Annotated in this window: 52 protein-coding genes (2 of these 52 only partly in view); 19 read left to right on the top strand and 33 right to left on the bottom strand. The window is 65.9% G+C overall.

The features are described from left to right. Positions 1-986, bottom strand: the 5' portion of a protein-coding gene (locus NV382_RS06315) for an acetyl-CoA C-acetyltransferase (protein WP_260599664.1). 187 nt of this gene lie to the left of the window's left edge; the window shows 986 of its 1,173 coding nt (coding positions 1-986); it begins with the start codon at positions 984-986; its stop codon lies off the left edge, out of view. 26 nt (positions 987-1,012) lie between these two features. Then, entirely contained in the window at positions 1,013-2,017 is a 1,005-nt protein-coding gene (locus tag NV382_RS06310) for an alpha/beta fold hydrolase (RefSeq protein WP_260600329.1), read from the bottom strand. Between the two features lie 94 nt (positions 2,018-2,111). Here NV382_RS06310 and phaR point away from each other — a divergent pair, with 94 nt between their 5' ends. Both phaR and NV382_RS06300 read left to right on the top strand, forming a co-directional pair. Continuing rightward, entirely contained in the window at positions 2,112-2,690 is a 579-nt protein-coding gene (gene phaR / locus NV382_RS06305; protein WP_260599663.1) for a polyhydroxyalkanoate synthesis repressor PhaR, read from the top strand. Positions 2,691-2,703: 13 nt separating this feature from the next. After that, complete coding sequence (locus tag NV382_RS06300) at positions 2,704-2,901, top strand: hypothetical protein (protein WP_260599662.1); 198 nt, start codon at positions 2,704-2,706, stop codon at positions 2,899-2,901. A 135-nt stretch (positions 2,902-3,036) separates the two neighbouring features. Here NV382_RS06300 and NV382_RS06295 read toward each other — a convergent pair whose 3' ends face one another. The 6 genes from NV382_RS06295 to NV382_RS06270 all read right to left on the bottom strand — a co-directional run bounded on the left by NV382_RS06295 (position 3,037) and on the right by NV382_RS06270 (position 8,604). Continuing rightward, positions 3,037-3,831, bottom strand: a complete 795-nt coding sequence (locus tag NV382_RS06295; RefSeq protein ID WP_260599661.1) for a class I SAM-dependent methyltransferase — start codon at positions 3,829-3,831, stop codon at positions 3,037-3,039. A gap of 79 nt (positions 3,832-3,910) precedes the next feature. Beyond that, positions 3,911-5,128 carry an aspartyl protease family protein gene (locus tag NV382_RS06290; protein WP_260599660.1) on the bottom strand — a complete coding sequence of 406 codons (1,218 nt, stop codon included), beginning with the start codon at positions 5,126-5,128 and terminating at the stop codon, positions 3,911-3,913. Then, complete coding sequence (locus NV382_RS06285) at positions 5,125-6,051, bottom strand: alpha/beta hydrolase (RefSeq protein WP_260600328.1); 927 nt, start codon at positions 6,049-6,051, stop codon at positions 5,125-5,127. The genes NV382_RS06290 and NV382_RS06285 overlap by 4 nt, the downstream gene beginning before the upstream one ends. 190 nt (positions 6,052-6,241) lie before the next feature. Beyond that, on the bottom strand, positions 6,242-6,889 hold the full coding sequence (locus tag NV382_RS06280) for a hypothetical protein (protein WP_260599659.1): 648 nt from the start codon (positions 6,887-6,889) through the stop codon (positions 6,242-6,244). Further along, entirely contained in the window at positions 6,870-7,733 is an 864-nt protein-coding gene (locus NV382_RS06275; RefSeq protein ID WP_260599658.1) for a LysM peptidoglycan-binding domain-containing protein, read from the bottom strand. Before NV382_RS06275 ends, NV382_RS06280 begins: the two co-directional genes overlap by 20 nt. Positions 7,734-7,941: 208 nt before the next feature. Next, positions 7,942-8,604: a Fe2+-dependent dioxygenase gene (locus NV382_RS06270; protein ID WP_260599657.1), complete on the bottom strand. Its 663-nt coding sequence runs from the start codon at positions 8,602-8,604 to the stop codon at positions 7,942-7,944. Positions 8,605-8,697: 93 nt separating this feature from the next. Here NV382_RS06270 and NV382_RS06265 point away from each other — a divergent pair, with 93 nt between their 5' ends. Then, on the top strand, positions 8,698-9,021 hold the full coding sequence (locus tag NV382_RS06265) for a hypothetical protein (protein ID WP_260599656.1): 324 nt from the start codon (positions 8,698-8,700) through the stop codon (positions 9,019-9,021). Between the two features lie 74 nt (positions 9,022-9,095). On the opposite strand, the gene NV382_RS06260 is transcribed toward NV382_RS06265, so the two are convergent. The 6 genes from NV382_RS06260 to NV382_RS06235 all read right to left on the bottom strand — a co-directional run bounded on the left by NV382_RS06260 (position 9,096) and on the right by NV382_RS06235 (position 15,688). After that, complete coding sequence (locus tag NV382_RS06260) at positions 9,096-10,628, bottom strand: CpaF family protein (RefSeq protein WP_260599655.1); 1,533 nt, start codon at positions 10,626-10,628, stop codon at positions 9,096-9,098. A gap of 122 nt (positions 10,629-10,750) precedes the next feature. After that, positions 10,751-11,002, bottom strand: a complete 252-nt coding sequence (locus tag NV382_RS06255) for an ATP synthase F1 subunit epsilon (protein WP_260599654.1) — start codon at positions 11,000-11,002, stop codon at positions 10,751-10,753. Positions 11,003-11,117: 115 nt separating this feature from the next. After that, positions 11,118-12,593, bottom strand: a complete 1,476-nt coding sequence (atpD, locus tag NV382_RS06250) for a F0F1 ATP synthase subunit beta (RefSeq protein WP_260599653.1) — start codon at positions 12,591-12,593, stop codon at positions 11,118-11,120. A 20-nt stretch (positions 12,594-12,613) separates the two neighbouring features. Next, positions 12,614-13,495, bottom strand: coding sequence for a F0F1 ATP synthase subunit gamma (locus NV382_RS06245; protein ID WP_260599652.1), 882 nt, complete (start codon positions 13,493-13,495; stop codon positions 12,614-12,616). Positions 13,496-13,600: 105 nt separating this feature from the next. Beyond that, a complete protein-coding gene (gene atpA / locus NV382_RS06240; RefSeq protein WP_260599651.1) occupies positions 13,601-15,130 on the bottom strand; it encodes a F0F1 ATP synthase subunit alpha in 1,530 nt (509 codons plus the stop codon). Between the two features lie 3 nt (positions 15,131-15,133). Then, a complete protein-coding gene (locus tag NV382_RS06235) occupies positions 15,134-15,688 on the bottom strand; it encodes a F0F1 ATP synthase subunit delta (RefSeq protein ID WP_260600327.1) in 555 nt (184 codons plus the stop codon). Between the two features lie 334 nt (positions 15,689-16,022). On the opposite strand from NV382_RS06235, the gene NV382_RS06230 reads away from it, so the two are divergent. Continuing rightward, a complete protein-coding gene (locus NV382_RS06230; protein WP_260599650.1) occupies positions 16,023-16,457 on the top strand; it encodes a MarR family winged helix-turn-helix transcriptional regulator in 435 nt (144 codons plus the stop codon). A 70-nt stretch (positions 16,458-16,527) separates the two neighbouring features. Here NV382_RS06230 and NV382_RS06225 read toward each other — a convergent pair whose 3' ends face one another. After that, positions 16,528-17,475, bottom strand: coding sequence for a manganese catalase family protein (locus NV382_RS06225; protein ID WP_260599649.1), 948 nt, complete (start codon positions 17,473-17,475; stop codon positions 16,528-16,530). A 151-nt stretch (positions 17,476-17,626) separates the two neighbouring features. On the opposite strand from NV382_RS06225, the gene ada reads away from it, so the two are divergent. Continuing rightward, positions 17,627-18,682, top strand: coding sequence for a bifunctional DNA-binding transcriptional regulator/O6-methylguanine-DNA methyltransferase Ada (gene ada, locus NV382_RS06220; protein WP_260599648.1), 1,056 nt, complete (start codon positions 17,627-17,629; stop codon positions 18,680-18,682). A 56-nt stretch (positions 18,683-18,738) separates the two neighbouring features. Then, positions 18,739-19,641: a CPBP family intramembrane glutamic endopeptidase gene (locus tag NV382_RS06215; RefSeq protein WP_260599647.1), complete on the top strand. Its 903-nt coding sequence runs from the start codon at positions 18,739-18,741 to the stop codon at positions 19,639-19,641. Here NV382_RS06215 and NV382_RS06210 read toward each other — a convergent pair. Continuing rightward, positions 19,617-21,122: a S1C family serine protease gene (locus NV382_RS06210; RefSeq protein WP_260600326.1), complete on the bottom strand. Its 1,506-nt coding sequence runs from the start codon at positions 21,120-21,122 to the stop codon at positions 19,617-19,619. The two genes, NV382_RS06215 and NV382_RS06210, sit on opposite strands and share 25 nt — an antisense overlap. 44 nt (positions 21,123-21,166) lie before the next feature. Continuing rightward, positions 21,167-23,338 (bottom strand): primosomal protein N', encoded by a 2,172-nt coding sequence (locus NV382_RS06205; RefSeq protein WP_260599646.1) that lies wholly within the window; start codon positions 23,336-23,338, stop codon positions 21,167-21,169. 60 nt (positions 23,339-23,398) lie between these two features. On the opposite strand from NV382_RS06205, the gene NV382_RS06200 reads away from it, so the two are divergent. Then, positions 23,399-23,863 (top strand): hypothetical protein, encoded by a 465-nt coding sequence (locus NV382_RS06200; protein WP_260599645.1) that lies wholly within the window; start codon positions 23,399-23,401, stop codon positions 23,861-23,863. 38 nt (positions 23,864-23,901) lie between these two features. On the opposite strand, the gene NV382_RS06195 is transcribed toward NV382_RS06200, so the two are convergent. Then, the gene (locus NV382_RS06195) at positions 23,902-25,365 is read right to left on the bottom strand and encodes a sensor domain-containing diguanylate cyclase (RefSeq protein ID WP_260599644.1); all 1,464 of its coding nucleotides are present in this window, start codon (positions 25,363-25,365) and stop codon (positions 23,902-23,904) included. A 138-nt stretch (positions 25,366-25,503) separates the two neighbouring features. On the opposite strand from NV382_RS06195, the gene NV382_RS06190 reads away from it, so the two are divergent. After that, positions 25,504-26,388 carry a tyrosine recombinase XerC gene (locus tag NV382_RS06190; RefSeq protein ID WP_260599643.1) on the top strand — a complete coding sequence of 295 codons (885 nt, stop codon included), beginning with the start codon at positions 25,504-25,506 and terminating at the stop codon, positions 26,386-26,388. Between the two features lie 201 nt (positions 26,389-26,589). On the opposite strand, the gene NV382_RS06185 is transcribed toward NV382_RS06190, so the two are convergent. The 3 genes from NV382_RS06185 to NV382_RS06175 all read right to left on the bottom strand — a co-directional run bounded on the left by NV382_RS06185 (position 26,590) and on the right by NV382_RS06175 (position 28,749). Next, complete coding sequence (locus tag NV382_RS06185; RefSeq protein ID WP_260599642.1) at positions 26,590-27,189, bottom strand: DedA family protein; 600 nt, start codon at positions 27,187-27,189, stop codon at positions 26,590-26,592. 127 nt (positions 27,190-27,316) lie between these two features. Further along, positions 27,317-28,273, bottom strand: coding sequence for a glutathione synthase (gene gshB / locus NV382_RS06180; RefSeq protein WP_260599641.1), 957 nt, complete (start codon positions 28,271-28,273; stop codon positions 27,317-27,319). A gap of 83 nt (positions 28,274-28,356) precedes the next feature. Continuing rightward, positions 28,357-28,749, bottom strand: a complete 393-nt coding sequence (locus NV382_RS06175) for a YraN family protein (protein ID WP_260599640.1) — start codon at positions 28,747-28,749, stop codon at positions 28,357-28,359. A 159-nt stretch (positions 28,750-28,908) separates the two neighbouring features. On the opposite strand from NV382_RS06175, the gene NV382_RS06170 reads away from it, so the two are divergent. Then, entirely contained in the window at positions 28,909-29,358 is a 450-nt protein-coding gene (locus NV382_RS06170) for a hypothetical protein (protein ID WP_260599639.1), read from the top strand. A gap of 142 nt (positions 29,359-29,500) precedes the next feature. Here NV382_RS06170 and rsmI read toward each other — a convergent pair whose 3' ends face one another. Then, positions 29,501-30,334 carry a 16S rRNA (cytidine(1402)-2'-O)-methyltransferase gene (gene rsmI / locus NV382_RS06165; RefSeq protein ID WP_260599638.1) on the bottom strand — a complete coding sequence of 278 codons (834 nt, stop codon included), beginning with the start codon at positions 30,332-30,334 and terminating at the stop codon, positions 29,501-29,503. Between the two features lie 11 nt (positions 30,335-30,345). Here rsmI and NV382_RS06160 point away from each other — a divergent pair, with 11 nt between their 5' ends. Beyond that, positions 30,346-31,566, top strand: a complete 1,221-nt coding sequence (locus tag NV382_RS06160; protein ID WP_260599637.1) for a penicillin-binding protein activator — start codon at positions 30,346-30,348, stop codon at positions 31,564-31,566. A gap of 112 nt (positions 31,567-31,678) precedes the next feature. Here the strand turns inward: NV382_RS06160 and hemW are convergent, their stop codons facing one another. Next, a complete protein-coding gene (hemW, locus tag NV382_RS06155) occupies positions 31,679-32,851 on the bottom strand; it encodes a radical SAM family heme chaperone HemW (protein WP_260599636.1) in 1,173 nt (390 codons plus the stop codon). A 72-nt stretch (positions 32,852-32,923) separates the two neighbouring features. Beyond that, positions 32,924-33,742, bottom strand: coding sequence for a ferredoxin--NADP reductase (locus NV382_RS06150; protein ID WP_418066763.1), 819 nt, complete (start codon positions 33,740-33,742; stop codon positions 32,924-32,926). Between the two features lie 152 nt (positions 33,743-33,894). Here NV382_RS06150 and uvrB point away from each other — a divergent pair, with 152 nt between their 5' ends. Next, complete coding sequence (uvrB, locus tag NV382_RS06145; protein WP_260599635.1) at positions 33,895-36,093, top strand: excinuclease ABC subunit UvrB; 2,199 nt, start codon at positions 33,895-33,897, stop codon at positions 36,091-36,093. Positions 36,094-36,246: 153 nt separating this feature from the next. On the opposite strand, the gene NV382_RS06140 is transcribed toward uvrB, so the two are convergent. From NV382_RS06140 to NV382_RS06130, 3 genes are read right to left on the bottom strand one after another with little or no spacing between them, the layout of a single operon-like run. After that, the gene (locus NV382_RS06140; RefSeq protein WP_260599634.1) at positions 36,247-36,771 is read right to left on the bottom strand and encodes an NAD-dependent epimerase/dehydratase family protein; all 525 of its coding nucleotides are present in this window, start codon (positions 36,769-36,771) and stop codon (positions 36,247-36,249) included. A gap of 56 nt (positions 36,772-36,827) precedes the next feature. After that, entirely contained in the window at positions 36,828-37,112 is a 285-nt protein-coding gene (locus tag NV382_RS06135) for a UvrB/UvrC motif-containing protein (protein WP_260599633.1), read from the bottom strand. A 50-nt stretch (positions 37,113-37,162) separates the two neighbouring features. Then, the gene (locus tag NV382_RS06130; RefSeq protein WP_260599632.1) at positions 37,163-37,693 is read right to left on the bottom strand and encodes a peroxiredoxin; all 531 of its coding nucleotides are present in this window, start codon (positions 37,691-37,693) and stop codon (positions 37,163-37,165) included. A 118-nt stretch (positions 37,694-37,811) separates the two neighbouring features. Here NV382_RS06130 and lepA point away from each other — a divergent pair, with 118 nt between their 5' ends. After that, positions 37,812-39,632 (top strand): translation elongation factor 4, encoded by a 1,821-nt coding sequence (gene lepA, locus NV382_RS06125; RefSeq protein ID WP_260599631.1) that lies wholly within the window; start codon positions 37,812-37,814, stop codon positions 39,630-39,632. Positions 39,633-40,025: 393 nt separating this feature from the next. On the opposite strand, the gene NV382_RS06120 is transcribed toward lepA, so the two are convergent. After that, positions 40,026-40,505 (bottom strand): hypothetical protein, encoded by a 480-nt coding sequence (locus tag NV382_RS06120; RefSeq protein ID WP_260599630.1) that lies wholly within the window; start codon positions 40,503-40,505, stop codon positions 40,026-40,028. Positions 40,506-40,672: 167 nt separating this feature from the next. Here NV382_RS06120 and NV382_RS06115 point away from each other — a divergent pair, with 167 nt between their 5' ends. The 3 genes from NV382_RS06115 (at position 40,673) to NV382_RS06105 (ending at position 42,087) form a co-directional block, all read left to right on the top strand. After that, positions 40,673-40,924: a hypothetical protein gene (locus NV382_RS06115; RefSeq protein WP_260599629.1), complete on the top strand. Its 252-nt coding sequence runs from the start codon at positions 40,673-40,675 to the stop codon at positions 40,922-40,924. A 50-nt stretch (positions 40,925-40,974) separates the two neighbouring features. Beyond that, positions 40,975-41,325, top strand: coding sequence for a DUF3147 family protein (locus NV382_RS06110; RefSeq protein WP_260599628.1), 351 nt, complete (start codon positions 40,975-40,977; stop codon positions 41,323-41,325). A gap of 390 nt (positions 41,326-41,715) precedes the next feature. Continuing rightward, positions 41,716-42,087, top strand: a complete 372-nt coding sequence (locus NV382_RS06105) for a YbhB/YbcL family Raf kinase inhibitor-like protein (RefSeq protein ID WP_260599627.1) — start codon at positions 41,716-41,718, stop codon at positions 42,085-42,087. Between the two features lie 23 nt (positions 42,088-42,110). On the opposite strand, the gene NV382_RS06100 is transcribed toward NV382_RS06105, so the two are convergent. Next, on the bottom strand, positions 42,111-43,100 hold the full coding sequence (locus NV382_RS06100) for a hypothetical protein (protein WP_260599626.1): 990 nt from the start codon (positions 43,098-43,100) through the stop codon (positions 42,111-42,113). A 148-nt stretch (positions 43,101-43,248) separates the two neighbouring features. On the opposite strand from NV382_RS06100, the gene modA reads away from it, so the two are divergent. From modA to NV382_RS06080, 4 genes are read left to right on the top strand one after another with little or no spacing between them, the layout of a single operon-like run. After that, positions 43,249-44,013: a molybdate ABC transporter substrate-binding protein gene (modA, locus tag NV382_RS06095; protein ID WP_260599625.1), complete on the top strand. Its 765-nt coding sequence runs from the start codon at positions 43,249-43,251 to the stop codon at positions 44,011-44,013. After that, entirely contained in the window at positions 44,013-44,702 is a 690-nt protein-coding gene (gene modB / locus NV382_RS06090) for a molybdate ABC transporter permease subunit (protein ID WP_260599624.1), read from the top strand. The genes modA and modB overlap by 1 nt, the downstream gene beginning before the upstream one ends. After that, entirely contained in the window at positions 44,692-45,315 is a 624-nt protein-coding gene (locus NV382_RS06085; RefSeq protein ID WP_260599623.1) for an ATP-binding cassette domain-containing protein, read from the top strand. The genes modB and NV382_RS06085 overlap by 11 nt, the downstream gene beginning before the upstream one ends. Positions 45,316-45,369: 54 nt before the next feature. Further along, the gene (locus tag NV382_RS06080; protein ID WP_260599622.1) at positions 45,370-46,362 is read left to right on the top strand and encodes an SDR family oxidoreductase; all 993 of its coding nucleotides are present in this window, start codon (positions 45,370-45,372) and stop codon (positions 46,360-46,362) included. Between the two features lie 450 nt (positions 46,363-46,812). Here the strand turns inward: NV382_RS06080 and NV382_RS06075 are convergent, their stop codons facing one another. From NV382_RS06075 to rpoB, 4 genes are all read right to left on the bottom strand, one after another. Further along, positions 46,813-48,756: a S9 family peptidase gene (locus tag NV382_RS06075; protein ID WP_260599621.1), complete on the bottom strand. Its 1,944-nt coding sequence runs from the start codon at positions 48,754-48,756 to the stop codon at positions 46,813-46,815. Positions 48,757-48,865: 109 nt separating this feature from the next. Continuing rightward, complete coding sequence (locus NV382_RS06070) at positions 48,866-51,121, bottom strand: TonB-dependent receptor (protein ID WP_260599620.1); 2,256 nt, start codon at positions 51,119-51,121, stop codon at positions 48,866-48,868. 272 nt (positions 51,122-51,393) lie between these two features. Continuing rightward, on the bottom strand, positions 51,394-55,680 hold the full coding sequence (gene rpoC, locus NV382_RS06065; RefSeq protein ID WP_260599619.1) for a DNA-directed RNA polymerase subunit beta': 4,287 nt from the start codon (positions 55,678-55,680) through the stop codon (positions 51,394-51,396). 141 nt (positions 55,681-55,821) lie between these two features. Beyond that, positions 55,822-56,785: the 3' end of a DNA-directed RNA polymerase subunit beta gene (rpoB, locus tag NV382_RS06060; protein WP_260599618.1), read on the bottom strand. Its footprint extends 3,188 nt past the window's final position; only the last 964 of its 4,152 coding nucleotides appear in the window; the start codon falls outside the window, past its right edge — the gene reads right to left on this strand; its stop codon occupies positions 55,822-55,824.

Raw genomic sequence — 56,785 nt, 5'->3', positions numbered from 1 at the left:
CCGAGTTCCTTGCCGACCGACAGCGCCTGCGCGGCGAAGGCTTCGTTGGCTTCGATCAGGTCTAGATCGCCGATCGACCAGCCGGCCTTTTCCAATGCCCGGCGGGTGGCGGGGACGGGGCCGATGCCCATGATCGAGGGATCGACGCCGGCCGATGCCCAGCTCTTGATCGTGGCGAGGATCGGTGATCCTCGGCGTGTCGCTTCCTCACGGCTCATGATGACCAAAGCGGCGGCGCCGTCGTTCAGGCCGCTGGCATTGGCGGCGGTGACGCTGCCGTCCTTCTTGAACGCCGGCCGCAAGCCCGACACGCTGTCGAGCGTCACGCCGGCGCGGATATATTCGTCGTCCGAGACGATCGTGTCGCCCTTGCGCCCCTTCAGCGTGACCGGCGCGATCTCGTCGACGAACCGCCCCGACGACCGCGCCGCATCGGCCAGGTTCTGCGAGCGCACGGCGAATTCGTCCTGCGCCGCCCGGGGGATCTGATATTGCTCGGCCAGGTTCTCGGCCGTGATGCCCATATGGTAATTGTTGAACACGTCGGTCAGCCCGTCGCTGACCATCGTGTCGACCATCGTGACGTTGCCCATCTTGGTGCCGCCGCGCAGATGCTGTGCGTGCGCCGACATCGACATGGATTCCTGGCCCCCGGCGACCACGATCGTGGCGTCGCCGGACTGGATCGCCTGGGCTGCCAATGCGACCGCGCGCAAGCCGGAGCCGCACACTTGGTTGACGCCCCAGGCGGGGATCTCCTTGGGCACGCCGGCGGCCATCGATGCCTGACGCGCCGGGTTCTGGCCCTGCGCGGCGGTGAGCACCTGGCCCAGGATCACTTCCGACACGTCGGCGCCATCGACGCCCGCTTGCTCCAGCGCCGCCTCGATCGCGATCCGCCCGAGTTCATGCGCCGGCGTCGCGGCAAAGGCGCCCATGAAGCTGCCGACGGGGGTGCGCTTGGCGGCGGTGATGACGATGTCCATGAAGGCTCTCCTGCAATATTGTTGGCTCATGTAGAGCGGGGCAGGGCGCCGATCCAGTGCGCCAGCGGCTCCCATAGTTGCGCGCGTCCGCCGCGCCCGACGATCATGCCGACATGGCCCGCCCCGAGATCGCGCCGGTCGGGCAGGTCGGCTGCGCTCTCCGCCGGCACGATCCGGTCGCTGAGCGACACGAAGTCGATCGCGGGGCAGGATAAAGCGGCGGGATCGGCCAAGACGCCGCCCACGCGCCAGGCGCCACTGCCGGTCACATCACCGGCGATGAATTCCTCGAACAATTGCCGCCCCGCGGCATAGGTCAGCGGCGCGCCGGCATTCGCCCAATCCTCCATGGCGACAAACAGCTGCGCGCCGCGGCTGCCCGGTTCCATGGCGGCGAACGCCTCGTACTTGGCGATCGTCCGCTGGGGGTCGAGCCGCCAGAAGCCCGATTGCAGCACTTCCATCGGCACGGCGCCCATCGTTTCGCACACCGGGCCGGCCGCCGCCCATAGCCTGGCGATATCGGCACGCGCGGCATCGCCGAAGCCATCGAAGCGCCACGGCCCGGCGATCAGCGCCAGCCCCGCCACCGGCGCGGCACAGGCCGCGGCGAGCGCCATCGTGCCGCCTAGGCAGTAACCGACCAGCACGGGCGGTTCGCCAAGCCTGGCGATCAGCGGCAACAGCAGCTGCTCGACATGCCCGGTGACGTCCATCGCGCGGTCGGCGGGTGTCGGGCTGCCCCAATCGAGCAGATAGGGGTGGAAGCCCTGGGCGGCGAGCCAGCGGAGCAGCGATACGTCCGGGGTGAGATCCAGGATGCCGGGCGGATTGATCAGCGAGGGCACGAGGATCAGCGGCCGGCGGCCGCCACCCTTGTGGCCATAATCACGCAGCCGCGCCCGGCCCTTGCGGAAGCGCGCCGGCGCGCGCCGCTGGGGCCGGCCGCGGGATGCTTGTTGATAGGCGCGCAATCCCGCCAGCGCCGCTGCCTGACGATCGGGGGATGCGGCAGTCTCCGCGCGCAGCATGTCGAGAAACAGTGGCAGCGGCCGGGGGCTGTGTTGCGGTGCGGTAAGAAAGGGTGATACAGGCGGTTCAGACACGGTTGGGGAGCCTTTCGCCATGAAGAAGCAAAGCGTGGGCGACGGCCCGGTGATCATCAAGAAATACGCCAATCGGCGGCTCTATAATACCGAAACCTCCTCTTACATCACGCTCGAACATCTTGCCGCGATGACGCGCGAAGGCCGCGACTTCAAGGTCGTGGATGCCAAGACCGATGCGGACATAACACATAACGTATTAACGCAGATCATTATGGAAGAAGAGTCGCGCGGCGAGACGATGCTGCCGATCAACTTCCTGCGGCAGTTGATCTCGATGTATGGCGATTCGATGCAGACGATGGTGCCGGGCTATCTGGAGGCGTCGATGGACAGCTTCCGCCGCAACCATGACCAGTTCAAGAGCGCGGTGGAGGGTGCGTTCGCCAATTCTCCCTTCGCCGATATCGCCAAGCGCAACATGGCGATGTTCGAAGCCGCCGCCACCGCATTCAAACCCGGCGGCCAGATGCCTGGCATGCCGATGACGGGGAGTGCGCCGGCCGCGCCGTCCGCCGCCAGTAAGGACGATGAGATCGCGTCGCTCAAGGCTGAGCTGAGCAAGCTTACCGAAAAGATCGAGAAGCTGGACAAATAAGCTGGTCGGGGCGGTGATCGACGACGCTGCCTGGCCATGGCTGGCGATTACGCTCGCGGCCATCATGCTCGCGGGGGTCTTCGGGCTGCGCGAGCGACGGCGCAAGCGCCGCGTAGATCCGGACCGGGTTGGCTGGATCGACTCGCCGAGCGTGCAGATGCTCGCGCTGATCGCGGCCGCGGTGTCGGCGATCATCGCCTTTCACCTGTAGAGCTAAATGGCTTTGAGCGGATTCACTCCCACGGTTAAGGTGACGTCATCGTGCTCTAGGTCATGATGACCTCGGATTGATCTGTCATCCCGAACGGGTGTGAATCAAACCGACGTCATCTTGCTATAAAGCAGCTCACTTCGGGCGGACGAACTTCAGCGTCATGCGGTCGCTCTCGCCGATCGCGGCATAGCGCGCACGGTCCTTGTCCTTTTCGGCATAGCTCGGCGGCAGCGTCCACACGCCGCCCGGATAATCGTGCGTATCCTTGGGATTGGCGTTGACGTTGCTCTCGCCGACCAGCCGGAACCCCGCCTTGGTGGCGTAGGCCACGACCGACGAGCGCTTCATATACCCGCTCTTGCCTTCGTCGACGCCCACCTGCGTCTCGGGCAGGCGGTGCTCGACCAGGCCCAAGGTGCCGCCGGGCTTCAACATCGCAAACATCTGGTCGAAGGCGGCTTGCGTGCGGTCGCTCTCGCCAAAGCGCCAATTGTGGACGTTGCGGAACGTCAGCACGACGTCGGCCGTGCCGGCGGGCACGGTGGCCTGGCCGGCTGCTGCCGGGAAGATCGCCGTCTTCATGCTGCGGAACAGCGCCGGGTTCGCCGCCTGCAGACGCTGCACGGCGCCGAGGCCCTTCTCGCTGGGGGCCGCGGCATAATAGACGCCGCGCTGCGCGAGATAGGGCGCGAGGATCTCTGCGTACCAGCCGCCGCTCGGCCAGATCTCGACCACCGTGTCGGTCGGCTTTACGCCGAAGAAGCTGAGCGTCTCGGCCGGGTGGCGATAGCGGTCGCGCGCGACATTGGCCGGGGTGCGCGTGGGTGCCTTTACCGCGGCGACCAGCGCCGGGGAGGGGCTGGTCGCGGCGGCGATCGCGAGACCGGGAAGCGCCAGGCTGAAGGCGGCAAGGGCGATGCGGTGCATGAGACGGACCCCTAGATCGATTGGCGGACATAGTGGCCGTCGCCGCCGGGCGGCGCAAGTCGTGCCGCTCTGCTGCAATTCAGTAGAAGTTGCGCAGTGCCAGGCGGCGTTTCGACCCGTCGCACATGTCGAATGCCACCACGCGGCCGGTGTCGCCGATCGACCAGCTTGCCATCGCGCTGCCGGCATAATCCTGCGGGATCGGCATGTCGTCCACCATGCAGATCAGATCGCCAGCGCGCCATTCACCTTGCGCGGCCGGGCTGCCGCGCATGACGTGCAGCACGCGCAGCCGATCGGGTTCGGCCGCGACCAGCAGCCCGCTGGTCGAGCGCAACGGCGGCAGATCGGCACGCGCGCCGGGCTTCAGCACCATGTGCCCGGCCGTGGGATCGAGCAGCACGCGGTAATTCTGCAGGAAGCCGGATCCGATGCGCCCCGCCATGCCCATTGCCTGCGAAAAGCCGCGCGCGGGTTCCAACTGCACCTCGACATTGCGGGCGATCAGCGTGCCGGTGGCGAGCTCATCAAGGATCGCCAGATCGGTGACGATCGCGCCGCCCAGGCCGAACGAGATCGTCGAGGTACGCGCCCGCGCGACCAGCCGGGCGGTCGACCATGCTTCGGCGGAGAAGGTGATCGCGTTGCCATCGCCCGTATCGACGATCATCGGGCGCATCCGACGCCCGTTCAGCGTCACCTCGCCAACATAGACCAATCGATCGCGCGATACGGCAAGCGGCGCGGTCGCCCCGAGAAAGGGCATGCGGCCTGAGGGGAGCAGGCGGAAGCGCCGCGCATCATAATCGATGTCCAGCGCATAGCCCTCGAGCAGGTCGCGCCCGACCAACAGCTCGATCGGACGGGTGCTGCCCGTCGCGTTCGCCGGCAGCGTCGCCACGCTGATGCTGCCGCCAGCCCGCGTCAGGCCGCCGATCTGCATCGCGCGCGTGTCGATCCAGCCGATCGGCACGACGCCACCGATCGCGCTGGCGCTGCCGCCACGCCGCACGGCAAGCCGGTGCGCATCGACATAGGAACGCGACAGCGCTGTGTAGCTGACCCCGGTATCCAGGATGGCGGTGACCGGCCGTCCATCGACCGTCATGGCGAAGCGGATCTGGTTACCCGGCGTCAGATCGAAGAATACCCAGCGGGCCTCGGTGTCGGGCGCAAGCGTGTCCGTCGCGGCGGGCGCGGCGGCGGAGAGCAGGACGAAGGTTGCGGCGAGCAGGCACGCGCGCCTGCGGGGGTTGGTCGTGCTCCTGATCCCAACGGCCGCGCCGATCCGGCTCAACGCGCGTATGTCAGCATCCCATGCATGCCGAGCCAGCGCGAAAAGGCATCGAACCAGCCGGTGCTGGTCGTGGTCTTGGGATACATGCCGAAGCCGTGCCCGCCTTGTTCGTACAGGTGGAACTCGACCGGGCGCTTGGCCGCGCGCCAGCTGTCGATCAGCCCGTACCCGCCATTGCCGAACAGCGGATCGTCGGCGGCGAGCGCGACGAACATCGGCGGCGCGCCGGCCGGGACGGTCACCGCGGACAGAGGACCGTAGATGTTGCCGATAAACGCGGGCTTGGCATCCTGCCCGGCCAGCGTCGTCGCCATCGTCAGCATGGCGCCGGCCGAAAAGCCGACCATGCCGATCTTGTTGGGATCGACATGCCATTCGCCGGCGCGGCGGCGGACCAGCGCGAAGGCGGCGCGTGCATCGGCGATCTGCGGCGCCAGCGCCGCCATCGCCTCGTCGGGCTTCGGCCGCGGCGCGCGCGCGACGCCCGAGAACATCTCGCTCATCGACCGTTCGAACGCCGGCATGTCCTTGGGCGTCTGGATCAGGCGATACTTCAGCACGAATGCCGCCACGCCCTGCGCGGCCAGCGCGCGCGCGACGTCATAGCCCTCATTCTGCATCGACAGGGTGCGGAAGCCGCCGCCGGGCGCCACCACCACGGCTGCGCCGGTCGCCTTGGCCGGATCGGGCAGGAAGGGTGTGAGCGTGGCGATGGTGACGTTGCGCGCGAACACGCTGCCATATTGACTGTGCCACGATTCCGCGACGGACGCGCCGGGCAGGGGGCCGGTGCCGAGGTCGATCGCCGTTGGCTGCGCCGGCGTGGCGATCGGCGTCATCCGATCATTCTGGGCCTGGGCGGGCACCGCCAGCACGCAAGCGGCCAGACCGATCGCGAGATGCTGCGCCACCCTGCGCCGCATCAGCCCGACCGCGCGCTCACCGAACATCCGCCGCATCATCACTCCCCCGATCGTCGTTGATCTCTGCGCCATCTGTCGCGCGGCTTCGCAGGGTGAGCAAGCAGAACATGGTTTGCTACGGAGGAGGCGGCGACGTCTGGTTCGCTACCGTACGCAACCCGCTACGTCGATCCAGCCTGGACGCGTCGCTCTAGCGGCGCAGCAACAAGACGGTACCGTCGTTCCAGTTCATGACCAGCCGGTCCGTTCCCACGGGGTAGAAAGCCGAGCCGCCGGCCGGGTCTTCGGGGCCGAAGATCGAATCGGCATCGCCGCACTCCCATACGTGCATGGCGCCGACCTGAGCCGGTGGCAGCTTGAACTTCGCCCAGCCGACCTTGAACGCCGGGGAGAATTTCCGCACCTCGGTTGCATCCGAGACGATATGATAGAAGGGGTCGGGGCATTCGGCCGATACCTTGCCGTCGGCACCGACCCAGCCGAGCGCGGTCTCGCTGAACGACAGCGTGCGACCGACCATCGCATTGCCGCTCGCCCCCCCAGCCGCGTCGATCACCTTCCATTTGCCGTGCACCCGCGCGGCCGGGGCTTCCGTACCGGACACTTCGCCGGGCGCGACGTCGTCGCCCGATTGGTTGGTATCCGCCGATAGCGGCGTGGCCTCCGGGCTTGGCGGGGTGGCAGGCGCGGCAGCATCTGCTGCGGGTTCCGCCGTTGTCGTGGTTTCGCTGGTCACGGCATTGGCGCCGGGCGTGGCGCCGCATGCGGTACTCGCGAGCAGCAATGCCGCAGCGGCAACGGCGCGCAGGGTAGGATGATCAACGGCGTGCAAGGACATAGCTGAATTCCGGTTGCGAAGTGATGGAGATGGCAGCGAGGAAGGATTGATACTGGCTGGGCTTGATCGTCTGGCAGGCCGCGGACCCAGTGAAACGCTCCGACCCGCCGCGATGGATCAGGATCGATTGCTGTGCGCCGCTGCGGTCGATCCGATTACTGTCGTTCGCGTCGAAATTGCCGTCCTGGTTCGTGTCGCGCTCAGCGACCTGCGTCCGTGTCGCGCGAAAGGCGACCGCGTTCATGAAATTGCCCACGCGCTTGCGATAGCGGTAATTGCCGAGCACGAGCCGGCCGAGGTCCATCTTGCCGTCCTTGTTCATGTCCGTGTGCGAGCCCCTGGCCGCGCGCCTTTGTCCATGGGCATAGGCACCGGCGGGTTCGGTGGACCCATCGAACGTGCGCATCTGGACCGTGCCGTCGCTCAGTTTGCGCAGCACGGCGATCTTGTCGTCATACTGGCCGTTCGGATTGTCGCGGTAGTTGGTCGGGGTCCGCAACGCGACCACGACGCGCTTGCCTGCCTCGAAATCGGCCTTTGCCTGTGCGTTGCCGAATTCCATCAGCTTGCCCAGGAACAGATTGGTGCTGTCCTCGCGGCCCGGGGCAGGACGGGGCGGCGGTGGAGGCGGCGCGGCGCGGCGAGTGGCGCCTGCGCCATTGGCAGCGGGCCCGCTTGCCGGACTTGCGCGGCCGCTGCGATCCGGGACCCGCAGCCGCTGGCCGATCCGAATCAGGTTGGCATTGCGCATGTCGTTGGCAGCGGCAAGTTCCTGCCATGTCGTCCCGTAGCGGGCGGCGATACCGCCCAAGGTCTCGCCTTTGGCAACGACATGATCCGGCATGAACCCTGGCTCCCTGCTACCTAAATGACATCCGCTCTTGTTTGCCGCCGATCAGCGGCGCCTTTCCGGCAACGCAATCCCACGAAGTCTACACGCGACTCATCGCGTGGCAATACCCGCCCAACTTGACACAATCATTGCACGTGTAACGGCCGAATGCAGGCACGCCGCGTGCTCGATCAGGTGCCATTATCACCAGCGCGATCGTTCAGTCTTCCGCCCAACGGCGCAGCAGGTTGGATTGAGTCTTGGCCAGCAGGTCGAGCTCAGGCGTCTTGCCGAGGCGCTCGAACAAGGCATGGCGCGCGGTTTCCAGATCGAACAGAAGCTCGCGTGCGGCGGCATCGCGGACGAGGCTGCGTACCCAGGTGACGGCGGCGCGTCGTTCGCCCGACACGACCGGCGCCACCCGGTGCAGGAACGTCGTCGGATAGACCACGGCCGAGCCGGCGGGCAGCTTCACGTCCTGTTCGCCGGCGGCGGATTCGATCACCAGTTCGCCGCCGTCATATTCGTCCGGCTCCGACAGGAACACGGTGACCGACAGATCGGTGCGCATGCCGCCCATCATGGCATCGTCGACATGGCTGCCATAGGCCATGCCGGGTTCGTAGCGGCTGAACAGCGGCGGGCGCACCAGGTGCGGCCGTGTCGCCATCTGGAACAGGCGATTGTCCAGCAACCGATCGACCACCAGATCCTGCAACTCGGACAATGCAGGATCGGTACGATCTACCTGCTCGTTGCGCTTGACCATGCGCGCCTCCCGCCCGGCGGTCTGCCGGCCGTCGACATGTGCCATGTCGCGCAGCTTATCTCGCACCGACCGGAGACTATCGGCGTCCAGTACGTTGGCAATCATGATCAGCATGGGGATATCCTCGGGTGCGGCCACGATCGGGCCGGCCTTGCCCAGTAGCGGTTGACGACACCCATGGCCAATGCGCCGAACGAAAGAGACATTATGCGGACGAAATTATGGATGGGCGTAGGCGCCTTCGTGATCGCGCAGTCCGGGCAGGCGATCATCGCCCAAGCGGGCGCGATGCCACTGTCCAGCACGGCGGACCAGCAGGGCGAGGGTGGCGAGAACGAGCGCGGCGAGGGTGAAGCGGAAGGCGAAGGCGAGGGCCGGCGGCAGACCGCCCGTAGCGCGCGGGCGCGACATGTCGCCAAGTCCAACCGCCGCACGCGTGCCGCCCAGCAGCGGGTCAGCCAGCGCGGCGAAGGCGAACATGAAGGCGGGGAGAACGAACGGGGCGAGGGCGAAGGCGAGGGCGAGCGCTAAGGCTAACCGCGTCGTAACACGATGATGGGCCGGTTATCCTGCTTTGGCGGGCTGACCGGCTCGTCTCACCATGCTTACAGGCACGCTTCCAGGAATGCCTGGTCGAAGCCGAATTGCCGCGCTTTCTCCAGCGTGTAGGGGCGCAGGCCCATCGAGCGGTATTCGCCGATAATCTTGCCGTCGGCGCTTTCGTCGAGATATTCGAACTTGAACAATTCCTGCGTGACGATCACCGGGCCTTCCATGCCGATCACTTCGGTCACGTTGGTCACCCGGCGCGAGCCGTCGCGCAGGCGCTTCACCTGGATGATCAGCTCGACCGAGTCGGCGATCTGGCGGGAGATGGCTTCCTTCGGCACCTTGATGTCCGACATCATCACCATGTTCTCCATACGCGCCAGTGCCTCGCGCGGCGAGTTGGCGTGCAGCGTACACATGGATCCATCGTGGCCGGTGTTCATGGCCGAGAGCATGTCGAAACACTCCGACCCGCGAATTTCGCCCAGGATGATGCGATCCGGGCGCATACGCAGCGCGTTCTTCACGAGATCGCGGATGCTGATCTCGCCCTGACCTTCGAGATTGGCTGGGCGGGTTTCCAGCGGCAACCAGTGCGGCTGCTGCAGGCGGAGTTCCGCGGCGTCCTCGATCGTCAGCACCCGTTCGCCCGGGTCGATCATCTTGGACAAAGCGTTGAGCATCGTCGTCTTGCCCGAACCGGTACCGCCCGAAATGACCACGTTGAAGCGGCTGGCGCCGGCGATCTTCAGCGCGGTGGCCATCTTCGGGCTCATCGAGCCGAACCCGGCCATCATGTCGAGCGTGATCGGCTTGTCGGAGAATTTACGAATCGAGATCGCCGTGCCGCGAAGCGAGAGCGGTGGCACGATGACGTTGACGCGGCTGCCGTCCTTAAGGCGGGCGTCGGCCAGCGGCGTGGTCTGATCTACGCGACGGCCGACCGAGTTGCAGATGCGCTGCGCGATCTGGAACAGATGCTCCTCGTCGCGGAACTGAATCGGCGCGAGGACCAGCTGGCCCTTGCGCTCGACATAGGTCTGGTCCGGACCGTTGACCATGATGTCGGTGATCGTCGGATCGCTGAGCAGTTCTTCGAGTGGTCCGAGACCGAGCAATTCGTCGACCAACACCTTTTCCAGCGCGAATTGTTCGCGGCGGTTGAGCGTCAGCTTCAGTTCGGCCAGCACCTCGCCGATGATCGGGCGGAATTCCTCCGCCAGCTCATCCTTGTCGAGCGTGGCGGCGGCTTCGGGATCGACGCGTTCGAGCAGGCGCGGCAGCACCTGTTCCTTGATCTTGTGAATCGAGCTTTCGAAACCTTCGACCCGGCTGTTGCCGGCATCGCCCGACGTCGCATGGCGCTCGGCGAGCCGCTGCATCGCCTCGTGATTGGCGCCCGGCATGGCGCCCGAGGACAGCGTGTCGACCGTTTCACCTGGCATCGGCAGTGGCGGGAACTGCTCGCCACCGACCGGCTCGACCTCGGCAGGGCGCGCTGCGCTGCCTTGCATCGGGCGGGCGACGCCGAATGCGGGCCGGCTGCCTGGGCCAGACTTGGTTCCGGGGCGACGCCCAAATGCACTCATGCCGTAAAAGTCCTCGTGGTTACCTCGTCTGGTAAGCACCAAGCTTTGACATTTTACTAAGCACGACGCGGGTTTGCGCGGATATCCGTTTCAGCGGACATGATGCCCGTGGGATGCTTGGTTCAGGCAACTGCCTCGGCTAGCACGGTGAGGCCGGTTTCGCTGACCTCGGCAAAACCGCCGACGATCGCGATCGTCTCGGGTTCGCCCTTTTCGGTGCGATAGATTGCCAGTGCGCCGTCGCGGATCGTCGACATGAGCGGGGCGTGGCCCTCGAGCACACCGAAATCGCCCTCGCTGCCGGGGACGACGACCATGTACACGTCCTCGCTGCGGACGAGCTTTTCTGGCGTGACGAGTTCGAAGTGGAGCATGTCTTTTCAACCTTCTCCCTCTCCCGCAAGCGGGGAGAGGGCCGGGGAGAGGGGCAGTACGGAGAGCCTGGCGTTTTGGTCTGCCCCTCTCCCCGCAGGGGAGAGGGAGCTTTGCTTACGCGTCGTGCGCCATCTTTTCGGCCTTAGCGATCACTTCGTCGATGCCGCCGACCATGTAGAAAGCGCTCTCCGGCAGGTGATCATATTCGCCGTCGACGACCGCCTTGAACGAGCGGACCGTGTCCTCGACCTGCACGAACTTGCCGCTGATGCCGGTGAAGACCTCGGCGACGTGGAACGGCTGGCTGAGGAAGCGCTGGATCTTCCGCGCACGGCTGACGGTCGACTTATCTTCCTCCGACAGCTCGTCCATGCCGAGAATGGCGATGATGTCCTGCAGCGACTTGTACTTCTGCAGCGTCTCCTGGACGCGGCGAGCGGTGTCGTAATGCTCCTGGCCGACGATCGCCGGGGTCAGCACGCGCGACGTCGAGTCGAGGGGATCGACTGCCGGGTAGATGCCGAGCTCGGAAATCGCACGGTTGAGGTTGGTCGTCGCGTCCAAGTGAGCGAACGACGTGGCAGGCGCCGGATCGGTAAGATCGTCGGCCGGCACATAGATCGCCTGAACGCTCGTGATCGAGCCCTTGTTGGTCGAGGTGATGCGCTCTTGCAGCGCGCCCATGTCGGTCGACAGCGTCGGCTGATAGCCCACTGCCGACGGAATACGGCCGAGCAGTGCCGACACTTCCGAACCGGCCTGGGTGAAGCGGAAGATGTTGTCGACGAAGAACAGAACGTCCTGGCCTTCGACATCGCGGAAATATTCGGCGATCGTCAGGCCCGACAGCGCGACGCGGGCGCGGGCGCCGGGGGGCTCGTTCATCTGGCCGAACACGAGCGCGACCTTCGAGCCCTCGGGAGTCGGGTTGCCGTCGGCATCCTTGGCGATAACGCCGGCGTCGAGGAATTCGTGGTACAGATCGTTACCCTCACGGGTGCGCTCGCCGACGCCGGCAAACACCGAGGTGCCGCCATGGCCCTTGGCGATGTTGTTGATCAACTCCTGGATCAGCACGGTCTTGCCGACGCCGGCGCCGCCGAACAGGCCGATCTTGCCGCCCTTGGCATAGGGCGCGAGCAGATCGATGACCTTGATGCCGGTGACGAGGATCGCGCTCTCGGTCGACTGATCGACGAAGAGGGGCGCCGAGGCGTGGATCGGCATGGTCTGCGTGTGGCCGACGGGGCCGCGCTCGTCGATCGGCTCGCCGATGACGTTGAGGATGCGCCCCAGCGTCTGCGGGCCGACGGGGACGCGGATCTGCGAGCCGGTGTCGGTGACGGTCTGGCCGCGGGTCAGGCCCTCGGTCGTGTCCATCGCGATCGTGCGAACGGTGTTCTCGCCGAGATGCTGCGCGACTTCGAGCACCAGACGGTTGCCGTTATTGTCGGTTTCCAGCGCGGCGAGAATCGCCGGCAGTTCGCCCTGGTTGAACGTCACGTCGACGACGGCGCCGATGACCTGGCTGATGCGGCCCACATTGTTGGTGGTCGCGGCGGGAGCGTATGTGTCTGCGGCGGTTGCCATATTTGCTTCCTTGCTTCGAACTACTTGAGCGCTTCGGCGCCGGAGATGATTTCCACCAGCTCGGTCGTGATCGCGGCCTGGCGGGTGCGGTTATACTGGATCGTCAGCTTGTTGATCATGTCGCCGGCGTTGCGCGTGGCGTTATCCATCGCGGTCATGCGGCTGCCCTGTTCCGAGGCGGCGTTTTCGAGCAAAGCGCGGAAGATCTGGATCGCGATGTTGCGCGGCAGCAGGTCGGCGAGGATCGACTCCTCGTCGGGCTCGTAGATCACCGCGGCGTCGGAGGTGGTTGCCGTGCCGGTCGCCTCGGGCAGCGCGACGGGGATGATCTGGCGGCCGGTGGCTTCCTGCACCAGCGCCGACTGGAAGCGGGCGTAGAACAGGTGGGCGATGTCGAACTCGCCTGCCTCGAAGCGCGCGGCCACGTCGTCGGCGATTTCGCGGGCGTCGCTGAAGGCGAGCTTCTTGATCTGGCTCATTTCATGATCGTGCGCGATCTGCGTCGGGAAGAAGCGGCGCAGCACGCGGCCCTTCTTGCCGGCGAGATAGAATTTCACCGTCTTGCCCTGCTGTTCCAGCTCGAGCGCCTTGCGGCGGGCGGCGCGGACGATGTTCGAGTTGAAGGCGCCGGCCAAGCCGCGCTCTGACGTCGCGACGATGATCAGGTGGACCTGATCGCTGCCGGTGCCGGCGAGCAGCTTGGGCGAACCTTCGCTGACGCCGACCTTCGACGCCAGGCTAGCCATTACGGCATCGAGACGCTCGGCATAGGGACGACCGGCGACCGCCGCTTCCTGCGCGCGGCGCAGTTTCGCGGCGGCGACCATCTTCATCGCCTTGGTGATCTTCTGCGTCGACTTCACCGAGCCGATGCGGACCTTTAGGGCCTTCAAACTAGCCATTCGTTGTCCCTAGTTCGTCATTCCCGCGAAGGCAGGAACCCATAGACTTTGACGTCCGAGATTATGGATCCCCGCCTGCGCGGGGATGACGGTTACTCCAGTGGTTTACGCAAACGTCTTCGCGAAGGCGTCGAGCGCCGACTTGAGCCCCGACTTCGCTTCGTCGCCGAGATCGCGCGTGTCGCGGATCTTGGCCAGCACCTCAGGATGGTTGGCGCGCAGATCGGCGAGCATCGCCTGTTCATAGCGCACCACCGAGTCGACCGGCACGGTATCGAGATAGCCGTTGGTGCCGGCGAAGATGGAGGCGGTCTGCTCCTCGAACGGCATCGGCGCGAACTGCGCCTGCTTGAGCAGTTCGGTGAGGCGCGCGCCGCGGTTGAGCAGCTTCTGCGTGCTGGCGTCGAGATCCGAGCCGAACTGCGCGAACGCGGCCATTTCACGATACTGCGCGAGCTCAAGCTTGATCGAGCCCGACACCTTCTTCATCGCCTTGGTCTGCGCGGCCGAGCCGACGCGGCTGACCGACAGGCCGACGTTGATCGCCGGGCGGATGCCGGCGAAGAACAGATCGGTTTCGAGGAAGATCTGGCCGTCGGTGATCGAGATCACGTTCGTCGGGATATAGGCCGAGACGTCGCCGGCCTGCGTCTCGATGATCGGCAGTGCCGTCAGCGAACCGCCGCCATTCTCGTCGTTCATCTTCGCCGCACGCTCAAGCAGGCGGCTGTGCAGATAGAAGACGTCGCCGGGATAGGCTTCGCGGCCCGGCGGGCGGCGCAGCAACAGCGACATCTGGCGATAGGCGACCGCCTGCTTGGAGAGATCGTCATACACGATCAGCGCGTGCATGCCGTTGTCGCGGAAATATTCGCCCATCGCCGCACCGGTATAGGGGGCGAGGAACTGCATCGGCGCCGGCTCGGACGCGGTCGCGGCGATGACGATGGAATATTCCATCGCGCCATTCTCTTCGAGCGTCTTGACGATCTGTGCGACGGTCGAGCGCTTCTGGCCGATCGCGACATAGATGCAGTACAGTTTCTGCTTCTCGTCGGTGCCGGCATGCGCTGCCTTCTGATTGATGAACGCGTCGATTGCGACGGCCGACTTGCCGGTCTGGCGATCGCCGATGATCAGCTCGCGCTGGCCGCGGCCGACGGGGACGAGCGCGTCGATCGCCTTGAGGCCGGTCTGCACCGGCTCGCTGACCGAGGTGCGCGGAATGATGCCCGGTGCCTTGCGCTCGACACGGCTGCGCTCGTCGGAGACGATCGGGCCCTTGCCGTCGATCGGGTTGCCAAGGCCGTCGACGACGCGCCCGAGCAGGCCCTTGCCGACGGGGACGTCGACGATCGTGCCGGTGCGCTTGACGACGTCGCCTTCCTTGATCTCGGAATCCGACCCGAAGATCACGACGCCGACATTGTCGGCCTCGAGGTTGAGCGCCATGCCCTGCACGCCATTGGCGAATTCGACCATCTCGCCGGCCTGGACATTGTCCAGCCCGTGGATGCGCGCGATGCCGTCGCCGACCGACAGCACCTGGCCGGTTTCGGAGACCTGTGCTTCGGTGCCAAAGCTGGCGATCTGGTCCTTGATGACCTTCGAGATTTCAGCGGCGCGGATGTCCATGGGTTAGCCTTTCATCGCATGCGCGAGGGTATTGAGACGGGTTTTGATCGAGCTGTCGATCATCTGCGAACCGATCTTCACGACCAGTCCGCCAAGCAGGGAAGGATCGACCGACAGGTCGACGGCAACGTCACGACCGACCCGGGCGCGCAGCTGATCCTTCAGCGCATCGACCTGGGTTTCGGAGAGGGGATGCGCCGAGACGACTTCCGCCGTCGTCTCACCGCGATGATCGGCGGCGAGGCTGCGGAAGGCGCGGATCACGGCGGGGAGCTGCGCCAGGCGGCGATTCTGCGCGAGGACGCCCAGAAATTTCTCGGTCGTCTCGTCGATATCGATCAGCTCGGCCGAAGCGGCGATCGCCTTGGCCGCGGCGCTGCGCGAGACGATCGGGTTGACGATCAGCTCGGCGAATTCGGGCGACTGGTCGATCGCGGCGCGGACACGCGTGAGGCTCGCCTCGACCATGTCGATCGCCTTCGCATCGCGCGCGAGCTCGAACAATGCGGTGGCATAGCGGCCGCTTAAGCTTGCTTGAATACCGCCGGAATGCTCCACGCGATCGATTTCCTCGGATAGGTAGGACATGGCCCCATGGGGAAGGGGGCGCCGCTGGCGGCACCTCCGATGGGTTGCCGGGCGGTTAGCATCGGGGCGGGGGGGATGCAAGGGGATCGGTGTGTTCTGTTGACTAGGAAACAGTTGTAGGTGCAGGGAACGCATATGGCTGGAGCTTTACCTGGTGCATGTTCTTGCAGTTCGCCGTCTCCGCCGTACCACGCCGGGGTCCATTCGGGATGATCGATGTAACTGGCGGCAGCGCTGACCAATCAGCGTTCCGCGACTGGGCCCCGGCGCTCGCCGGGGTGGTTGTTTAGCCAGGGCGGTACCGATGACCGCTGCCCCGGATAGCGACGTCGCCGACCTGCTCCGCGCCGCCGCCGGCGCGGCACATCAAGCTTTGTCCCGCGCTGTCCTGCCACACGGCGTTACCGCCGCCGAATGGACATTGATGCGCGAGTTGCGCGCGGCGGGTGCGGTGTCGCAGACCCGGCTAGCGGATCGGCTGGGGATGACGCGGGGAGCGATCTCGAAACTGGTGGATCGATTGGTCGCTAAGCGGCTGCTGGTGCGCGGGCGCGGTGGGGGCGGCGATCGGCGCGTGCAGATCATCGGCCTGACCGGCGCAGGGGCATTGCTCGTGCCGAAGCTGGCGGTCGTCACCAGCGCTGTGGAGGCGGCACTCTTCGCGGATTTGCCACTCGACGAACGCGGTACGCTGGCCGCGGCGCTAAAAAGAGTAGCCGGCGGCGCAATCGAAGACTGACGCCCTCGATCGCACAACCGTCAGAAAACAGAAATGTCCGGCTTTCGACAACGAGGGCCGGACGATCCCATCAAAGTGCGTCGGCCATCTTTGCCGCGTCGTTCACGTCCTTGGCACCGCCAAGGTCCTCGCCCGTGATCAGGCCCGCACCCGGCCCGGCGCCGAGATCCACACCCGTTTCCGGATCGCTGGTCGGATCCGATGCGGTGCGCTTGGCGAGCTTCTCGGCCACTGCCGCATCCGACTTGCTCAGGCCGACCGTGGCCGTGCCGTCGCCACCGTCGATCGGCATGGTCTTTTCGAGATCGTCGATCCGCTCCCACTGTTCGCCGGAGTTCCATGGGCCGTTCTCGTCGCCATCACCCTGCGAGGTGTTGACATAGATGTTGGCATATTTCTCGATGCCGGGCAGCTTGCCGGTCGGGAAGTTGTTCTCGATCGCGTACAACGCCTTCTCGAACGACTTCTGATGCGCGACTTCGCGTGTCATCAGGAAGCCGAGTGCTTCCTTGATGCCGGGATCGTCGGTGATGTTGATCAGCCGTTCGTAGACGATCTTGGCGCGTGATTCGGCAGCGATGTTCGAGCGCAGATCGCACGTGGGATCACCGCGGCTGTCGATATACGCCGCCGTCCATGGCACACCGGACGAGTTGGTCAGCGAAGGGCCACCACCGTATAGCAGCGACTGGGTATGGCTGTTGCCGCCCGCCGTCATCGACAGATACAATTCGGCCTCGGTCATCGATGCTTCGGCGAGCTGCGCCTTGGCGCCCTTGTTGAGCATGGCGACGATCGAGCCGATCACCTCCAGATGGCTGAGTTCCTCGGTGGCGATATCGAGCAGCAGATCCTTGCGGCCTGCATCCGTCTCGCCCAAACCTTGCGTGAAATAGCGCATTGCCGCGGCCAATTCGCCATCGGCGCCGCCGAACTGCTCGAGCATGAGGGAAGCGAGCACCGGATTGGGCTCGGCAACGCGCACGGTATATTGCAACCGCTTGTTGTGCATAAACATTGTGGGGATCCTCGTGCCGTATTGGCTGAAGCTCCAGCGCATCGGGCGAGACATCGTTCCTATTGCGAGCGGTTAGCGCTGTCCTTGCGGATGGAGGTTTGATCGCAAGGCACGGGATGTGATGCGACGCCGGGCGATGTACATGGAGCCTATGGCACAGACACTCACCGATCCGATGCTCGATCCCGCCAACGCCTGGGCCGCCTTCGAGGCGCGGGACCGGCATTCTGACGGGCGCTTCGTCGGTGCGGTGCTGACCACCGGCATCTACTGCAAGCCAAGCTGCCCGGCGCGGCATCCCAAGCGCGAGAACATCGTGTTCTATCGTGACGCGGCGGAGGCGCGGGCGGCGGGGTTCCGCGCCTGCCTGCGCTGCAAGCCGGACGAGGTCGGGCGCGACCGCACCGCCGTGGCACGCGCCGTGGCGCTGATCGAGGCGGCCGAGGACCTGGTGGCGCTGGACGCGTTGGCCGCCGAGGTCGGCTATGCCCCGCACCATTTCCACCGCCTGTTCAAGCGCGCGACGGGCGTGACGCCGGCGGCGTACGCCCGCGGCCTGATGGCCGCGCGCGCGGCGACGGCGCTGACCAGGGAGGCAAGCGTGACCGAAGCGATCTACGAGGCGGGCTATTCGGCGCCGAGCCGCTTCTACGCCAATGGCGCGACACGACTGGGGATGAGCCCCTCGGCATGGCAGCGCGGCGGAGAAGGCGTGACGATCCGCTGGACGATCGCCGAGACGAGCCTGGGCCCGATGCTGGTCGCCGCCACCGACAAGGGGTTGTGTCGCGTGTCGTTCGACGAGAGCGAAGCGGCACTTCGTGTGCGCTTCCCCCGGGCGGAGATCGTGCCCGGCGGGACGGCCCTGGCCGAATTGGTGTCGCGCGTCGTGGCCAGCGTGGAATCGCCCGACCGCGACCAGGATCTGCCGCTCGATGTGCAGGGCACGGCGTTCCAGGAGGCGATCTGGCAAGCGCTCAGGCAGATACCGGTCGGCGAAACGCGCACGTACCGTGAGCTTGCCGCAGCGGCCGGCAACCCCGGCGCGGTGCGTGCGGCAGGCACCGCGTGCGGCGCGAACCCGGTCGCGATCGTCGTACCCTGCCACCGGGCGCAGCGCGCCGACGGGACGATGGGCGGCTATGCTTACGGCGTTGATCGCAAAATGGTGCTGCGCCGACGCGAGGGTGCGCGCGAGAAAAGCTGACGCTTTTCAAGCGTGTGCGCGATCGATACCTGTCAGGGGACATGGGGGATCGCAACATGCTGCCGACACTGCCGAACACGCCATCGCACAGCCGGGTCTGGCGCGTGATCCACTACCCGCTCGTGTTGTTGGTGCTGGGCGTGATCACCGTCGCGGCCGCGGCGTTCCTGTCGGCGCTGGTCCGACCGTTCTTCCCGATCGAGCGCGACGGGCGGCTGGCGATACTCTTCTCGTGCTGCGCGGCGGGCATCTTCATGGGCGCCTACGCCTTGTTCGTGCGCTGGATCGAGCGGCGGCCGGTGGACGAACTCGGCACGCGCAACTGGGCGGGCGAGCTCGGCTGGGGATTGCTGGCGGGATTGCTGCTGTTTTCGGTGGTGATCGGGATCATCGCCCTGCTCGGCGGCTACCGCGTGATCGGCAGCAATCCGCCGAGCGCCTTGTACCCGGCGGTGGCGATCGCGATCACCTCGGGCGTGACCGAGGAAATCGTGTTGCGTGGCCTGTTCTTCCGGTTGGTCGAACGGCTGGCGGGAAGCTGGATCGCCCTCGCCCTGTCGGCGGCATTGTTCGGCGCGTTGCACCTCGCCAATCCGAACGCCACCCTGTTCGCCGGGTTCGCCATTGCGCTGGAGGCGGGCGTGATGCTGGCTGCATTGTATATGGTGACACGGCGGCTATGGGCGGCGATCGGGCTGCATGCCGCCTGGAACCTGGCGCAGGGCGGGATCTACGGCGTGGCGGTGTCGGGCTTCGACATGGGTGGGCTGTTTCGGCCGCGGATCGCGGGACCGGACCTGCTGACCGGCGGCACGTTCGGTGCCGAGGCATCGCTGCCGGCGATCGCCGTATGCACCAGCTTCGGCATCGCGCTGCTGGTCGTGGCACGACGCCGGGGCAGGATCGTGCAGCCTTCCTGGGTGCGTCGCCGGGATCAGCGCGCCGCGCTGCAGGAATAGACGATCCGCTCATTGGGCAGCGGCGGCAGCGCGCTGCGGATCGCCGCCTGCTGCGTCGACAGATTGGCGCGGGCGGCGATATCGGGCGAACAGGCCTTCAGCTTCACCTGACTGCGGATCTTGCGCGCGCTGTCCATCTGCGCGCCCGACAGCAGGTAGCGCGTGTTGGTGTAGATCCGCGTCGCAGGATCGAATTGCAGGACGGACACGGTCTGCTCCTCGCCCGGCACCAGGATGCGGTCCCACTTGCGGCCATTCTCGGCATATTGCGTGCGGCCGTTCATGCAGCCGCCATCGCCCCAGTCGAGCGCCACATCCGCCGTCGAGGAGACGGTGATGCGGCTGCGCGCGGGGACGACGGTGCAGACGAGCTTGCCCATGCCGGCGTCGCTGCTGACCGCGGCGGCCGATGTCGCCGTGACGACGGGCAGCATCGGTGTGCCGCTCGGGCGCATCAGGAACACGGCAAGCGCCGCCACCAGGCCGAGCGCACCGACGATCGCGACCCAGATCGCTGCGGTGCGCTGCGCGCGCAGTTCGAGGAAGCCGGCGCCCGCCAGCGCAAGCGCGCCCGCCACCAGCAATACGGCCGCCAGCGCGATGATGTTCTCGCGCGTGCGCTGTGCCGCATCGCCCGCGGCGACCAAGGCGGCGGCGCGCTCGCGCTCGGCGCGGCCTGCGGCCTCCTGCTGCGCCTTTTGCGCGTCGGCCGTGGCACGCGCGTCGGCGTCGCTATCCTGGCGTAACTGTTCGGCGATGCTCGTGCATGTGCTGGCCGCAGCGGTGAAGGGCTGGCCGGCGGCGCGCAGGAAGGTGACGAGCTCGACATCGGCGATGGCAAAGCCGAAATTCGCATCGCCCTCCTCGCCGCGCGTCAGGGCCGAATTGACCCCGACCACGCGGCCGCAGGCATCGAGCAGCGGCCCGCCCGAATTGCCGCGCGCGATGCCAGCGGTGTGGAGCAGCACCTGCACATCGGACATCGTCCGCCGGCCCGAGAACACGCCTTCGGTGCGGATCGGCGACAACGGGCGGATATAATCGGCCGACGACCGTGCGGTGGCGAGATCGACATTGCCGGGATAGCCGAGCGCCGTCACCGACCCGCCTTCCTCGACCGAGCCGCCATAGACGGCGAGCGGTGCCAGCTTGACCCCGGTGAACTCGATCAGCGCAAGATCGCGCGCGGTATCGATCGCGATCACCTTGCCTTGATACGATTTGTCGCCTTCCGACGGCACCACGCCCACCACCACGTTCTCGGGGTACCGCGCGGCAAGCTCCACGACATGGGCATTGGTGACGATACGATTGGGCGCGACGGCAAAGCCGCTGCCATGGCCAAAGCCCACCACCTCGTCATCCACCACCGCGATCGTCACCACCCGCACGACCCCGCGCGCGGCAGCGGAGATGTCGTCGGCCCGAGCCGGGGCGGTGAAGCCGAGCATCATCGCCAGCAGGATCAGCAATCGCGTCATGGTCATGCGGTGAGTTGTTCCAGCAAAGCCACCGTGCTTCAAGCTCACACGAAGCTGTAAGGGTCGATATCCACGGTGACCCGCACTTTGCTCGACCAGTCCAATGCGCCGAGCCACTCGCGGATGACGTCCTGTACGTCCAGCGCGCGGCGTGCATGTACCAGCAGCCGGAAGCGATGCCGGCCGCGGAGCATGGCAAGCGGGGCGGGGGCGGGGCCGTAGGTCTCCATGCCCTCCAGCCGCGGCGCGGTGCGGCCGATCAGCGTGGCTGTTTCATGCGCGGCCGCCTTGTCCTCGCTCGACACGATGATGCCGGCAAAGCGGCCAAAGGGCGGTGCCCCCGCCTCGCGGCGCGACTCCGTCTCCGTCTCGTAGAAGGATTCCGCATCGCCCGAAATCAGCGCGCGCATCACCGGTGCGTCGGGGCTGTGGGTCTGGATATAGACATGGCCGGGCTTGGCGCCGCGGCCGGCGCGGCCCGATACCTGGCATATCTGCTGGAACGTGCGTTCGCTCGCGCGCAAGTCGCCGCCGTTCAGCCCGAGATCGGCATCGATCACGCCAACCAGCGTCAGGTTGGGAAAGTGATAGCCCTTGGTGACGAGCTGCGTCCCGACGACGATGTCGATGTCGTGCGCTTCCATCCGAGCGACGAACTCCGCCGCCTTGGCCGGCGACCAGATCGTGTCCGAGGTGACGACCGCGGTCTTGGCGTCCGGGAACAGCAATTTTACCTCGTCGGCGATGCGCTCGACGCCGGGGCCGACCGCGACCAACGTATCCTCGTTGCCGCATTCGGGGCAGACGCGCGGCGTGGGTTCCAGATGCCCGCAATGGTGGCAGGTGATGCGGCTGATCAGCCGGTGCTCGACCATCCAGGCGGTGCAATTGGGGCATTGGAAGCGGTGCCCGCAGATGCGGCAGAGCGTGAGCGGCGCATATCCCCGCCGGTTGAGGAACAGCAGCACCTGTTCGCGCCGTGCGAGCGTCTCCTCCATTGCGGCAACGAGCTTGGGCGCGATCCAGCGGCCACGGTCGGGCGGGCTCTGGATCAGGTCGATCGCCTCGATCGCCGGCATCTCCGCCGCCCCCCAGCGGCCGGGCAGCTTCAGTTCGGCATAGCGGCCGAGCGCGACCTGTTGCCGGGTCTCGATCGCCGGCGTGGCCGAGGCGAGGATCACCGGACAGCTTTCGAACTTGCCGCGCATCACCGCAACGTCGCGCGCATGATAATGCACGCCGTCTTCCTGCTTGAAGCTCGTCTCATGCGCCTCGTCGACGACGATCAACCCGAGATTGGCATAAGGCAGGAACAAGGACGAACGCGCGCCGACCGTCACCAGCGCCTGACCGGTGGAGATGGCGCGCCATGCGCGGCGCCGTTGCGAACTGCGCAAGCCCGAATGCCAGGCGACGGGCTCGCACCCGAAACGTGCGGTGAACCGCTGCAGGAACGGCTCGGTCAGCGCGATCTCCGGCAGCAGGACGAGCGTCTGGCGGCCTTCGCGGATCGCCGCCGCCACCGCCTCGAAATACACCTCCGTCTTGCCCGATCCGGTGACCCCGTCGAGCAAGGTCGGCTGGAAGTCGCGCGCCTGGACGCCAGCGACCAGATCGGCAGAGGCGGCGCGCTGGTCCGGCGACAATGCGGGTTGCTGGAAGTCGGGGTCGGGTAAGGGGAAGGGGCTGTCGATATCGACCGCGATCGCCTCCAGCGCGCCGACCTTGACCAGCCCGCGCACCACCGCGTCGGACACGTCGGCGATCGTCGCCAGCTCGCGGATCAATCCTTGCCGGTCGCCGATCCGCTGCAGTGCCTGCTCACGCTGCGGCGTCAGCCGATCGGGCAACTCGCCGGTGGCGCGATATTCGGTGATCGTCTTCACGCCTTCCAGCGCGGAGGAGGACGGCATCGCCATACGCACCACCGCCGCAGGTGGCGCGAGGTAATAGCCCGCGGTCCACTCCACCAATCGCCGGAGCGGCGCGGCAAGCGGCGGCGCATCCACCACGCCGACCAGGTTGCGCAACCTGTTGTCGCCGACCTCGGCATCGGAAGGCATGCGCTCGGGCTCCCACACGACGCCCAGCAACTGGCGGGGCCCGAGCGGTGCAATGACGATCGATCCTGGTTCGACCGCCATCCCCTGCGGCACGCGGTAATCGAGCGGCCCGAGCGCGGAATTGAGGACGAGGACGCGGGCGCGGGACGACATGAGGGTGCATATGGCTTTGGGGGAGGCTAGAGGGAAGGGACGCTGTCGAGGAGTGATGCCGTGCCGATGCTGATGACCGCTTTGATCCTCGCCCAAACGGCGATGGGCCACCCCAACACGCCGGAAACGCCCGAGCCGGTCTGCGTACGTGCGGGTGACCTGCCGCGGGAATTCGCGGCGTGGGATGCGCCGGCGGCCGCCAGGCTTGCCGTTGGCCGGCCATCGATCCTGCGCGCGCAATCGCCGTCCGCGATTCGCTGGGCGGTGCGTGGCAAGGCGGGCAATGGTGCGCTCGCGTCCTTCACGGTCGCCAGAGCCGGCCCCTACCGGATCGGGCTGAGCAACGCCGCCCGGGTCGACGTGGTACGGGGCGGCAAGGCGCTGGAGTCGATCGCACACGGCCATGGCCCGATCTGCACCGGCCTGCGCAAGATCGTCGACTTCACGTTGCCGCGCGGCACGTACGTGCTGCAATTGTCCGGTATGCCGGCCGACGAGACCAAGGTGATGATCGCCGCGAAATAGTCATTCCCTCCGCCCGAGCGGGCGGAGGGAATGCTGGATCAACTGGCCACCAACTTGACGCCGGTAAAAGCATGCGCCGTGCCCCGGCGTGCGCGTTTTGCCGTGTAGAGTGCCACATCGGCGGCGTGCAGCAACTCGCGGACCGTGTCGATGCCGGGCCCCGGCCGCGCCGATCCGATCGTGCCCGATATCGGCAGCAACGCGTCTTTCGATTGTACCGGGTTTTTGAGATGGTCGAGCAGCCGTTCGATCGTCGCCGACGCTGTCGCGGTCAGCTCGGGATCGGTAAGCAGCAGCGCGAACTCGTCGCCGCCCAGGCGCGCCGCGAAGCTTCCCTTCAGGAATGGCGCGCGCAGCCGCTGGCCGATCGCGCGCAGCACGTCATCGCCCGCCAGATGGCCGAACGTGTCGTTGATGGTCTTGAAGTCGTCGAGGTCGACCAGCACGAGCACCAGATCCGCACCGTGGCGAGCATGATCCAGCTCGGTTTCGAGCACGCGGTTGAACTCGGCGCGGTTGGGGATCTGCGTGACTTCGTCGGTACTCGCCGATTCGCGCAGCTTGCGCTCGACGCGGTAGCTGTCGGTGATATCCTGAAACACGCCGACGACGGCGACCGGGCGGCCGTCCTCGATCTCCAGTTCACCGCGCGAGCGCACCCGCCGCCGATTGCCGAGCGCGGTGAAGAAATCGAGATCGATCTCGTACGTCGTGCCGGTTTCGATCGTGCCTTTCAGTGCCTGGCTGATTCTCGCGCGGTCGCCGGGCGGATAATGGCGCAACGCCTGCGTCAGATCGGGCTGGTCGACGGCCTTCATCTCATGGATGCGGTATACGCCCTCGGTCCAGGTTATCGCATCTGTCTCGAGATCGAGCCGCCATGATCCGGTCATCGTCATCCGCTCGAGCTGCCCGAAGACGCGTTCCTGGCGGCGCAGCATGCGCGACTGTTCCTGCGCGCTCTCGGCGATCGACACCGCTTCGCGTGCAGCCGAACGCGCGGCGATGAGCGCTTCCGCGATCGAAGCGAGCCGGGTCAACGCGCCGAGCTGTTCCGCCGTCATCGTCCGCGGCTTGTTATCGATGATGCACAATGCACCGATTGCGTGGCGACCCTCGGCAGTCGCGACATGGATCGGCGCGCCGGCATAGAAGCGCATGTCGGGATGGTCGGTGACCAGCGGGTTGCCCGCGAACCGCGGATCGGTGGTGGCATCGTTGACGACGAAGGGCACATCGCCGCGGATCGTATGATCGCAAAAAGCGATGTCCCGCCCGGTCTGCGCGATATCGATGCCGCTCTTCGCCTTGATCCACTGCCGGTCGCGATCGATCAGCGTCAGCAGGGATACCGGACAATCGAAGCGTTGTGCGGCAAGACCGACCAGTGCGTCGAAGGCGGTTTCGGGTTCGGAATCGAGCAGGTCCAGGGCGATCAGGGCGTTGAGGCGGCGGTCTTCATCGGTAAGCTGGGGAATACGAAAGTGGGTCATTGCGTTCATCCACAGGCGCTTAGCCCAACGCGACTTAATAACTCCTCTGTATTTTTCTTGCCTGGCGGCAAGCCGAACCATTCCCGCCGCAAATGTTCGCGATGTTCGGGGATCGCTGCGCGGTCAGGCGGCTGCTACAAGCCTGGCATGCAGGAAACCATCTCCGCCTGGGCTGATCACCTTGCGCAGCAGCGGCGGCGATCGGCGCACACCGTGCGCGCCTATGTCGCCACGGCGCATCGATTGAGCGCGTTCCTGGTGGAGCATTGGGGCGAGTCGTCGTCGCCGGCGCGACTGGCCGAGGTCACGGCGGCGGACCTGCGCGCCTATCTTGCTTTCCGCCGGGCGTCGGGGATCGGCAATGCATCGGCGGCGCGTGAATTGTCGGCCGTGCGCGGGTTCCTGAGCTTCGCGGCGGGCGAAGGTACGACGCCGCGGCTGCGCGGGCCCAGCGTCAAGAAAGGCGTGCCGCGCCCGATCTCGCCCGACGAGGCGGTGGCGCTGGCCGAAGATGTCGCCGACAATGCGCGCGAGCCCTGGATCGCCGCGCGCAACTGGGCGGTGCTGATGCTGCTGTACGGCGCAGGCTTGCGCATCGGGGAGGCGTTGGGGCTGACCGGCGCGATCCTGCCGCTCGGCGCCACGCTCAGCGTCACGGGCAAGCGTGCCAAGACGCGCATCGTGCCGCTGCTGCCACAGGTGCGCGAGGCGGTGGAGAGTTACGCCGCCCTGTGTCCCTGGCCGATCGCGGGCAAGGAAGCGCTGTTTCGCGGTGCGAAGGGCGGGGTGCTGGACGCCGCCTTGATCCGCCGCGCGGTGCAGGGCGCGCGCGGGCGGCTGGGTCTGGGAGAGCGGACCACGCCGCACGCGCTACGCCACAGCTTCGCCACGCATCTGCTGGGTCGCGGCGCCGATCTGCGTGCGCTGCAGGAGCTGCTCGGGCATGCCAGCCTTCGTTCGACGCAGATCTACACCGCGGTCGATGCCGCGCACTTGCTCGACGTGTACCGTAACGCGCACCCAAGGGCTTAGCGCACGACGAGTCCGCCTCCCCCGTTCGTGCTGAGTAGAGACCGAGTAGGCCATAGGCCGTATCGAGGGCTCGTATCGAAGCACCGTTGGAGCGCGTGCCGCCTGTCCTTCGATACGCCCTCTCGATACGCGCTGCGCGCTACTCGATGGCTACTCAGGACGAACGGGGTAGGGTGCGAGGCCATCTAAAGTCACCGCGCTCTAACCGCGCGGTTTCCAGGTCGCGACGCGGTACAGATAGAAAAGGGCCATCGCCACCATCGTGGCGACGGCCAGCGGCCCGACATAATGGTCGAGCTCCTTGAAGTTGGCGCCGAGGTACAGCCCGGCGCCCGCCAGGATGCAGTTCCAGATCGCGCTGCCCGCGGTGGTCGCCAGGATGAAGCGCCAATGCGGCATGCGCGTCATGCCCGCCGGTAGCGAGATGATCGTGCGCCCGGCCGGCATGAAGCGCAGCACGAACACCACCCATTGGCCGTGCCGCTGGAAGAAACGGTGCAGCTTCTCGACCTCTTCCCAGTCCATCGTCAGCCATCGGCCGTGGCGGTCGACGAACGGCTTGAGGCGTTGATACCCCAGCCGCCGGCCGATCTCGTACCAGAAATAATTGCCGACGACGGTGCCGACCGTCCCCCACAGGATCAGCGGCACAAGCTCCATCTGCCCGCGCGCCACCGCCATGCCGCCCAGGCCCATGATCACTTCGGACGGGATCGGCGGGAACACGTTCTCCGCCGCCATTAGCAGGAAGATGCCCAGATACCCGCCCCAGGCGATCAGATCGATGATGATTTCGGTCATATGGGGACTGATCTTCCTAGGGCCGTTCGTGCTGAGCCTGTCGAAGCACATGCCCCGCGGCGTGGCCTTCGACAGGCTCAGGACGAACGGACGTGGTGGAAAGGTCCCCCCGCAACGCTTCGGGAGCTTAGCCCCTAGCCGCCACCTTCGCCTCGATCGCCGCCCAGATCAGCGCGCCGGTGTCGGTGCCGTTGAAGCGATCGATCGCGACGATCCCGGTCGGGGAGGTCACGTTGATCTCGGTCAGCCACTTACCGCCGATCACGTCGATCCCGACGAACAGCAGCCCGCGACGCTTCAGCTCGGGCCCGAGCACGCGGCAGATTTCCTGCTCGGTCTCGGTCAAGTCGGTCTTCACCGCCGAACCGCCGACCGCCAGGTTGGAGCGGATCTCGCCTTCGCCGGGCAAGCGGTTGATCGCGCCGGCGATCTCGCCGTCCACCAGCACGATGCGCTTGTCGCCCTTAACCACGTCCGGCAGGAACGCCTGGATCATGTGCGGCTCGCGCCACGTCATGTTGAACACTTCGATCAATGCCGACAGGTTCGCGCCATCACTGCCGACCTTGAAGATCGCCTTGCCGCCATTGCCGTGCAGCGGCTTGACGACGATCTCGCCGTGCCTGGCCAGGAAGGCGCGCGCTTCGTCCAGGCTGCGCGTGACGAGCGTCGGCGGCATGAACTGCGGGTAATCGAGCACGAACACCTTTTCCGGCGCGTTGCGCACGCTGGCGGGATCGTTCACCACCAGCGTCTTGTGCGCGATCCGCTCTAGCAGATGTGTGGCCGTGATGTAGCCGAGATCGAACGGCGGATCCTGCCGCATCAGCACCACGTCCGCCGCATCGCCCAGGTCGAGGCTGACGGGCTCATCGAAGCTGAAATGATCGCCGACGACGGGCCGCACCGTCACCGGATGCGCCCGGGCCCACACGCGTCCGTCGGCATAGTTCAGGTCTTCGGCGGCATAGTGGAACAGCCGGTGACCGCGCGCCTGCGCCGACAGCATCAACGCGAAGGTCGAATCGCCCGCAATGTTGATCGACTCGATTGGGTCCATCTGGACAGCGACGGTGAGCGACATGTTGTTCTTTCCATCTGCCCGTCTGGGGCGACGGTGTATCGCGGCGATGTAGGGGGGGAGCAAGCCATTGTCATCCGATCCGCTCAGCCGATCCAAGCATTCTCGATATGGCGCGGCCGCGCGCCCGGCGCGATCAGGATGACATCGACGCGGATGTCGTCGCCCGGCCGGGCATATCGCGGCATCAGCACTTCGGCCGCAGCGGCGACGCGCGCCAGCCGGCGTTCGTCGATCGCGAAATCGAGTTCGGCCGTGGTTTTGCGCAGCTTCACCTCGACAAAAGCAACCAGATTACCCTTGCGCGCGACCAGATCCACTTCGCCGGCAGGCGTACGCACGCGGCGGTCGAGGATGCGCCACCCCTTGAGCCGCAACCACCAGCCGGCAAGTCGCTCGCCGCGCCGGCCCGATGCTTCGGCGATGCGCCGGTCGCGCGTGGCGCCGGGTGGGCGCTTGGGGGCAGGGCGGTCGGGCACCGCCCCGAAATATCGGCTTTGGAGCGCTCGCACACCCTTAATTCGTGCAATCGTCGGATGACCGCCAACCCCTTGGCTGATCTGCATCAGACACAAAAAGAGGAACAACCCCAAGCGCTTGGGGGTTGTTGGCGCACTAGTCTCGAAAAGGAAAACATCATGCGACTCAAGCTAATCGCCGCCGCCACTGCGGTGCTTCTTCCTGCCGCACTGATGGCTCAGTCGGCCACGTCGACCAGCGGCTCCGGTCAGAGCGGTTCCACGACGACGGCGGGTACATCGGGTTCGACCGGTAGCCAGGCATCGCAGAGCACACAGACGCCATCGGCATCCAGCACCTCGAAGCGTACCAACCGCACGAGCCAGCGCAGCCGCCGTTCGACCCAGTCCGGTACGTCGTCGTCGGGCACTTCTACGTCGGGCGGCACGACGGGCAGCACCTCCGGCACGTTGAGCGGCTCAACCGGCCCTGGCTCGACCAGCGGCTCGGGCACGATGGGCGGTACCGGCACGATGGGCGGCACGGGTACGATGGGTGGCACCGGCACGATGGGTGGCACCGGCACTACTGGCGGCACCGGCACGACGGGCACCACGCCGCCGCAATGAGCGCTCTTGCGCTAAGGTGATGAGGGGATCGGGCTTCGGCTCGGTCCCCTTTTCGTATCGATCAACGACACGCGGCCGCCTGTGGAGTCCAATCGCAGTTCGAGTAGAGCGGCTCAATCCATCGCAGTCGCCGATCCGCAGCTCACTCCTTCATCGCCAGGGCGCGAGCGTACAAGGCCTTGCGATCCACCCCCAGCTTCTTGGCCACTTCGCTCACCGCCTTTGCCATCGGCAGGCGGGACAGCGCCTCGGTCAGGGCCAACTCCGCATCGTCCGCGCTGGCCGGCGCTGCCTCGCCCGGCGGCGCGATGACGACGACGATCTCGCCCTTGGGCGGTGCTTCGGCATAGCGCGCGGCGAGTTCGCCTAGCGTGCCGGTGACCGCTTCCTCGAACCGCTTGGTGATCTCGCGCGTCACGGCCGCCTCACGCTCGCCCAATCCCTCGGCGAGTGCAGCCAGGGTCACGCCGAGGCGCGGCCCCGATTCGTACAGCACCAATGTCGCGCGGATCGCGGCGACTTCGGCGATGGCGGTCGCGCGCGCCTGCGCCTTGGGCGGCAGGAACCCCAGGTACAGGAACCGATCGGTCGGCAAGCCCGCCAGGGTAAGTGCTGCAACCGCCGCGCAAGGGCCGGGGATCGTCACGACATTATGCCCAGCCGCGCGCGCGTCGCGCACCAGCTTATAGCCGGGGTCGGAGATCAGCGGCGTGCCCGCATCGGATACCAATGCGACCGCCTCCGTGCCCATCCGCGCGACTAAGCCAGGCCTGACCCCTTCGGCATTATGGTCGTGATACGGCATCATCGGCCGCTTCACGCCGATATGGCGCAGCAGTTTCGCCGTTACCCGGCTGTCCTCCACCGCGATTACCGCGGCACCGGCCAGCACCGCCGCGGCGCGGGGCGAGAGATCGCCGAGATTGCCGATTGGCGTGGCAACGATATAGAGGCCGGGCATAAGATCAGGGTTCATAGGGGACAGTCATGGCAGACGGTGTATCGATACCGCAACGGCGGATAGCGTGGACGGGCGCATCACTTTCCCGCGCGCTCGCGCTTGGCGCGGCCTTGCTGCTCGGCGCCTGCCAGACGGTGGTACCGCGCGGACCGGTCCAGGTCGATCGGCCCCAGGCGACCCGCCCGCAGGCGGCACGCCCGGTGGAGGTCGAGCAGGGCATCCCCGCCGATACCGCGCGTCACCGTGTCGCGCTGCTGGTGCCGCTGACCGGATCGAACGCCGGGGTCGGCCAGAGCCTCGCCAACGCTACCCAGCTTGCCTTGCTGGACGCGCGCAGCGAGCAGCTCCGCATCACCACCTATGATACGGCGGCCTTGGGTGCTGCGGGCGCCGTGCAGCGCGCCATCGCCGAGGGCAACCGGCTGATACTCGGGCCATTGCTGGCCGAAGACGTCCGCATCATCACGCCGATCGCCAAGCGTGCGGGCGTGCCGGTGGTCAGCTTCTCCAACGATGCCAGTGCTGCTGGCAACGGCGCCTATCTGATGGGCTATGTGCCCGGCCAGTCGATCGGCCGCGTGGTCGATTATGCGCGCGGGCAGGGGGTCGAGAGCTTCGCCGGTCTGGTGCCGAACGGTCTGTACGGCGAGCGGGCTTCGACCTCGTTCCTGCGCGCGGTGGAAAGCGCGGGGGGCCAGGTCGTGACGCTGCAGACCTATGATCGAGCACCGGGCTCGATCACCGCTGCGGTGACGCGGATGTCGAAGAATTCGCCCTATCAGGCGGTCCTGATCGCCGACGGCGCGAGCAGTGCGGCCTCCACCGTGTCGCTGCTGCGGCGCGGCAATGGTGCGAGCGCGCGGGTGCTCGGCACCGAATTGTGGAATTCCGATGCCTCGGCAGCGGCCAAGCCGGCGCTGAACGGTGCCTGGTTCGCCAGCGTGCCGGACGCGCTCTACCGCCAATATGCCGCCAAATACCGTGCCCGCTTCGGCGCGGCGCCGTTCCGCCTGTCGAGTCTCGGCTATGACGCGGTGCTGCTGACTGTCCGCATCGCGCGCGACTGGACCATCGGCACGCCATTCCCCGAAAGCCGGCTGCACGATCGCGGCGGCTTCGGTGGCATCGACGGCGCGTTCCGCTTCGGCCGCGACAACATCGCCGAACGCGCGCTCGAGGTGCAGGAGATCCGCGGCGGCACGACGGTGGTCGTATCGCCCGCGCCGACGGGCTTCGCCGGCAAGTGACGTTGCTGGTCCCCCGCGAAAGCGGGGAGCCATCCCGTCAACGTCACACCGGAACAAGCCCTGGGTGACGGGTAGTTACGTAGCGGCCTCGCGTGCGATCACACCAATCAAGTCACTCCGAGTCGATCTTCACCACGATCGGCAGGATCGCATCGAGCAGCAGCATTCCCGCCTCGGTGACCAGCAGGCGATCACCGTCGCGCCGCGCCAATCCCTGCGCGGCGAGCTTCTCCAATGCCGGCAAGTCGATCAATTGCGGGATCGTCGTCGCCCCCAGCTGCGCGATCCGCGCCAGATCGACGCCCTCGCGCAGCCTCAGCCCCATCAGCAATGCCTCGGTCGCGCGCGTCGCCGGCGCGAGTGGTTCCTCCAACTCCATGCCGTGCTGGTTGCGCGCCACCGCGGCCAGCCAGTTTTCCGGCTTCTTGCGCCGCACGGTGGCAAGCCCGCCCCGCCGCCCGTGCGCGCCGGGGCCGATCCCGGCATAATCCTGATAGCGCCAGTAAACGAGGTTATGACGGCTTTCCGAACCGGCACGCGCATGGTTGGAAATCTCGTAGGCAGGCAGCCCGGCCGCGGCGGTGATCGCGCGCGTCATCTCGAACAGATCTGCCGCACTGTCGCCATCCGGAATGACGATGCGGCCAGCGGCGGCCTCGGTCGCAAAGCGCGTGCCGGGCTCGATCGTCAACTGGTACAACGACAGATGTTCGGTGCCGAAGCCGATCGCTCGCGCGAGTTCCGCCTCCCACGCCGCAAGCGTCTGTCCAGGTCGCGCATAGATCAGGTCGAAGCTCACGCGCGCGAACGCCGCCTGGGCGGTGGCCAGCGCCGCCAGCCCCTCGCCGACATCATGTGCCCGTCCGAGAAAGCCGAGCGCCTGGTCATCCAGCGCCTGCAGCCCGAGCGACACCCGGTTGACACCAGCCGCCGCGATGTCGGTGAACCGCGCTGCCTCCACCGAGGAGGGATTGGCTTCCAGCGTGATCTCGATATCGTCGGCGAAGCGCCATGCGCGCGACGCCGCGTCGATGATCGCCGCGGTCGTTGCCGGCGGCATCAGCGACGGCGTGCCGCCCCCGAAGAAGATCGATCCCAGCGTCCGGCCGGGCAGCAGCGCCGCTTCATGTGCCAGATCGGTCAGCAGCGCCGCGCGCCATGCTTCCTGATCGACCGATTCGCGAACATGGCTGTTGAAGTCACAATACGGGCATTTGGAGACGCAGAACGGCCAGTGCACGTACAGCGCCAGCGGTGCATCGGTGGAAGTGTCGGTACGCAACATCGCGCCGCGCTATGCTCGCCCGATCACCCGGAGGGAAGCCGCGTCAGACGATGACGGCTCCGCCCGGGTGGCTCAATCGACGAAAGCGCGCTCGATCACATAGGTACCGGGCATCGAGTTCGATCCCTCGACAAAGCCCAACGTCTCCAGCCGCGCACCCATTTCATGGATCATCGCGCTGCTGCCGCACATCATCGCCCGGTCGGTTTCCGGATCGAGCGCGTTGGCGCCGCCCAGCGGGTGCGAAAACAACGTTCCGTCCTCGATCAGTGCGCCGATCCGCTTGCTGGTGTGGAACGGTTCGCGCGTCACAGTCGGGATATAATGGAATTGCTGCGCCGCCTGCTCCGACACCAGCGGATCGTCGGCCAGCCGCGCGACCATCTCGTCGTGAAACGCAAGATCGCTGACACGGCGCACGCTGTGCACCACCACCACCTGCTCGAACAGGTCATAGACCTGCGGGTCGCGCATCAGGCTGAGGAACGGGGCAAGGCCGGTGCCGGTCGAGAACATGAACAGGCGTTTGCCGGGCAGCAGCGCATCGGTGACGAGCGTGCCGACCGGCTTGCGGCCGAGGTACATCCGGTCGCCGGGCTGGATCAGCTGCAACCGGCTGGTCAGCGGGCCGTCCTCGACCTTGATCGACAGAAATTCGAGCTCCTCGGCATAATCCGGGCTGGAGATCGAGTAAGCGCGCATCAGCGGCTTGCCGGTCTCGGTCGGCAGCCCGACCATCACGAATTCGCCCGAGCGGAAGCGGAAGCTTGCCGGGCGATCGACTGCGAAGCTGAACAGATGTTCGTTCCAGTGGCGCACCCAGCGCACATCGACCGTGTTGAAGGCGGTATGATCGGGAATCGTGACTGGCGGGCGGGTGGGCATATCCATGCGGCGTCCTCTGCCGCGTCGGGGTGCGATGCTGCAAGATATTTTATGACGTGAAGGAGATAGCCGCTCACTACACCGTCATCCGAGCGAAGGCTGGGATGACCCGATGGCCGATGTTGCCCCCCGCAGTCCGCGGCCCCATATCCAAACCCATGGCAATCCAGATCCGCACCAACTTGGACGAGCCCGAAACGGGCCAGGCATTCATTCCCCACCGGCCCGCCCGCCCCGACAAGGTGGAAGGCGGCAAGCCGTTCAAGCTCGTGTCTGAATATACCGCCGCCGGCGACCAGCCGACCGCGATCGCCGAACTCGTCGCGCAGACCGAGAGCGGCGAGCGCGATCAGGTGCTCCTGGGCGTCACGGGCTCGGGCAAGACCTTCACCATGGCCAAGGTGATTGAGGCCGTGCAGCGGCCCGCGCTGATCCTCGCCCCGAACAAGATCCTGGCCGCGCAGCTCTATGGCGAGATGAAGTCCTTCTTCCCCGAAAACGCGGTCGAATATTTCGTCAGCTATTATGATTACTACCAGCCCGAAGCGTATGTCGCGCGCTCCGACACCTATATCGAGAAGGAAAGCTCGACCAACGAGTCGATCGATCGCATGCGGCACTCCGCGACGCGCTCGCTTCTGGAGCGCGACGACGTGATCATCGTGGCCTCCGTGTCGTGCCTGTACGGCATCGGTTCGGTCGAGACCTATTCGGCGATGATCTTTGACCTGAAAAAGGGCGACGTGGTCGACCAGCGCGAGATCATCCGCAAGCTCGTCGCGTTGCAATACAAGCGCAACGACGCGGCGTTCCAGCGCGGCAATTTTCGGGTGAAGGGTGACAATCTCGAAATCTTCCCGTCGCATTACGAGGACACCGCTTGGCGCGTGTCCTTCTTCGGCGACGATATCGAGGAGATCACCGAATTCGATCCGCTGACCGGCAAGAAGGTCGCCAGCCTCAACTCGATCCGCATCTACGCCAACAGCCATTACGTCACGCCCGGACCGACGCTGAAACAGGCGACGGAAGCGATCAAGTTCGAGTTGGCCGAGCGGCTGAAGGAACTGGTGCCCGAGGGCAAGTTGCTCGAAGCGCAGCGGCTTGAGCAGCGCACCAATTTCGATCTCGAGATGATCGCCGCGACCGGCAGCTGCGCTGGCATCGAGAATTACTCGCGCTTCCTCACCGGCCGCATGCCGGGCGAACCGCCGCCGACGCTGTTCGAATATTTGCCCGAGAACGCGCTGCTGTTCGTCGATGAGAGCCACCAGACGATCGGCCAGATCAACGGCATGTCGCGCGGCGATCACCGCCGCAAGCTGACGCTGGCGGAATATGGTTTCCGCTTGCCGTCCGCGATCGACAATCGGCCGCTCAGGTTCAACGAATGGGACGCGATGCGCCCGCAGACCACCTATGTCTCGGCAACACCGGGGCCGTGGGAGATGGAGCAGGCCGGCGGCGTGTTCGCCGAACAGGTCATCCGCCCGACTGGGTTGATCGATCCACCGATCGAGATCAAGCCGGTCGAGGAACAGGTGCAGGACCTGATCGTCGAGGCGCGCAAGACCGCAGAGGCCGGGTATCGCACGCTCGTCACCACGCTGACCAAGCGGATGGCCGAGGATCTCACCGAGTTCATGCACGAGGCGGGGCTTAAGGTCCGCTACATGCACAGCGACGTCGAAACGCTCGAGCGTATCGAGCTGATTCGCGATCTCCGCCTTGGCGTGTACGACGTGCTGATCGGCATCAACCTGCTGCGCGAGGGGCTCGACATCCCCGAATGTGGGCTGGTCGCGATCCTTGATGCCGACAAGGAAGGCTTCCTGCGCTCGGAGACGTCGCTGATCCAGACGATCGGCCGCGCCGCGCGCAACGTCGATGGGCGCGTGATCCTGTATGCCGATCGCATCACCGGCTCGATGGAGCGGGCGATGAACGAGACGGAGCGTCGCCGCGAGAAGCAGCGCCTGTACAACGAAGCGCACGGCATCACGCCAACGACGATCAAGCGCAACATCGGCGACATCATCAAGGACGTGTCGCAACGCGACCAGGTGACGATCGAGATCGACGAGGATCGTCCGCACATGGTCGGTCACAACCTGCGTGCCTATATCGAGGACCTCGAAAAGCAGATGCGCGCCGCCGCCGCCGATCTGGAGTTCGAGACCGCTGGCCGCCTGCGCGACGAAATCCGATCGTTGGAGCAGGAGGAGCTCGGCTTACCGGTGGATCAGCAGAAACTGCCAATGATGGGCCGCAGCAACGAAGGCAAACCCGGCACCCGAAAGACCCGCTACGGCAAGAGCCAGAAGATGCGCATGGGCGGCGGCTCATCGCGGCGGTAGTCAGGCCGAGCAGACTTACACGACCCTGTACCCCGGCGACGGCCGGGGCCCAGTAGCGGAAGTTGGATGGTGCGTGCAGCGCTTCGTCACAGCAACCTAGCCGGAACAGCTTCCACCACGAAACGGCTCTTGGGTAGCGATCGGGCTATCTACTCAAACCGCCTCCAGCGATACCTCACCACGCGCCACTTCACCCGCGACGTCCAGTCGCGGCGCCAGCATCCGCGCCATGACCCGCGCATACAGTGCGTCTCCGGTGACGCGATGCGCATACATCGGCTCGGTCGGATCGGGCACGACACCATCCCCCGGAAAATAACCGATGCGATCCGTCACCACCCGCGCGCCCAGCGCATTGTACTGCGCTGCCAGCCGCTCGACTGCCACCTTGGCGCGGCCATAGGGATGATCGTCGGTGATCCATTGCGATGATGGCACGAAGATCGCTTCGTAACGCTGCCATTGCCGCAAATGGCCCTCGACCCGCTCGACATGCGGACCGGGCTCACCATGCCGATAGGCGCAATCGAACAGATAGGGTCGGCGCGTCAGCAACTCGGCCGGATGCGCATCGCCGACATCCACGCCGTGGACGTGAAAGTCGTCGCGCTGCAGGCGGCGCACGAATGCACTGCCGAGCCGCCCTTTGGCCCCGGTGACGATCGCTACGTTTTTCATGTCGTTTTGTTCACCCATCCGGCTTAGCGGGTCGTGGGCGAGGATCAACGTCTAAGCTAGCGTGGCTTGCTCTTGCCTCTGGTGCTGCGGCCCCGTGTCATCGGATCGGGCTTCGCTGGCGGCGTCCAGCCGGGTGGCGGGGTGTAGCGCTGCTGGCTGGTGCCGATGCCCATCTTGCCCGGCTGTTGCCGTGTTAGTCCCGTCGCATCGACCGGCGCTGCCTCTTCGCCTGCTTGCCCGCGCAGGATGCTGATCTGGTCACGCAGCTTCGCGGCCAAGGCGAAATCCTGCGCCTCAGCGGCGGCTTCCATCTCCTGGCGGAGTGTATCGATCGTCGTCATGCACCCTCAACGCGCCACCGCCGGTCGGGATGCGCATCGAGGGAAATGGCCTATCGCTTGCCCATGCGATACGCCTTCACGGCCGCGAGCGTTCCTTCGACATGCCCGACCGGATTCCCTTGCGTCAGCGCAAAGATCACCTTGCCGGTCGGCGCGATGACATAGCTCGTCCGGTTGCTCATCGCCGCACCGGGCTTCAGGTGCACGTCATAGCCCTTGATGACGCTCAGGCTCGCCGTGCCGACGGGGAACTTGTCGCGGCACGCCTCGACCGAGAACTTGGCCAGCCTGTCGATCGGATCGGCGCTGAGCCCGATCAGCGTCGCACCGTTCGCCGCGAAATCGTACGCCGCTTCGGCAAAGGCGTGCGCTTCGATCGTACAGCCGCCGGTGAATGCGGCGGGAAAGAAATACACCACGACCGGCCCCTTCCGCAGCGCCGCCTTCAACGCGAAGTCGAACTGCTTGCCGCCCTTCGCCGCGCGCGTGACGATGTTCGGGGCGCTCGCGCCGACCGGCAGCGCGGCATGCGCGGGCAGGGCGTAAGCGACAGCGGCGAGTGCGAAGGCGAGACGCTTCATGGGGAAACTCCGGTGACTGAGTCACCACGATACCCCGCCAATCTCGCCCTGTCTTTGGCTTTGCCGCATCATCCTGCTATCAGCCCCAAATACCTCTTTCACAGATCGACAGAAAACCGTGGCCACCGCTCTCGACAAGATCCGCAATTTCTCCATCATCGCGCATATCGATCATGGCAAGTCGACGCTTGCCGATCGCCTGATCCAGGAGACGGGCGGGCTCACGCCACGTGAAATGTCCGAGCAAGTCCTTGATAACATGGACATTGAGAAGGAGCGGGGGATCACGATCAAGGCGCAGACGGTGCGCCTGGCCTACAAGGCCGACGATGGCGAGACCTATACGCTGAATCTGATGGACACGCCGGGCCATGTCGACTTCGCCTATGAAGTCAGCCGCAGCCTCGCCGCATGCGAGGGCGCGTTGCTCGTCGTCGATGCCGCGCAGGGCGTCGAGGCGCAGACGCTTGCCAACGTCTACCAGTCGATCGAGCACAATCACGAGATCGTGCCGGTCATCAACAAGATCGATCTTCCCGCCGCCGATGCCGAGAAGGTCAAGGCCGAGATCGAGGAAGTGATCGGGCTCGACGCGAGCCAGGCGGTGCTGACCAGCGCAAAGGCCGGCATCGGCATCCGCGAAGTGCTGGAAGCGGTCGTCACGCGGATCCCGCCGCCAAAGGGCGACCCCAATGCGCCGCTCAAGGCGATGCTCGTCGACAGCTGGTACGATCCCTATCTCGGCGTCGTCATCCTGGTCCGCGTCGTCGCCGGCACGCTGAAGAAGGGCCAGCTGATCAAGTTCATGGCCACCGGCACGCAGCATCTGATCGACCGCGTCGGCTGCTTCCGCCCGCGCATCGAGCAACTGACCGATCTGGGCGTCGGCGAGATCGGCTTCATCACCGCGCAGATCAAGGAAGTGGCGCAGACCCGCGTCGGCGACACGATCACTGACGTCAAGCGGCCTGCGCTCGAACCGCTGTCGGGCTTCAAGGAAGTCCAGCCGGTGGTATTCTGCGGCCTGTTCCCGGTCGACGCCAACGATTTCGAGAAATTGCGCGAGAGCATCAGCAAGCTGCGGCTCAACGATGCGTCGTTCAGCTTCGAGATGGAGACCAGCGCGGCGCTCGGTTTCGGCTTCCGCTGCGGCTTCCTGGGGCTGCTGCACCTCGAAATCATCCAGGAACGGCTGACACGCGAATACGATCTCGACCTGATCACTACCGCGCCGTCGGTGGTGTACGAGATCGAGCTCACGCATCCCGATCCTGCGGGCACGACGCATATCGAACTGCACAACCCGGCCGACATGCCCGAGCCCAACAAGATCGCGACGATCAGCGAGCCGTGGATCGAGGCGGTGATCTACGTGCCCGACGAATATCTCGGCTCGGTGCTGAAACTCTGCCAGGATCGCCGCGGCATCCAGAAGAACCTGACCTATGTCGGCGGACGCGCGCAGGCGACCTACGAACTGCCGCTCAACGAAGTGGTTTTCGATTTCTACGATCGGCTGAAATCGCTGTCGAAGGGCTATGCCAGCTTCGATTATACCCAGATCGGCTATCGCGAGGGCGATCTCGTCAAGATGAGCATCCTGGTCAACGAGGAGCCGGTCGATGCGCTGAGCATGATCGTTCATCGCGGCACCGCGGAAGTGCGCGGGCGCGGCATGGTCGAGCGGCTGAAGGATCTGATCCCGCGGCATCTGTTCAAGATCCCGATCCAGGCGGCGATCGGCGGCAAGGTGATCGCGCGCGAGACGATCAGCGCGATGCGCAAGGACGTGACCGCCAAATGCTATGGCGGCGACGCGACGCGCAAGAAGAAGCTGCTGGAGAAGCAGAAGAAGGGCAAGCTGAAGATGCGCGAATATGGCAGCGTGAGTATTCCGCAGGAGGCGTTCATCGCGGCGCTGCGTATGGGGGAGGAGTGAGGCCGAGCGTCGGAAGCTGAGCCCGGCTTGGTCTCGGGACTGACGGTCGCTAATCGTCGCCGCGGACGTGTTCGCGGCTATCCCTTTCGAGCATCGTTCGTCATCCCCGCGCAGGCGGGGATCCATACCGGCTTGCTTGGCGGCTGAAGTACTGACGTCAGAGGTTATGGATCCCCGCCTGCGCGGGGATGACGTGGTGGTACATGTCCGAGCGGTACAATCGCCGGCTTGTTGCGCGGTCCACGGTGCCGCAAATCACCAACTGGCATGTTTGCGGAGCGGGGGACCCCGGAACGGGTCCGGGTGACGGCGTGGTTGGGGCGGGGTTCTTGCCTTGAGCCGGCTTCGGCTTCTCTGGCGGAGGGACATCACACCCGCTGGGTCGGCGTACGGTCAACCGATTCGCCGCGTCCACCATCGTGACCATAGCGCATAGACCGTCAGGGTGACCGGCACGAACAACCACACCGGCACGAAGAATGCGGGGGCGGCGATGCCGGTCGGCGTCACCCGGTCGCCAACGTACATTGGCGCCGCGACATAGAAGAATGCGAGCCAGTACACGGCGCTGAGCGTTGCCTTGGCGAGCGACACGGCAAATCCGGGGCCCGTCCCGCGGCTTGTATGGGGAGGTCGGGGAACAGAGGCCCAGCCTTGCCGCGCTATCGCTCGGCTGGTCAGGGCGAAGACCATGCCGGCCGCGGCGAAAGTGGCCGCTACCGCAAGCTTCGTGCCCGGGGGAACATCGCTGCTGATCGCGTCGGTCGGGTCCGAGCCGGTGAGCGCAAAGCATAGCGAGGCTGCCGCAAACCAATACAGACCAGCACCGCATGCCAGCCCCAAAGCGCGCAGGATCGCCGACAAGCCCGTCATTCAGCAGGTGATGTCACCGGCGCCGCCGAGCGTCAAATGGCGGCCGCCTGCATCGGGCCTCTGTTGCGACAAAGCCGGGCAGCAGCAACCGGCCGGTACAGTCGCTCAAATGCTCGTCAGCGAGGGTTCGTGCTTGACCGCATGGCATCGCCAGACGAACGGATCACATGCGCCTCCTGTCTTACCTCCTCTTCGCCATGGCGGCGGTCGTATGTGGGTGTGCGGTGCTCATCTATGCCGCGCTCACGAACCTTGCGTGCGGCTACGCACCCGGCGCATCCAGCTGCCACGCCCGGCCCTGGGACCTTGGCAGTGACGATCGGTTCTGGCTGGTGGGGCTGCCCACAGGGATTGCGGGGATGCTGATCGCGCTCGCGATCCTGGCGCGTCGCAGTGGTGACCAGCGGGACGGCAGCTAACGCCCATATTCGGACATTGCCCTTTCTGCCGAGGTCGGCACTATGGGCTCATGTACTACCTTGCGTTGAAGGCACTGATCTCCGGGGCGCTAATCGCCATCGCCTCCACTCTCGCAAAGAGATACCCCGGCTTTGGCGCGCTGGTAGCATCGCTCCCGCTCGTATCCGTCATAGGGATGATATGGCTCTGGTCGGACAAGCCCGACCCGGAAAACATGGCGGCTCACGCCGGCGCAACCTTCTGGTATGTGTTGCCGTCGCTGCCGATATTTTTGGTTATCCCGGTGCTACTTCGGCATGGACTTTCGTTCTGGCTAGCACTGGCATTGGGATGCGCGCTCACGATCGCCTTATACGTTCTGATGACATGGCTGGCGCCGCGGTTCGGATTGCAGCTTTAGGTCCGATTACCACCACTTTCGGCCATGTCGGCTCCCGCCCACTTGAAAACGCAGGCTCATCTCTGCCAGTTCGGCATAAGCGGACGCTGGAAGAGGCCCGATCATGCAATCTACGTTCTGGCTCGCCATCCTACTTATCGGAGTGATCGCGGGGGCAACTGCTGCGATCGGAGAATGGCGCATCTATCGACGCTCTGGCCAGCGCGGACACTTTTGGGGGGCGGTTGGATCACTGATCTCGGCGTTATTGCTTGCCTCTTATCTAATCGGCCCGCGGTAGTCGGCTTTCTAGTTATCGCTCTCAAAAGCAGACGGTCGGCTTTCCACCAATTTCGACGATGGCAGCTCACGCCCACTAGCGGACATTTAGCTTCGCGGTAGAATGCCTTGATGTTGTGGCCACCCTCACTTGATCCCGTCATCCGGTCGCAGGCTTTCCATGCGACGAATGGCGAGCTTGGCCTGCTGCCGGAGGACGCGACATCGTTCGTCGCCGCTTGCAGAGAGGATCGCGTCGAAGTGCTCGGCTGGGAGCTTTGGGTGGTGGATCACGCCTGGGGCCAACAATCTAATTGGCCGGTTCCAGCACCGGGGCTGTGGTGTGGCGGCATACCGGTGAAGGGGCGGAATAATCCCGCCGTGTATGGGTTCGACGGCGATGCAGATGAGGCGGAGCGCCAACTTACGAGCCGTGACCTATTAAGCGAGGTGCTCCGCGAGTGGCTGCCGCATGTCAGGGTCAACTTTACGCTCGGGGAATGATCTACGTCCGCTTTCCACCAAGATCAGTCACCCCCCGCAACCCAAGCCGCCCAGCTCTCCTCCGTCGCGGCCGCTTCCCACTTCTTCTGTGCCTCGGCCATCATCGCTTCGGCGGCGCGGCGGGCTTGGTCGCGCGCGGTGAAGTTGGGGCCGCCGCGCAGGCTGTTTTCGGGGGCGGTTTCGGGGAAGGTCAGCGTGGGGCGGGCGGGTTCGCCGGCCTTGGCCCATTCCTCGCGGCGGCGCTCGTCGAGCAACTGGCTGACCGGGCTGGCATAAAGCGGCGCCTGGGTGATGCCGCCGCGCTGCGCGCGGTTGGCGGTGTCGATCAGCTGGCGCATGCTGGTGCCGCGAAGATCGAGCAGCAGCTCGATATGGGTGAGCTGGCGGAGCGTGAAATCGGCGGCGACGATGTTGCCCGAGAGGCGGAGATGGCGTTCGCCGCGGATCTTGGCGGCATAGCGTTCCAGCAGCGGCGTGGTGCCGGTTGCGGCCAGATTGGCCTCCGTTTCCTGCTGCTTTTCGCGGCGTTCGCGGCAGATTGGGCAATTCTCCGCCGCCTCGCGCGCGATCGTCTCGGGGTGTCTGGTGCCGGCGGGCAGGGCGCCGCCATAGAGATGCGGCAGGTGGTGCTCGAGGATGAACATCAGCAGGCGATCGTTGATGCGGCGCTTCTCGCCGACCTGCTCGCCGCGCCAGAATTGGGGCACGGGGACGCCGTTCAGCGCGCGGTCGATCGCGATGTCGGTGAGGCATTGCACGCCGTGATCGAGCGCGGATTCCCAGGCGGCGCGGAAACCCTCGGCGCCGGGCTGGCGGCGCAGGTAATAGGCGCCTTCCGTGCTCATGTTGATGCGCTGGGCGGCGGCGGTGACCGATCCGGTGTCCGCCAGCGCCTCGATAAAGGCGCGCTGCCGCTCGGCGGTCCAGCCGTCATAGCGGTATTTGCGGGGCACCGGGGTGAAGACCGGCAGTGGCGGGCGTTGATCGCGCGGCGTGGGCGTCAGGTTTTTCATGGCGCGGGGCTGTAACCGATATGGTACTTTGTAGGACAGCGAAAATGGCTTCACGGGTTCCAACAAAATGCCGCGGGGGGCGGCGCGCGGGCGGTGCGGGACAAAGGCGTGGACCGCGGTTATAGCCGGGAGTGATAGGGAGATGCGGATGTTCTGGTCCAGGGTCGTGCGGTTGCTGGGGGTGGCGGCGCTGCTGGTGGGCGCGCCGGCGGTGGCGCAGCGGCGTGCGCCGCTGGTGCTGGCCGCCGCCTCGCTGCAGGAGGGGATGAGCGCCGCTGCCGATGCCTGGGCCAAGGCAGGGCATAAGCGGCCGATCCTGTCCTTTGCCGGATCCTCGGCGCTGGCGCGGCAATTGCTGGCCGGGGCGCCCGCCGATCTGTTCGTCTCGGCGGACGAGGCGTGGATGGATGCGCTGGCGGCTAAGGGGCTGATCGCGCGGGGCACGCGGGCGGACTTTCTGGGCAACCGGCTGGTCGTGGTGACGCTGCGCGGGCGGGCGGGGGGCATTCCGTTGTCCGCCGCCGGGCTGGCGCGGGTGCTGGGCGCCGGGCCGCTGGCGATGGCGGATACGGCGGCAGTGCCCGCCGGGCGCTATGGCAAGGCGGCGCTGGAGCGGCTGGGCGCTTGGAAGGCGATCGCCCCCCATGTGGTGCAGGCGGAGAATGTCCGCGCGGCGCTGGCACTGGTCGAGCGCGGGGCGGCGCCGTATGGCATCGTCTATCGCACCGATGCGCTCGCCTCCACGCGGGTGCGCATTGCGGGCGTGTTTCCTGCCGCCAGCCATCCGCCGATCGTCTATCCGCTGGCGCGGCTGGCGAGCGCGACCAATGCGGAAGGGGAAGGGTTTCGCCGCTTCCTGCTGTCGCCGCGCGGGCGGGCGATCTTCGGGCGCTACGGGTTCCCCGCGCGCTGATGCTGAGTGCCGCCGAATGGGGGATCGTCGCCTTGTCGCTGCAGGTCGGCGCGGCGGCGTTGATCGTTGCGCTGCCGCTCGCCTTTGCGCTGGCCTGGCTGCTCGCGCGGATCGACTTTCCGGGCAAGGTGCTGGTGGATGCCGCGGTGCACCTGCCGCTGGTGGTGCCGCCGGTGGTGACCGGCTGGCTGTTGCTGCTGGCGTTCGCGCCGGGCGGGCCAATCGGCGGCTTGCTCGAGCGGGTGTTCGGGATCAGCGTGCTGTTCCGCTGGACGGGGGCGGCGATCGCCGCCGGGGTGATGGCGCTGCCGCTGATGGTCCGCGCGATGCGGCTGTCGATCGAGGCGGTCGACCGGCGGCTGGAGGGGGCCGCGCGCACGCTGGGCGCCGGGCGCTGGCGCGTGTTCCGCACCATCACGCTGCCGCTTGCCATGCCGGGCGTACTGGCGGGCGCGGTGCTGGGCTTTGCGCGCTCGATCGGGGAATTCGGCGCGACGATCACCTTCGTCTCCAATGTGCCGGGCGAGACGCAGACGCTGCCGCTGGCGATCTACGCCGCGCTGCAGCAGCCGGGTGGCGATGCGACCGTGCTGCGGTTGAGCGCGATCTCGGTCGCGCTGTCGCTTGCCGCGCTCGTTGCCTCGGAGATGCTGGCGCGTAGGGCCGGGCGGGGTGTGCATGTCCTTTGACGTGACGGTCCGCAAGCGGATGGGCGACACGCAGATCGCGCTGGAGCTGAGCGCAGGCGAGGGCGTGACGATCCTGTTCGGGCCGTCGGGGGCGGGCAAGACCAGCGTGCTCAACATGGTCGCCGGTTTGTTGAGACCCGATGCCGGCACGATCCGCGTCGGTGGCACGACGCTGTTCGATGGCCATGCGGGCATCGACCTGCCGCCCGAGCGCCGCCGCGCCGGCTATGTGTTCCAGGAGGCACGGCTGTTCCCGCACCTGCGGGTGGGCGCGAACCTCGGTTACGGCGCGGGGACGGGGCCGCTGGACCTGGCGGCGATCGGCTTTCTTGGCATTGGCCATCTGCTCGACCGCTGGCCGCGCTCGCTGTCGGGCGGCGAGGCGCGCCGCGTGGCGATCGGCCGTGCACTGCTCAGCGATCCGGCGTTCCTGCTGCTCGACGAGCCGCTCTCTTCGCTGGATGCTGCACGGCGCGAGGAGATCATGCGCGCGATCGAGCATATCCGCGATGTCGTGCGCTTGCCCGTGCTGATGGTCACGCACGATGCGGGCGAGGCGGCGCGGCTGGGCACGCGCATCGTTGCGATCGAGGGCAGCCCAACGACGGGGTGAACCAAGTCCGCCGCGGAATGTTCGGGTATCGAGCAACTCGGCAAGGACAGATATATGGCAAAGAAAGACGGCGTCTCCAGGCGCCAAATAGTGAGCGGTGCCGCGATCGCGGGCGTGGCCTCCGCCCTCCCGTCACAGGGCGCAGCGCAAGGCGCGGCGGGCGCCGCCCCGATCCAGGACCCGCGCACCAAATATCCCCGCCCGCCGTTCAAGAAGCAGTCGCAGCCCTGGCCGGGGCTGGCCGGCCAGATGGACCCGCGGCCGGACCATGGCGAGCAGAGCTACAAGGGATCGGGTCGGTTGGCCGGCCGCAAGGCGCTGATCACCGGTGGCGATTCGGGCATGGGGCGTGCGGCGGCGATCGCCTATGCGCGCGAAGGCGCGGATGTCGCGATCAACTATCTGCCCGACGAGGAAGCCGATGCGCGCGAGGTGATCGCGCTGATCGAACAGGCCGGGCGCAAGGGGTACGCGATCCCGGGCGACCTGCGCGACGAGGCGTTCTGCAAGAAGATGGTCGCCAAGGCGGTGAAGGCGCTGGGCGGGCTCGACATCCTGGTCAACAATGCCGCGCGGCAGCAGACGCATGCCTCGATCCTGGATATCTCCAGCGACCAGTTCGACTGGACGATGAAGACCAACATCTATGCGCCGTTCTGGACGATCAAGGCGGCACTGCCGCACCTGAAGCCCGGATCGTCGATCATCGGTACGACCAGCGAGCAGGCGATGGACCCGTCCGAGGACCTGTACGATTACGCGCAGACGAAGGCGGCGACGACCAATTACGTGCGCAGCCTGGCCAAGCAGCTCGCGCCCAAGGGCATCCGCGTCAACGGCGTGGCGCCGGGCCCGATCTGGACCCCGCTGCAGGTATCGGGCGGCGCGACGATGGAGAAACTGGCGCAGTTCGGCGGCGACACCCCGCTCATGCGGCCGGGGCAGCCGGCAGAACTGGCGGGCATCTATGTGCTGCTGGCGGAGGAGAGTGGGAGCTATGCCACGGGCCAGGTGTATGGCGCGATGGGGGGTAACGGGCAGCCTTGAGCTCCTTTCCCCGTTCGTGCTGAGTAGGGACCGAGTAGGCCGTAGGCCGTATCGAGGGCTCGTATCGAAGCACCTCTGGGGCGCGCGGGCGCGTGTCCTTCGATACGCCCTCTCGATACGCCCTGCGGGCTACTCGATGGCTACTCAGGACGAACGGGGGGTGGGGCTTGGGCCATCAACTCTGAAGCGGAAGCTCGATTGGACCTCCGCCGTTCGCCCTGAGCTTGTCGAAGGGCGTGTTGCCGGGCACGTGCTTCGACAAGCTCAGCACGAACGGAACGGTTGGTTGCGTCCAGGCCTCGATCGCTCTGCATCAAACCGTTCGTGTCGAGCGTCGTCGAGACACTATCCCAAGCGCAGGTGTCTCGACTTCGCTCGACACGAACGGGTTAGGGTAAGTCATCGTGGTGGGCGGCGATCGCTCAGCAACGGTTGGCGGACCGTCGCCCGCTACTTCCCCGCCGTCCCCAGCACGCCCCGCAGGAACGCCATCTCGACCCGCAGGCTAAGATCCTGGTTCGGCTTTTTGCGCCAGCCATGCCCTTCGTCGGCGAACAGCAGGTACGACACCGGCACGCCGCGCGCGCGGAGCGCGTCCACCATCTGCTTGCTCTCGCGCATCGGCACGCGTGGATCGTTGACGCCTTGTTCGATCAGCATCGGCTTGGTGATCCCGGCGACGTTGGCGCGGGGCGAGATCCGGGCGAACACCGCCTTCATCTTCGGCGTGCGCTCGTCGCCATATTCGGCGCGGCGATTGTCGCGGCGGTACGCCTCGGTGTTCTCCAGGAACGTCACCCAGTCGCCGATACCGAACAGGTCGACGCCGCCGGCCAGTTTGTCGCTATATTTGGTCATCGTCGCCAGCGACATGTAGCCGCCATAGGAGCCGCCGATCACCGCGATGCGGCTGGCATCCAGATCGGGCTGGGTCGCGATCCAGTCGAGCAATGCGCCGATGTCCTTGACCGAATCCTCGCGCTTCTCGGCATTGTCCAGGTTGAGATATTTGGTGCCGTAACCATCCGATCCGCGCACGTTGGGCACGATCACGGTGGCGCCCAGCGTATCGACGAAGCTGGCGATGGTCGGCGACCAGCCCGGCCGCGCCTGGCCCTCGGGGCCGCCATGGATCGAGATCAGTACCGGCGTCTTGGCGCCGGGCGCCGCGTTCTTCGGGCGATAGACGAAGGCCGGCACGGACAATTTGTCGAAGCTGGTGAAGCGGACAAGCTTCGGCTCGGGCAGGCTCGCGCGATCGATCGGCCCGATCTCGGATTCGGTCCAGCGCGAGAGCGTGCCGCCGTCGACATCCCAGCCATAGACGTCGCCCGGCCCGGCGGCCGAGGCGATGCTCACCGCCAGCTTGCGGCCATCGGGCGACAGGCGCAGGCCACTGACCACGCCCTTGATGAAGTCCGGCTGCGGCAGCGCCCGGCGGGTGACGAAATCGCGCACCACGACCTTCGAATAGCCATCCTCGTTGATGACATAGGCGAGCACGCGGCCGTTATCGCTGAGGTCGAAATCCTCGACATCCCAGTTGAGGCCCGGTGCGATCGGCGTCATCTTGCCGGTGGCGACATCAATCTCCACCAGCCGCTGCACGTCGCTGCCGCGATTGCTGATCGCCAGCAGCGTGCGGCCGCCGCGGATGAACTTGGCGCCGGACAGGTTGGCAGGCGTTCCCTTGACGATCTCGGTCGCAACGCCGCTGGCCAGATCGAGCGTGAACAGCCGGTCCTCGCGGTTGGAGACGCCGAGCGTCATGAGCAAGGTCTTGCCGTCGTCGGAGACGTCGCTCGGCGTCATCGCGCCGGTCGCCTTGTAGACGAGCGTGCGGCTTGCCGGATCGGCGGGGTCGGCGGCCAGGATGTTGCGATCGCCCGATCCCTTGATCGCCTGCGACCAGAACAGGCGGCGGCCATCCTTGGCCAGCGCCACGCCATCGTTGCGCGTGCCCGGCTCGGTCAGCTGCACCGGGTTGCCGTCCGGCCCCATCGTGTAGATCTGGAACCATTCGTCGCCGCCGGTATCGCGGCTGAACACGATCCGGTCGGATTGCGGGATCGCCCGGCCACCGGCGATCGGCTCCGCGGCAAAGGTGATCTGCGTGCGCGCCATGCCGGGCGCCTTCACGCGGTGCAGCTGCACCGTCGTGCCGAAGCGCGTCGCGATCAGCAGACTGCCATCGGGCAGCCAATCGGCGACGCTGGCCGACCGGCTCTGCTGATAGCGCGCGACGGCGGTGGCGAGTTCGGGTGCGATCGGCGGCACATTCTCCAGCGTCGCCGCGCCGATGGTGCGCACCTCCACCTTGGCAGGTTCCTGCGCCTGGGCCGCCAGGGCAGGAGAAAGCGCGAGCAGGGCAGTGGCGGCGAGCAGGTGGCGCATGAGGATCTCCGGATGGTGATCCCGGAGACTAGCCGGCGTCGGCAGCCGCACAATGAAAAACCGCCGGCGGGTCATTCCCACCGGCGGCGCTTTCAGTCCGCGATCAGGATCAGAACTTGAAGCGCAACTCGCCCCCGATGATCCGTGGCTCGTTGATCATGCCGGTCAGGTTGTTGAAGTCGATCGCACTGACGGCACGGATCTGGTTGGTGATGTTGCGCGCAAAGGCGGCTACCTCCAGCCCGCTGTTCATGGCGTAACCAATCTTGAGCCCGCCCTCGGTCAGCGCGCGGCCGCGGAATTCCTTGGCCTCGTACAGGAAGTAATTGATCTTGCTACGATACGCCCAGTCGGTGAACACGAACAGTTCGCCATCGCCGACCGGCACGCCGTAGCGCGCGGTGACGTTGGCGACGAAGCGCGGCGCCTGGGGCAGATCGTTGCCGTCGATCACGGCCAGCCCGTTCACGATCGGATCGGTCACCGTGCATTGCAGCGATCCGCAGAAGCCGACACTGATCGAGGGATCGCGAATTTCGGTAAAGTTGTAGCTGCCGCCCGCGGTCAGCGTCAGCGCCGGGATCGGCCGCGCCTCGACCGTCGCCTCGACGCCATAACCGACGGCGTGGTCGGCATTGAGCAGTCGGGCGGAATTGCTGACGCCGCCGACCGCGGTCAGCTGCAGATCCTTGGTGCGCCACCAATAGCCGGCCAGATCGAACTGCAGCGTGCGGCTGGCATTGCCGCCCTTGAAGCCGGCCTCGCCCGAGAAGGTCGTCTGCTTGTTGGCGATCGTCTGCACGCTGCCGAAGGTGATGCGATCCTGGATCGCGGCGGGCAGATAGCCGGTCGCGGCGCGGGCGTAGAAATTGACTTGGTCGGTCAGCTTGTAGGTCGCGCTGGCATCCCAGGAGACGTTGCTGCCCTTGGTCCGCGCTTCGAGCGGCAGGACGAGGCCGGCGGTGATATCGGGCGTGAAGCCGCTGATGATATCGCGCTTCTTGTCATGGCTGTAGCGCACGCCCGCGCGCAGCGTCAGCGCGTCGCTGGCGCGATATTCGGCCGAGCCGAACACGCCGATATTCTCGTTGGTGTTGGTGTGGACGACATTCTGCGTCGATACCGTGGTGCCGGCAAATGAGGTCTCGGTGTAATCCAGATCCTGGTGGAAATAATATAGGCCGCCCTGCAGCCGCAGCCCGCTGAGATCGTCGGTGGCGAAGCGCAGTTCCTGGCTGAACTCCTTGGGCTTGGTCAGGCCGCCGGTGTTGGACGCGAACTTGCCGACGTTGAGCGGGGTCGCCGGTACCTGATACGTGCCGCCGAAGTTGAACGTATAGGTGTCGCCGCCATCGATATCGCCGGTGCTCTGCACCTTGGCGCGCTCATAGCCGGTGACCGAGTAGAAGGTGCCGACGCCATCGACATGGTAATCCAACCGCAGGTTGGTGCCCCATTGGCTGAGCGTCTGGCTGGTCAGGCCATCGAGCGACACGCGGTCCTTGTCGAAGGCGGGGACGAACCTGTTGCTGCCTTGCGCGAACAGACCGGCGCGGAACGTGCGCGGCGAGGTTTCGAGATCGCGGCCATGGACGTTGAGGATCGCGTTGAAATCGGCCGAGCTGTAGCCCAGCTGCACGCGGCCGGCCTTGTCGCTATAGCCCTCCAGCTTGCGGTCGGCGAGGCCGGTGGTGTTGGTGTTGGTGTTGGTCACCCAATTGTCGCGATATTGCACCAGCCCCGAGACGCGCAGCGCAAAGCCGCCGCCGAGCGGCACGTTGGCCGCGACATCGGTGTTCAGCGTGTTGTACGTGCCGAGCGAGATGCTGCCCTGCATGCTGGACCGGTCTGCATCGGGCTTGGCGGAATCGAGCTTCACGACACCGGCCGGCGTGTTGCGGCCGAACAACGTGCCCTGCGGCCCGCGCAGCACCTGAACGCTCGCCAGATCGAACACCGGGAACGATTTCAGCATCGGGTTCTCCAGCGCGACATCGTCATAGACGACGGAGACCGGCTGGGCGGCATTGGGATCGAAATCGGTGTTGCCGAGGCCGCGGATATAGAAGCGCGGGAAGGTGCGCCCGAAAGAGGATTCGATCTGCAGCGACGGCGTGCGCGAGGAGAGGAAGCGGATATCCAGGCCGCTGGAATTGAGCACGTCGAGCTTTTCGCCGGAGATCACGCTGACCGCGACCGGCACGTTGCGGCTCTGCTCCTCGCGCCGGGTGGCGGTGACGACGATGTCGCCCAGACCCTGATCCTCGGCCGCGGGCTCGGTCTGATCCTGCGCAAAGGCGGGGGCGGCGATGGCCAGCAGCGAGGCAGTGGCGGCGAGGCGAAGCGTGGCGGCGGCGAAGTTCATGGATATCCCCCAATATCTAGGCTGCATCCCATCCCGGCGATCCCGGCGTGTCCCCGGGTTCGACTGCCCCGTAACATCACTGCAATATGCATCAAGCCCAGTGTTGCTGGGGTGTGACGGTTGGGCCGGGACCGTTGCCGCAATACCGCACCCCTATCTGTTTGTACCGTTCTCCGGCGGAGGGCAGGGGAGGCGCCACAAAAAAGCCGCCGCCCGGGACATCCCGGACGGCGGCTCTTTTCGGCATACGGTCGCTCGGCGGAGCGCCCCGATCACTCCTTGATCAGGTACTCGCCGGCATCCGCATCGGTGCCGGTGCCGCTGGTGATCACCTCGCCCAGCGCATCGTCACCCGTATCGTCGGCCACGTTGCGCAGCTTTTCGGCCGCACGCTCTTCCGCGGCTGAATTGGCCATCGCGATCGAGACTTCGGCCATCCGGCGCTGCGAGACGCGCAAGGAAGCGTCGCGGCTGGAGGCGGCGATGCGCATCCGGTTCATGCCCGCGCCGGTACCGGCGGGGATGAGACGGCCGACGATCACGTTCTCCTTGAGGCCGGTCAGCGTGTCCTTCTTGCCCTGCACCGAAGCCTCGGTGAGGACGCGGGTGGTCTCCTGGAACGACGCCGCCGAGATGAAGCTGCGGGTCTGCAGCGACGCCTTGGTGATGCCGAGCAGGACGGGCTTGCCCTGTGCCTTGACCTGCTTCTTGTCGAGCTTCGAGTTGAAATCGTCCATCTCGTCGCGATCGACCTGCTCGCCCGCCAGCAGCGTGGTGTCGCCGCCATCGGTGATCTCGACCTTCTGCAGCATCTGGCGAACGATCGTTTCGATGTGCTTGTCGTTGATCTTCACGCCCTGCAGACGATACACTTCCTGGATTTCCGACACGAGATATTCGGCCAAGGGCTCGATGCCGAGCACTTCGAGAATATCATGCGGATCGGGGCTGCCGCCGATCAGATTGTCGCCGCGCTTGACGTAATCGCCTTCCTGCACGTCGATGACCTTCGACTTGGGCACCAGATACTCGACGACCTCGCTGCCATCCTCCGGCTGAATGCCGATCTTGCGCTTGGCCTTATAGTCCTTGCCGAACACGACACGGCCCGAGACCTTCGCGATGATCGCATTTTCCTTCGGCTTGCGCGCTTCGAACAGCTCGGCCACCCGCGGCAGACCACCGGTGATGTCGCGCGTCTTGGCGCTCTCGCGGCTGACACGTGCGAGAACGTCGCCGCCCTGGACCGTCGCACCATCCTCGACCGACAAGGTCGCACCCGGCACAAGCATGTAACGACCAGCCTCCTCGGCGCTTTCGCCGGTGAGGGTCAGGCGCGGACGCAGATCCTCCTTCTTGCTGGCGATGCCGCGGTTTTCGGTCACGACACGCTGCGAGATGCCGGTCGCTTCGTCGGCCTGCTCGGTGAGCGTCTTGCCCTCGACCAGATCGACATACTTCACGACGCCCGGGTTTTCCGTGATCACCGGCATGGTGAACGGATCCCATTCGGCCATCCGGTCGCCCTTCGACACGATGTGACCATCGTCGAACAGCACGTAGGCGCCGTACGGGATGCGATGCACCGCACGCTCGCGGCCATCCATGTCGACGATCGCGACTTCGCCCGAACGGCTCAGCACGACGCGGCGGCCACGCTGGTCGGTGATGGTGCGCAGGTCACGATATTCCATAGTGCCGTCGGCCACTGCCTCCAGGTTGGACGTTTCGTTGAGCTGCGCCGCACCACCGATGTGGAACGTACGCATGGTCAGCTGCGTGCCCGGCTCGCCGATCGACTGAGCGGCGATGACGCCGACAGCTTCACCGATGTTCACCGGCGTACCGCGGGCGAGATCGCGCCCGTAGCACTTGCCGCACACGCCGATCTTCGTCTCGCACACCAGCGGGCTGCGGATCTTGCACGACTGGGTGCCCAGCGCTTCGATCTGCGTGATCATCGGTTCGTCGAGCAGCGTGCCCTTCGGGATGACCACCGCATTGGTCTTCGGATCGATGATGTCTTCGGCCGTGGTGCGGCCCAGGATGCGCTCGCCGAGCGAGGCGATGGTCGAACCGCCCTGCACGATCGCACGCATTTCCAGCGCCCGCTCGGTACCGCAGTCCAGCTCGATGATGACGCAATCCTGCGACACATCGACCAGACGACGGGTCAGGTAGCCCGAGTTCGCCGTCTTCAACGCCGTATCCGCCAGACCCTTACGGGCGCCGTGGGTGGAGTTGAAGTATTCGAGGACGGTCAGGCCTTCCTTGAAGTTCGAGATGATCGGCGTCTCGATGATCTCACCCGATGGCTTGGCCATCAGGCCGCGCATGCCGGCAAGCTGCTTGATCTGCGCCTGCGAGCCACGGGCACCGGAGTGCGCCATCATGTAGATCGAGTTGATCGGCTTCTCGCGACCCTTGTCGGGGCCGTCCTCGTACTTCTTAACAGCCTTGATCTCGTCCATCATGGCGTTGGCCACCTGGTCGCCGCAACGGCTCCAGGCGTCGATCACCTTGTTGTACTTCTCCTGCTGCGTGATCAGGCCGTCCTGATACTGCTGCTCATAGTCCTTCACCTGGTCGCGCGTTTCGTCGACCAGCGGCACCTTCGCGTCCGGGATGATCATGTCGTCCTTGCCGAACGAGATGCCCGCCTTGAACGCGTGCTTGAAGCCCAGCGACATGATCGCGTCGGCGAACAGCACGGTGTCCTTCTGACCGGTGTGACGATAGACCTCGTCGATCACGTCGCCGACGTCCTTCTTGGTCAGCAGGCGATTGACGGTGTCGAACGGCACCTTGTGCGCCTGCGGCAGCGTCTCGCCCAGCAGCATGCGGCCCGGCGTCGTCTCGTAACGCTTCATGATGCTCTTGCCGTCGGCATCGACCTGCGGAACGCGGCTGATGATCTTGGTGTGCAGCGTCACGGCACCGGCTTCGAGCGCGTGATGAACCTCCGCCATGTTGGAGATCATCATGCCTTCGCCAGGCTCGCCTTCCTTCAGCATCGACAGATAATAGAGCCCCAGCACCATGTCCTGCGACGGCACGATGATCGGCTTGCCGTTGGCAGGCGACAGGATGTTGTTGGTCGACATCATCAGGACGCGTGCTTCGAGCTGTGCCTCGAGGCTCAGCGGAACGTGGACGGCCATCTGATCGCCGTCGAAATCGGCGTTGAATGCCGAGCAGACGAGCGGGTGCAGCTGGATCGCCTTGCCCTCGATGAGTACCGGCTCGAACGCCTGGATGCCCAGACGGTGAAGCGTCGGCGCGCGGTTCAGCATGACCGGATGCTCGCGGATCACCTCGTCCAGGATGTCCCAGACTTCCTTGCGCTCCTTCTCGACCCACTTCTTCGCCTGCTTCAGCGTCATGCTGAGGCCCTTGGCGTCGAGGCGCGCGTAGATGAACGGCTTGAACAGCTCGAGCGCCATCTTCTTCGGCAGACCGCACTGGTGCAGCTTGAGCTCAGGACCTGTCACGATGACCGAACGACCCGAATAGTCGACGCGCTTGCCGAGCAGGTTCTGGCGGAAGCGGCCCTGCTTGCCCTTGAGCATGTCGGACAGCGATTTGAGCGGACGCTTGTTGGCGCCGGTGATCGTGCGACCGCGGCGACCATTGTCGAACAGTGCGTCGACGGCCTCCTGCAGCATGCGCTTCTCGTTGCGGACGATGATGTCCGGCGCACGCAGCTCCATCAGGCGCTTCAAGCGGTTGTTGCGGTTGATTACGCGGCGATACAGGTCGTTCAGATCCGACGTCGCAAAACGACCACCGTCCAGCGGCACCAGCGGGCGCAGTTCCGGCGGGATGACCGGCACGACTTCGAGGATCATCCACTCGGGCTTGTTGCCCGAATCGATGAACGATTCGACGACCTTCAAACGCTTGATGATCTTCTTGGGCTTCAGCTCGGACTTGGTGACCGCCAGTTCTTCTAGCAGCTCCTTGCGCTCGCCCTCGAGGTCCAGGTCCTGCAGCATGATGCGCACGGCTTCAGCGCCGATCCCGGCGGTGAAGGCGTCCTCACCATATTCGTCCTGCGCGTCGAGCAGCTCGTCCTCGGTCATCAGCTGGTACTTTTCGAGCGGGGTGATGCCCGGCTCGATCACGATATACGCCTCGAAATACAGCACGCGCTCGAGCTGCTTGAGCTGCATGTCGAGCAGCAGGCCGATGCGCGACGGCAGCGACTTCAGGAACCAGATGTGCGCGACCGGGGCGGCGAGCTCGATATGGCCCATCCGCTCGCGGCGGACCTTCGAGACGGTAACCTCGACGCCGCACTTCTCGCAGACGATGCCCTTGTACTTCATGCGCTTGTACTTGCCGCACAGGCACTCGTAATCCTTGATCGGACCGAAGATGCGCGCGCAGAACAGGCCGTCACGCTCGGGCTTGAACGTGCGATAGTTGATGGTTTCCGGCTTCTTGATCTCGCCGAACGACCACGAACGGATCTTGTCCGGGGAGGCGATGCCGATCTGGATCTGGTCGAAAGTCTCGGCCTTGACGACCGGATTGGCGAAGTTGGTCAGTTCGTTCATGGGTAAGGGACCCTTCCTCGAAATCTAAAGCCCTCTCCCCATCGGGGAGAGGGTTGGGAGAGGGGTAGTCACGAGCGCTAAGCCCGGCTACTGCCCCTCTCCCCGACCCTCTCCCCGCAAGCGGGGAGAGGGAGAAGCAAGTTACTCCGCCGCGATCGCGACGCCGTCGGTGTCGAACTGTTCCTCGGTGGTCAGTTCCACGTTCAGGCCCAGCGAGCGCATTTCCTTGACGAGCACGTTGAAGCTCTCCGGAATGCCCGCCTCGAACGTGTCGTCGCCCTTGACGATCGCCTCGTAGACCTTGGTGCGGCCGACCACGTCGTCCGACTTCACCGTCAGCATCTCCTGCAAGGTATACGCCGCGCCATAGGCCTGGAGTGCCCAGACCTCCATCTCGCCGAAGCGCTGCCCGCCGAACTGCGCCTTACCACCCAGCGGCTGCTGCGTGACCAGCGAGTACGGCCCGATCGACCGAGCGTGGATCTTGTCGTCGACCAGATGGTGGAGCTTGAGCATGTAGATGATGCCCACGGTCACCTTGCGATCGAACATGTCGCCCGTGCGTCCGTCGAACAGCTCCGACTGACCCGACGTGTGCAGCCCGGCAAGGCTGAGCATGTCGGACACATCGGCCTCGCGCGCACCGTCGAACACGGGGGTGCCCATCGGCACGCCGGTCTTCAGGTTGCTCGCCAGCTCGATGATCTGCTCGGGGCTGCGTGCCTCGATCTCCGCGGCATAATGATCGCCATATACTTCCAGCAGACGCGACTTGACCGCATCCGGCATCGCGCCGCTTTCCGGATTGGGATTGGCATCGCGCCAATCTTCGAGCGCGGTATGGATCTGCTGACCCAGATTGCGCGCCGCCCAGCCGAGATGCGTCTCGAAGATCTGCCCGACGTTCATGCGTGAAGGCACGCCCAGCGGGTTGAGCACGATATCCACCGGCGTCCCATCGGCGAGGAACGGCATGTCCTCCGCCGGCAGGATGCGCGAGATGACGCCCTTGTTGCCGTGACGGCCGGCCATCTTGTCGCCCGGCTGCAGCTTGCGCTTCACCGCGACGAATACCTTGACCATCTTCAGCACGCCTGGCGGCAGT

The organism is Sphingomonas endolithica (assembly GCF_025231525.1).
Taxonomy (GTDB): Bacteria; Pseudomonadota; Alphaproteobacteria; order Sphingomonadales; family Sphingomonadaceae; genus Sphingomonas; species Sphingomonas endolithica.
This window is presented reverse-complemented; position numbering and strand designations above follow the sequence as displayed.

What these genes read in the sequence shown, in the direction of transcription:
- NV382_RS06140 (WP_260599634.1), bottom strand. Translation starts at nt 36,771, where the DNA reads ATGAAAAACGTAGCGATCGTCACCGGGGCCAAAGGGCGGCTCGGCAGT.
- modB (WP_260599624.1), top strand. Translation starts at nt 44,013, where the DNA reads ATGCTGAGTGCCGCCGAATGGGGGATCGTCGCCTTGTCGCTGCAGGTC.
- NV382_RS06245 (WP_260599652.1), bottom strand. Translation starts at nt 13,495, where the DNA reads ATGGCTAGTTTGAAGGCCCTAAAGGTCCGCATCGGCTCGGTGAAGTCG.
- uvrB (WP_260599635.1), top strand. Translation starts at nt 33,895, where the DNA reads ATGGCAATCCAGATCCGCACCAACTTGGACGAGCCCGAAACGGGCCAG.
- NV382_RS06285 (WP_260600328.1), bottom strand. Translation starts at nt 6,051, where the DNA reads ATGCGGCGCAGGGTGGCGCAGCATCTCGCGATCGGTCTGGCCGCTTGC.
- NV382_RS06110 (WP_260599628.1), top strand. Translation starts at nt 40,975, where the DNA reads ATGTACTACCTTGCGTTGAAGGCACTGATCTCCGGGGCGCTAATCGCC.
- NV382_RS06280 (WP_260599659.1), bottom strand. Translation starts at nt 6,889, where the DNA reads ATGTCCTTGCACGCCGTTGATCATCCTACCCTGCGCGCCGTTGCCGCT.
- NV382_RS06310 (WP_260600329.1), bottom strand. Translation starts at nt 2,017, where the DNA reads ATGCTGCGCGCGGAGACTGCCGCATCCCCCGATCGTCAGGCAGCGGCG.
- rpoC (WP_260599619.1), bottom strand. Translation starts at nt 55,680, where the DNA reads ATGAACGAACTGACCAACTTCGCCAATCCGGTCGTCAAGGCCGAGACT.
- NV382_RS06225 (WP_260599649.1), bottom strand. Translation starts at nt 17,475, where the DNA reads ATGTTTATGCACAACAAGCGGTTGCAATATACCGTGCGCGTTGCCGAG.
- gshB (WP_260599641.1), bottom strand. Translation starts at nt 28,273, where the DNA reads ATGTCGCTCACCGTCGCTGTCCAGATGGACCCAATCGAGTCGATCAAC.
- atpA (WP_260599651.1), bottom strand. Translation starts at nt 15,130, where the DNA reads ATGGACATCCGCGCCGCTGAAATCTCGAAGGTCATCAAGGACCAGATC.
- atpD (WP_260599653.1), bottom strand. Translation starts at nt 12,593, where the DNA reads ATGGCAACCGCCGCAGACACATACGCTCCCGCCGCGACCACCAACAAT.
- phaR (WP_260599663.1), top strand. Translation starts at nt 2,112, where the DNA reads ATGAAGAAGCAAAGCGTGGGCGACGGCCCGGTGATCATCAAGAAATAC.
- rsmI (WP_260599638.1), bottom strand. Translation starts at nt 30,334, where the DNA reads ATGAACCCTGATCTTATGCCCGGCCTCTATATCGTTGCCACGCCAATC.
- NV382_RS06150 (WP_418066763.1), bottom strand. Translation starts at nt 33,742, where the DNA reads ATGGATATGCCCACCCGCCCGCCAGTCACGATTCCCGATCATACCGCC.
- NV382_RS06120 (WP_260599630.1), bottom strand. Translation starts at nt 40,505, where the DNA reads ATGACGGGCTTGTCGGCGATCCTGCGCGCTTTGGGGCTGGCATGCGGT.
- NV382_RS06255 (WP_260599654.1), bottom strand. Translation starts at nt 11,002, where the DNA reads ATGCTCCACTTCGAACTCGTCACGCCAGAAAAGCTCGTCCGCAGCGAG.
- NV382_RS06080 (WP_260599622.1), top strand. Translation starts at nt 45,370, where the DNA reads ATGGCAAAGAAAGACGGCGTCTCCAGGCGCCAAATAGTGAGCGGTGCC.
- NV382_RS06230 (WP_260599650.1), top strand. Translation starts at nt 16,023, where the DNA reads ATGACCGCTGCCCCGGATAGCGACGTCGCCGACCTGCTCCGCGCCGCC.
- NV382_RS06135 (WP_260599633.1), bottom strand. Translation starts at nt 37,112, where the DNA reads ATGACGACGATCGATACACTCCGCCAGGAGATGGAAGCCGCCGCTGAG.
- NV382_RS06100 (WP_260599626.1), bottom strand. Translation starts at nt 43,100, where the DNA reads ATGAAAAACCTGACGCCCACGCCGCGCGATCAACGCCCGCCACTGCCG.
- NV382_RS06265 (WP_260599656.1), top strand. Translation starts at nt 8,698, where the DNA reads ATGCGGACGAAATTATGGATGGGCGTAGGCGCCTTCGTGATCGCGCAG.
- NV382_RS06160 (WP_260599637.1), top strand. Translation starts at nt 30,346, where the DNA reads ATGGCAGACGGTGTATCGATACCGCAACGGCGGATAGCGTGGACGGGC.
- NV382_RS06105 (WP_260599627.1), top strand. Translation starts at nt 41,716, where the DNA reads ATGTTGTGGCCACCCTCACTTGATCCCGTCATCCGGTCGCAGGCTTTC.
- NV382_RS06260 (WP_260599655.1), bottom strand. Translation starts at nt 10,628, where the DNA reads ATGAGTGCATTTGGGCGTCGCCCCGGAACCAAGTCTGGCCCAGGCAGC.
- NV382_RS06275 (WP_260599658.1), bottom strand. Translation starts at nt 7,733, where the DNA reads ATGCCGGATCATGTCGTTGCCAAAGGCGAGACCTTGGGCGGTATCGCC.
- NV382_RS06070 (WP_260599620.1), bottom strand. Translation starts at nt 51,121, where the DNA reads ATGAACTTCGCCGCCGCCACGCTTCGCCTCGCCGCCACTGCCTCGCTG.
- NV382_RS06190 (WP_260599643.1), top strand. Translation starts at nt 25,504, where the DNA reads ATGCAGGAAACCATCTCCGCCTGGGCTGATCACCTTGCGCAGCAGCGG.
- NV382_RS06295 (WP_260599661.1), bottom strand. Translation starts at nt 3,831, where the DNA reads ATGCACCGCATCGCCCTTGCCGCCTTCAGCCTGGCGCTTCCCGGTCTC.
- ada (WP_260599648.1), top strand. Translation starts at nt 17,627, where the DNA reads ATGGCACAGACACTCACCGATCCGATGCTCGATCCCGCCAACGCCTGG.
- NV382_RS06085 (WP_260599623.1), top strand. Translation starts at nt 44,692, where the DNA reads ATGTCCTTTGACGTGACGGTCCGCAAGCGGATGGGCGACACGCAGATC.
- NV382_RS06205 (WP_260599646.1), bottom strand. Translation starts at nt 23,338, where the DNA reads ATGTCGTCCCGCGCCCGCGTCCTCGTCCTCAATTCCGCGCTCGGGCCG.
- NV382_RS06195 (WP_260599644.1), bottom strand. Translation starts at nt 25,365, where the DNA reads ATGAACGCAATGACCCACTTTCGTATTCCCCAGCTTACCGATGAAGAC.
- modA (WP_260599625.1), top strand. Translation starts at nt 43,249, where the DNA reads ATGTTCTGGTCCAGGGTCGTGCGGTTGCTGGGGGTGGCGGCGCTGCTG.
- NV382_RS06115 (WP_260599629.1), top strand. Translation starts at nt 40,673, where the DNA reads ATGCGCCTCCTGTCTTACCTCCTCTTCGCCATGGCGGCGGTCGTATGT.
- NV382_RS06075 (WP_260599621.1), bottom strand. Translation starts at nt 48,756, where the DNA reads ATGCGCCACCTGCTCGCCGCCACTGCCCTGCTCGCGCTTTCTCCTGCC.
- hemW (WP_260599636.1), bottom strand. Translation starts at nt 32,851, where the DNA reads ATGTTGCGTACCGACACTTCCACCGATGCACCGCTGGCGCTGTACGTG.
- NV382_RS06210 (WP_260600326.1), bottom strand. Translation starts at nt 21,122, where the DNA reads ATGACGCGATTGCTGATCCTGCTGGCGATGATGCTCGGCTTCACCGCC.
- NV382_RS06215 (WP_260599647.1), top strand. Translation starts at nt 18,739, where the DNA reads ATGCTGCCGACACTGCCGAACACGCCATCGCACAGCCGGGTCTGGCGC.
- NV382_RS06185 (WP_260599642.1), bottom strand. Translation starts at nt 27,189, where the DNA reads ATGACCGAAATCATCATCGATCTGATCGCCTGGGGCGGGTATCTGGGC.
- NV382_RS06130 (WP_260599632.1), bottom strand. Translation starts at nt 37,693, where the DNA reads ATGAAGCGTCTCGCCTTCGCACTCGCCGCTGTCGCTTACGCCCTGCCC.
- NV382_RS06270 (WP_260599657.1), bottom strand. Translation starts at nt 8,604, where the DNA reads ATGCTGATCATGATTGCCAACGTACTGGACGCCGATAGTCTCCGGTCG.
- NV382_RS06170 (WP_260599639.1), top strand. Translation starts at nt 28,909, where the DNA reads ATGCGACTCAAGCTAATCGCCGCCGCCACTGCGGTGCTTCTTCCTGCC.